Below are 57,671 nucleotides of genomic sequence, written 5' to 3' on the forward strand. Positions count from 1 at the left end.
ACTGGGATTAGGTGCATCCACACCCATGGCCTCGCCAGATCATGAGCAAGCTGGCCGAATTACCGAAGCCGCAGTGTTCTACAGCCGTCTTTCTAAATGGGAAGAGTATTTCGAAGGGCTGCCGCCTCATACCATCGATTTCTATCTGCATTATTTTCTGGCCCTTCGTTATACAGTCCCTCCAGGACGGCATCCGGTGGTTGTCAATATCAGTGACAGCCTGGAACCGAAGCTCCGCGCGATCGCGGCCTATGAATCTCAATTCGCTCACCGCCCTGAAATTCTGGATAGGATCCGCATTTACTGCCAGCAGTTAGGGCAAAGTGTTGGTTTTTCGGCGGGAGAGGTTATCAGCCATCCGACCGGCTGGGGATTCAACGACCTTTTCGCCGGGATGCTGGGATCGGCGTGAATAAATCCGCTTGATGTTTAACAACGTGAGCGGATGCCACGGTCATCTGGTCGCTGTCGCACGGTCACCTTTGAATATTCTCCAAAGACCGATACCGGCGGAGTTCTTCGAGCACTTGTGCGATATCCTGGGGAAGGGGTGCTTCCACCTCCATTCGCTGCCCGGTTCCCGGGTGGGTGAATCCCAATTTCCAGGCGTGAAGGGCCTGTCGGGAAAGTAGAACGGTCTCATCGGAAGGATCTCGCCGGATCTCGCCGCGTGTGAGAACCGCCCGTCCTCCGTACTGACGGTCACACAGAACCGGACAACCCACATGGGCAAGGTGTACCCGAATCTGATGGGTGCGCCCCGTTTTGGGATGCGCGGAGATCAACGCGAAACCGTCAAACCGCTCTAGGACCCGATAGAGTGTTTGGGCCGATCGCGCTTCCGGATCGAATCTGCGGATGGCCATTTTTTCGCGTTGCCGCGGATGGACCCCAATCGGCTGATCAATCCAGTCGGCATCGCGGTCAGGCACGCCGGAAACGAGGGCGAGATATGTCTTGTCCACCGTCCGTTCCGCGAACTGCGCTGCCAGCTTACCGTGGGCCAGGTCGTGTTTGGCGATAAGAATGGCTCCACTTGTGTCGGCGTCCAGGCGGTGGACGATGCCAGGTCGGTTTGGACCTCCCAAGGTGCTCAGTTTCCCACCATAGAGGTACTGGATGGCGCTGGCGAGAGTTCCCGACCAGTGGCCGCGCGCAGGGTGGACGACCATTCCAGGTGGCTTATTGATAACCGCCAGCCAATCGTCTTCGTAAATCACCTCGACCGGAATATTCTCCGGTTTGGGACATTGACGAGGTAATTCCGGCAGGACTACCCGAACGCGCTGGCCGGGTTTTAATCGATACGCGGGTTTGGCCCCTTTGTCGTCCACGGTCACCCCGCCTGCCGTGATGACCTGGCGGAGCAAACTCCGACTGTACGCCGGAAAGTGATAGACAAGAAAGGCGTCCAGACGCCAGTTTGCTTCCTGAGAGGTGACCGTCAGCTCGACAGGGGTGTCACTCAGCCGTGCATCGGCCATATGGTTGCCCCCGAGCACCGCTTAATTATTTCCCGGAGTTGCTGGAAGCCTCATTACCTGAACTGGCTGGCAATTCGGCTTTCGGCTCTGATGATTTGTCTGATTGCCGGGGTGGATTGGCCGCGGGGGCAGTTCCCTCAGCCGATGGCTGAGCAGGCCCGGCCTGGGTTTTGTCGCCATTCGGAGCGGGCAACTCGGGCAACTGGCCAGGGGTTTGCGAGAAAGCAGCGGGTTGCTGCGGCTGACTTTGAGATTGTGGACTATTCGACTCTGCAGCCCCCCCAGGAGCCGGTGGTGTCGGTGGTGTGCCCTCCATCGGTCCCGGGCTGACTGGCGGAGGCAGCACGCTACCAGTGCCTTCCGTGCTGGTTGCAGGCTTGGGCGGCTCATACGCTGCAAACATGTCGTAGAACTGCCGATTTTCTGGTTTGTTCAGGAATGCAATACGGTGACGCGCCTGCTCGGCATAGGGACCGTCGGGCCACCGATCAACCAACTCTTGATAGATCTTAATGGCATTTTCCAGTTCTCCCTGACCCTGTCGGGTTCCGGACAGGGCTTCGTACGCCCTCGCAAGTCCCCAAAGTACCCTTTGCTGGAAAAACGGAGACCCAGACACCCCCCGCACGGCGAGATATCCGTCGATCGCTTTGCGGAGTTCTTGAGCGGCATTCGCCTTGTTGGAAAGGATTTCCTGGCACCCGAACCGGAGGTGAAGATCTGCCGCCAGCAAACGAGCCCAATGCCCGGCATCGGTCCGCGGATACTGCTCGGCGACGGCTTCCAGGTCCGCCGGACCGCCTGTTTCCAAGGCAGAGTACAGGGCGTTCCATGCGTTTTGCTCGACGGCTCGCGCCCAGTTTGCCCAGACAATCCAGCCCACGTACAGCACTATGATCGCGAGCAATCCAATAAGAATGGCCTGGGAATACGGCGCGATTTTTTGCATCCAACGCCCGATGAGCTCGGCCAGTTCGTTTTCTTTCAGCTCTTGCCGTCGTTCTCGTTTCATTGACCTGCAGTCCTCACGCGCTCATCCAATTTTGAATCCACTTTTGCCGCGAGAATGGCAACCCGGGTGCTCCTCCGAGTTTCCATGGTTTTGGATTGTCAGGAGCCTAAGTCCGAGATCTTCTCGCTTGCTGTCAAGTTTTTATCTTACCGGAAAGGCGTTACGGGAAGAAGATCGGTCACTCGATCAGTTGGGTACACTCCGCTTGTGTGATGGAGCTGTTTTGACTTGCAGGAGGAGCTAATCCCGGGCGCCGGGTGGCAACTGTTAAGGGGTAAGATGCCCCCACAGTGTACGCTCCAGACTTCGCGTCAGGGTGATTCATCTGGTAAAAGGATTTTCAAATCAAAGGGGCGGATGTCGATGCGATCGAAGGCCTGGACTTCCGTCACGCCCAAACTACGCCGCGGGGCGACGCGGAAGCGAACAAACTGTGCGGTGACGGGCGATGACAATGGGAGAATGTAATTCCAACCCTGAGCTGTTTCGTCATCCGGAAGCATGTGATTAATGGGAATCTCCCGACGCCACAGATTCAGATTGAATGTCCCCTGTCGAGTAAAGTTTTGACCATCGAGCGACGTCCAGACCTCCACCTCATCGCGGACCTCTCCTTTGAGAGCATCCCACCATGGCCACCCGGCCGTCAGATGGATCCCAAACCCAGCGATTTGTTGAGGCTCTTGCATGTCGACAGTGATCTCCGCAGGGCCGACCTTCTCATCCAATCCCACTGCGTATTTCATGGATATTCCGCCCGCATAATTCGGCCCGACCACACCATCCGTGAGTTTCTTGCGTTGAGGGTCGTCTGCACCCCAAGCCCCGGTAGGCTCAACATTGATTCGGTAGGGCTTACCGACCAGAAGATTTCGACCTAACTCTTGCCAAACATCACTGACACGCTGCCCCAGCCCGAGGCGGTTGTCCGAATAGCCGTAGTGAGTCGTTCCAGAATTCGTGGGACATTCCACGGAGAGGCTTTTAACAATGGGATGGTCAACCCCGCCCACGTCGATCGTGTATCTCATGGGCACATGGTCGATGCGTTGCCGGTGGGACCGTGTGATGCGAGCGCGATCACTCTGCACTTCTTCCCACGTGAAACACACATCAAAGGGCTCGAAGGCAGGACCTGTCGCCTGGTGCCGGACCTCCATGCGAACGCTGTAAATACTGCATGCCATCGGGCCGGCCTGAGGAGCCTCAAGTGAATATTTCAGCAGTACCTCGTGTGAATCTGCAGGAACATCCCGCACAGTTGCATAATGGATCACGTCCCAGGGTTGAGATGTGTCGGTCAGCGTCCAGTCGGTATGCCAGGTTTGCCCTCCGTCAAAAGAATGACTCAACCATATTCTGCCGCCGGGGACACGGTTATAAAACCGGCCGCCATAAATTAGGCTCGTAATTGGCCTGGGGCACTGGACGCGGTAGATCGTAAACGCCTCAGTGCGAGGTTTCTGGGCAAACATCACTCCTCGCCATCCAGCGTGTTCTTTTTCAGTGGCGATATTCTGCTCCTCGAGCATAAACTGCCGATAGGAGTCTCCCTGAAGATCGGGCCAGATGACGACGCAATCGGTGGGTTCTCCCACGTCGACAAACACGGTGTTAAGTCCCAAACGAAGTTGCGGCTGCATTTTTGTATTGAGCATTGTCCGCGTTTCAATCGAAATGTCGGAAACGCCCGCATCTTCAGCATTTTTATTCGCCAGCAGTATAAACTTAACGAGTATTTCATACTGCCCGTTTACTTCGTCAATTAACAGTTTTTCGATGGTTTCGTCCGCTGGGCCCACTTTATCATAAACCGTTTGCCAATTGGTCCCCGATGTGGTACTGACCGCGATGGTGAGGTGATCATCAGGACTTTGCATTCGGGCGCTGGCACGAATGATCTGCGACGTGGCAATGTTTGCTGGCGTGATTTTGAAGACGATTTCCCCTGGTTTCCCCGCTTCGACTGGGCAGACCATCCCGCTTGGCGATACTGCGACATTTGAGATCGAATAGGCCGATCGAGCTAATTCGTCGGGAGTCAACAGCGGTTTGAATGTCCAAACCCCATTGCCGCGAATGCGATAACGCGGATTAGTTGACTCTGGATCTTTTCCTCGATTTGGCACAAAGTATTCACGTGAATTACCCAGGTTGTAGTAATAACGAGTATATGACTCGCCTTTATGCAAATTGAGGATATAACGGTGCCCCCAGTCCCAGTTGTTGTAGTAGGTGCGGAGCTTAAGACCATTCGGATGAAAGCACCGGGCCTCCTGATCCAAATCCCGTGCACAGTCAGCACCTGTGAGAAAGCCGTTCGCGCTGGTAGCAGTGAGGCAGTGATACTTCACAACATGGCCCATCTCACTATGGCCGCCCGAAAGCGCACACGCTCTGGTATCGCCCAAATCCTCCACGCCTGCGATCGTCTGGCGGTCGCAGAGCGTATAAAGGGCCGACATGGAATTGTCATACATGTGCCACCGGCCCTCGTAAAAGCACTCGGAGACGGTATGCAGGGTGACGTCCCAAAATCGCACAGGCAAGCCCAGATGGTGCCACAGCGCGCAATTCATTCCGGCCACAGTGCTGCACATGGTGTATCCAAAGTCATTGAACTGGCGAATGGGATCGGTCACCTCGACGCCATGGAAAACCATCGGACTGGTTTGCCGACGGCCGACATGAACCCAATAGAAAAGCGCCCAGCAGCGATCCTTTGGAGCTGACCAGGCTCCTGTGGCGCTGCGAAGGAAGCTTTCCATGTCGTGACAATCCGGACTGGCATCCGTGACCACTTTGATGTTACACACTTGCCCCCACAGAGGGGTTGGAACCGAAAGGAACAACGCGATCAGCGCGGCCAAGAAACCGTAACGCATCGGAGGGGCTCCCGAGAATGGAATCGTTTGTTGGTCGTTGGCCATGATTGTGCTCTCCCACTTGTCGATTTGTCAACGGTTTAGACACCGTAACAGACCAGGACTTGGAAAGCCTCGGCGAAGGCGTCTGTGAAACTGAGATTCGGTTCGAATACGTCAGCGTGTCGGTCCGCATCTGGCGTAACTTGCTCATCGGGTGCGAATTCCAGTACGCTCATTTTGGCGGACTCGACGCGCGCACTCCCCGGCACCTCTCTGCCGCGGACTGATGCGCAATATCGATAGAAAACCCGCGGTTTCGACAGCTGAGGACTCCACCGCGATTTCTCAATCATGGCGTCCGTGGGCGGGAGTGCGAGCCCTTGTCCCGGGCCGGGAACTCTCTACCGGCAGGCAGAGAGCATCTTTGGTGAGGCTCCGAAACCAGATGCACTACGCAACGGGCATGTGATTGAAGGAGGGCCGGTCGTGCCTGGTCGTGTTTTCAGCGGATGGGCGGAAAAGGCTGCACAGCCGACGCCGATTGTTCCTGTGACGAGGTGAAAAGGCCAGGGGCCTCATCGATAGGGGGCAGAGGTGCTACAAGGGATGGCGAAGGAGCAGGGCTGGGTGAAATCGTGGGCGCGCCGGCGGTTTCAGACGACAAATTGCGATTCTGACCGAAATCTACACGCTGACCGATCTTGGATGGATCGGGTGCGATTCTCTCGGTATTCGCAGTGCTGGGTGCTGACGTCTTAAGCCGACTGGTGAGCGCATCGCGCCAGGCGATCGCATCAGGAAAATTGGGGCGTATGGCCAGGGCCCGGTTGAAATACCGCAACGCGGCCACGTTGTCTCCCTTTTTGGCCAACAGGTAGCCCAGATTGTAGCAGGCCGTGGCTTCGTCATGCACCGCGGAGAGATGCCTCATCGCCCCGCTCAGATCTCCAATCTGTACGAGCACGGTGGCCAAATTATGCCGATACCGTGGTTCCCGAGGGGCGAGATTGACGGCTTTCTCAAATGCATTGATGGCGTCGCGAGACCGGCCCAGCCGGGCATAGCAGAGCCCCAGGTGGTTCCACGCGGGTGCGGAATCGGGATGCGCTTTCACGGCTTTGGAGTAGTAATTTAGAGCGTCCTCCATGTTTCCCTGCCGATCTTTCAAGCGTCCCAATCCCAATAGGGCGTCGAGATATTTGGGATCGAGTTGGAGCGCTTTCTGGTAGTACTGCTCAGCGTTCTCCGGCTGCTGAGCGTCTTCCGCCAATCTCGCCATGGCCACATAAAGTCGGGGACTCGGTTTGGCCTTGGTGCGCAGCGACGTGGGGTCGGGAGCCTGGTGGACCGGCTCGGAGAATGTGAGTAATTCACCAACTTTTTCTAATCCGTCTTTGACCCCCGCGAGAAGGTCAAACTCGCCGGAGGGATTGGCACCATTTGCTCCACCAGCCTGTGTTGCTAAAGGAGCCGTCGGCGGCTTAGCGGAGGTGGTGCGGTTGAACAAAGGGGCCTCGGAAAGGGTTCCCGACCGTGTGTTGTTCGCCGAAAGAGAGGTACTTCGACACCCGGCAAACAGCGCGATTACCAGGAAAAACCCCAAAGGATGAACGAGTTGGAACCCAACCCGAATCATGACTGGATTCTCCATGCAACTTTGGACGCATGCGCGGAGCGATCCCCCAGCCTCGCGCGGGAAATCGATCCATCACCTAAAATCGGCAAAACCGGCAGATAAGTTGAATCCGATTTGTGCAACGAGACAAGATGCGATGACTTTTCCGGGGGCGGCTTCCGTCAATGGAGCCTCCCGCGGGTTTGACAGCGTCGAGAGACTCTTCCCTTACGTGGAATTCGGTGGGAATTGTAGAGCAGAGTCGCCGATACATCCTATAGCCGCACAACGTCCGTCATTTTCGTCATTTTGCCGTCAGATGCAACCAAACAATCAGGCAACTCCCGGGCAAAGGCTGGGACAGCCTTTCCGGCTGCAAGCGTCGCGAGGTGATCCATGAAGACTTTGTGGCAACTGGTTATATCGGCAGGCTTTGTGATTGGGATGGCGAACACACTCTGGGCGGGGGGAGGCTTCTTCCATAGCATCGGTGTGGACACGGCACGAAACAACTGCTGGCCGGATACCTTCGTGCCGTCAGACCGCGCAAGTGTGCGACTGCCCTTTGTCGCCATGGTGGCCAATGGCTGGATGAAGCAAAACCTGATCAGTGATCATTTGTTTGACGAGTCGGGGCAGAGACTCACGGAAGCCGGCCGTCGCAAGGTGCAGTGGATCGTGACCCAGGCACCTCTCCAGCATCGCACGATCTACGTCAAGAAGACATTGACCGAAGAGGTCAACCAGGCGCGGATCAATGCCGTCATGGCGGCGGCAAAACAGGTCATCCCACCGGATCAGAATGTGGATGTCCGTTTAACCGACGTCGAAGCCCCGGGCTGGCCGGCCGAGTATGTGGACCACGTGGAACGCTCATACTACAAGACAATGCCCGAACCGCGGTTGCCCCCCAGAAGCCCTTCGGGAACGGAAAGCGGGGGTTCAGCCTCGAACTGAGCTCCGTGCGGGTCATCCCATTTACCGAGGACGGCGGATCGAATGGGGTTCTGTTAAATTGTGTTGAGAAGAAGGTCCCTCGCGTCCTGCTCCCAGATTGATCGCTTCCATCTGCCGCCGCAAGGACGGGCAGCCCTCGATGAGTCCGGCAATATGATGCCCATCACAGTCCGGGCCGAGGGCATCAACAATAATCTGGTGCACCTCCCAGTCATCCTCGTTGACCAGCACGAGCCGAATGTCGCGGCGGTCGAGTTTTTCCGGAACCGGGATCCAGTGGACTCGAAATCGGTCCGGATGAGCGTAAATATACCGCGTTGGGTGCTGTCGGTCCTCGGCACTCCGAAGTTTTTCATTCAGTCGATGGAGAGTCTTGGTGAGAACAAGTTCACCATAAAGGACTGCCGAGCTTAGCATGGCCGGTGTGCCGTCCTGAGTTCGGTAACCCACATAATCGGCCGGTTCGGGAAGGCGACGCGATTCTTTCACGAGCCGATCCACCAGGAACCGATCCACAAACGGGCACACCGTCTCGAATCGCACAAATTTTTCGCACGGATAGGCTTCGAGTGCCTTTGCCCACAGCGACAGAATATCCTCCGCTTCGGCGGCGAAGACAGGAACGTCTAACGGAACGAGGTCTTTGACGAACTCATTGGCTGGATCGGCCGTCGTCACGACGATGACACCGTCGAGCTGCTGGCAATCGGTGGCGCGACGCGAGACCCATTCCAGAACGGACTTGCCCTGCAATCGCCCGGCTGACCGACGACGTTCCTTGTCGGTACGAAAACAGGCATCGACGATTCCCAAAGTTTGAATCATTCGGCCCAACCTCCTTACTTGGGCTGCGATTCGTGCGAGATGCTCTACCAGCGGCCAATATACCACGTGACTATCACAGGCGTCAACCATTGGCGGACAGTAAATCAAAGACGCCAAGGACTTCTACCACTCCCGGTCAAGAATACTTCCGAGGTCACTGCTTCAGCGGGTTTGCCGTGAGTAGCGAAAGCAATGGGAGCGACTATGCGATCCAACAAAAACTGGCCTTTTAGCTGGTTTCAATGCGGTGGCCCGGATGAAGACCGGTCCTATTTGCGTGACTCCTGACCAGTCTTTTCTTTCGGAGAACGTAAGCCAGATTCGTTCTGCTTCACCGCCTGGGATCTCATCCATTGTTCGATCCGTCGTCGGAACTCCTCCGGATCATCTTCGGGAGCGCGCTGGGGCGGGGCGCTGCTATCCGTCTGTGTTGAGACGCTTCCAGACTGTGAAGGCTTCTTCAGGCCTTCGGAGGTGCTGGGACCACCCACCTGAGAGCTTATCAAGATGAGCAGACCGCCAATGCCCAAAGCCACAACGAGAATGATTGCAACACGGAAGAGGCTGTTTTTTAAGAAGACAGGAAAAATGGGGAAAGTTTCGGGCTCAGACTTCAAGCTGGAAGTTCTCTGATCCCCGGCAAGCAGTGTCTTAGCCTGGTCCGCAATGGGGTTTTGACCTTGACCGCTGGCCGCCGAAGGGACGGACGGTTCCTCCGGTTCAATCGGGGTAGCGACTGGTAACGCCTTTGCCCGGACTAACCCCGGGGACGCTAGGTCAAGGCAGGCCTTCAGTGCCCGAGCAAGTTCCTCCGCCGTTTGAAACCGTTCGCCGGGCAACTTGGCCAGGCACTTCCGATAGAGCAGATTTAATTCCTCGGGGACATCAGGCCGGAGTTTTTTAAGATCGGGCGGGGGCGCGGTCTGATGTTTCACAATTCGCTCGGACAGGCTCCCTTCAGGAAAGGGTGGTTTTCCAACGAGAAGAAAGAACAGAACACAGCCGAGAGAATATATGTCCACCCGTCCATCGACGGACTCAGGCTGAAGAGCCAACTCCGGTGCCATGTAATCAATGGTTCCCACCACGGCTGTCTCGGATGATTGTCCCGCCGGACTGTTGCGAAGTCTGGCCAGCCCGAGGTCAAGTATTTTTACAACGTCTTGCGGAGTAACCATCAGGTTCGCAGGCTTGATATCACAGTGGACCACCCCCTTATCATGCGCATATCCAAGTGCAGCGGCTGCCTGTCGGACCAAACCCGCGGCCCGTCGCCACGGCAACGGTCCCTCTTTTCGAACAAGTTGTTCCAGATCAACCCCTTCCACATACTCCATGACGAGGTAATATTGGCCGTTTTCCAGGTCCACGTTGTACGCATGGACAATGTTCGGATGGTCCAAAGCCGCGATTATGCGGACTTCATTGAAGAACCTCTCTAGAGCAGGAGGCGGAAGGCGTGGATCGATGAGTTTGATTGCCACGCGACGTTCCATCGTCACATGCTCGGCGAGAAATACCTCTCCCATTCCCCCACGACCGAGGGTCCCCAGAAGCCGATACTTCCCAATGAGAAATCGCGGGCGTCCAGCCAGCAGTTGCTGAGCCTGCCAGTGGGTGAGCTGACCGAGTTGCTCCAGATGCCGCACGAAATCTTCAAAAGTCCGGAAAGAAACCGTTTCGCAGATCCGCGCCACCGCCTCTCGCGATACGGCCAACCCTGCGGCGTGCAGCCGCTCACACCATTCCTTAACTTCTGGAGAGAGGGCCATCATGGTGCTGTGTTGTCCTGGCACAGAGAGACATGTTCGGGGAGGCCTTTTCAAGTGTTTCCCGCAGGACCTGGTAGAGCTCCTCGGGAGATGTATTTTCGCGGATTCCTATCCTGAAAACGGGAACTTGCCGACGCGCATAGTAGTCGACGACAGGTTTCGTTTCTGCCAGATACTGCTCAAATTTGAAGCGAACAAGCTCCGGGGTATCGTCCTGCCGGCCGGTTCGGTCCCCGCCAGTGTTTTTCTGAATACGCTTCAGAATAGTCCGCAAGTCGCAATCCAAAAGGATGACTCTCTCGACACGAATGAATTCCTCGAGGAGGCCCGCCTGGTCCACAGTGCGCGGTAGTCCATTGAGTACCAGTTTGGGAGTTTTGGGAGCGACCTGGCGACGTGCACTGTCAAGGAACCATCGCAATATTTTCGTTGCGAGGTGGCCTTCCTCCGGTTTTAGGAGCCGCCCGGTAGACAAAACCTCAGCGACGATCTGCCGATCCTGGGGGATGAGAGCGTGTGCCGCACTTTCCCCGCTGCTGATCAACCGGAGTTGATGACCGAAATCAAAATGGACATAAGGCCCATCCGACAGCCCACGACCCGCAATTAACTCTCCAAGCGGTGTCTTGCCGGACCCCGTCGGACCGATGAGAATCGTCGCGACACAGTGGTGATCTGAAAACATCAGGCAAACACCCACACCGTCATCTTATTCAGCAGCTATTCCCATTGTAGCCGGAGAGAGCCGGTTAAATAATACGGAGGTACAAAGGAACAAAGGTGCTGTCCCGAAAGCGGCAGATCCCACGGCTCGGATGACCAGCGAAGTTGAAGTGACCAATGTCTCCTCCTTGGCGCATAACGTTTCTCATCACCGAATTGGAGATTGGGGGTGCGGAAAAATTCATGGTCGAACTGGTATGTCGGCTCGATCGGCAATTCTTCGATCCGTATGTGGTTGTCCTGTCTGAAATGCCGCAGCGCAGGCACCTTGTCGACCGCCTCGATGAGTGCCAAATTCCCGTTGCGTTTCTGGGAGTGAGAAATCTCGTCGAGTTGGCGGCAGGGATCGCGAAACTTGTGAAACACCTTCGGAGCTTCCGTCCAAGGATTCTCCAGAGTTTTCTTTTTCATGCGAACTTCGTGGGGCGATTGGCTGCCAGAATAGCGGGGGTTCCCACGGTGATCTGCGGTGTTCGGGTAGCAGAGCGGGAGCATCCCTGGCATTTGTGGCTCGATCGATTGACCGCTGCCTGGGTGGACAAATACGTCTGCGTGAGTGAGGCCGTGGCCAGGTTTTCCGCGGAAGTGGGAATGCTCCCTGAGTCAAAATTGATGGTTATTCCCAACGCCGTGGATGTCGCGGCGATCTGTTCTCAGAAACCCGTGGATCTAGGAAAACTATTCCGGCGGGACACCGCCGGCTGTTGCGCTGGGTTGGCCGGTGGAGTGTCTGAACGCGTTAAAGGGGCGGCAGAAGGGGACGCACATACCGGATCGTCTGTTTTTGAAAACGACGAGTTCTATATGGTTGCGGTGGGGCGGTTGGAGCGGCAAAAAGGGTTCGATTGGCTGCTGAAGACACTGGCCCCCCTCTTGCGAGAGTTATCGGGCCTTCGACTTGTCATCGTGGGATCAGGTCCGGAAAAAGAACGGTTGGTATCCATCATCGGCAGAGAGGGAATCGAAAAGGCTGTTCGCCTGGTAGGCTTTCGGGATGATGTTCTGGGAATTCTTCGAAGCTGCGATTTGTTCTTGCTGAGCTCTCTATGGGAAGGAATGCCCAATGCCCTTTTAGAAGCCATGGCGGCCGGCAAACCAGTCGTGTGCGTGGAAGCGGAAGGTGTGCGTGAGGTTCTTGGACCCCTTTGCAAGGATCAACTTGTCCACGACAGGAATCAAGAACAGTTTCGGCGCGCAATCTTGAAGCATTATCATAACCGCCAGTACGGGGCTCTTCTCGGAGGCCGCAATCAGAAACGGGTAGCAGAACACTTCAATTGGTGGCGCGTCGTTAAGCAATATGAAAGCCTGTGGGCGAGCTTCCTACGCTAGATCACAGCGAGAGTTACGTCGGCTTCCAGAACGCGTGACGGCGCAGATCCAGTGTGAGCGACCACTCGATCCGGGGCATCCCTCGGCGGACGGGAAAGAGCCTACCACTACACAAAAAGGACATAATTTTTTATTTCTCTTATCTTTCTCCCCAAATAGCTGGGTAAAGGCTCCCATAGCCATACTTTCTGGGAGGTGATTTCCCTCCTACGCGATGGTTTTCGCTCCGATGCTAACCGGCTGTTCGCATGACACGCGGAAAGTGTGTCACCTTCTCTGTCCCACCTGATGGGATTGACCTGCCCAGATACTGGTTCTTACTTACCACGGTAGGTAGAACACAACGCTCTGAATAGCCTGCGGCTATTCCCCCTCTGTAAGATGGTCAAATACGATGCTATGTAGCTACACGAGATAGGCGGTGATTTCACCGGCTTCCTACCATTGGTTGCCCGGGAAAGTGTTCAAATGGATATTACTACTACGGTATCAGGAGAGACTCCAAAAAAGTGGAACGCCTTCCTAAAAACCTGCTGAACTTACCGTCGCGGACTGGTGCGTTCAACTCGCCTCGGGACGTCTGATCGTTAAGCGTGGCTCCACCGAGCTGCCATACCCCTCTTCGGGAGTGACAGCATTTCTCGGTTCCCGGCAGGTTTGTGTCCGGTCTATCGGCTGGCAACACAAATAGTCCATTTGACTCTTGGAGAGCCCCTGCGCATGATGGAAACGCAGGGTGACAGAAAGGACGTAATTCACGTGTATTTTTGTACACTGCGTTCTGTCCTAAGTGATGAGTATAGCACGTTTGTCCGTCCGAGCTGTCGCCGAGGGGTGGGGCCTTCAGTGTTGGTTCTTGGCCACCGACCAGCACTGAATTCGGTTCGCCACGTGCCGGTTGTGCCCCTTCCCATTGATGACAGGGAAGTCATCGCGAGCGACATGCGAGCCCCAGCCACGTTGTGGATATCGAGGGCTCAGAGGCCTGTCCCATGAGCTGCGGGAAAGCATCCTCGGGACAGGCCTTTTTCTTTCACATTGGGCGAGAAGTGACCAACGTAGGTCACATCGCCAAAAAGACGACGAAGACGACCTACAGCGATCTTTGGATCCGCCGGAACGTCAGAATCAGATGCTGATTGGCCCGCTTCACCGCCTCTCGCTCCGCTTCTTGAAAATACGTTGTGCCCTTTCCAGACCTTCCACCAACTGATCAATCTCGTTTAGTGTGTTGTAGAAATAGAAACTGGCGCGTGCCGTGGCCACGACCCCCAACCGTTTGTGAAGGGGCATCGCGCAGTGATGTCCTGCCCGAACGGCAACACCCACGGAATCCAGCAGCTGGGCCACGTCGTGCGCGTGAATGCCATCGACGACGAAACTGACGATCCCCCCTTTTTTATCAGGCGCCGGTCCGAAGACGCGAACCCGCGGCATTTCGGCAAGGGCGGCATGGAGTTTGACGGTCAGTTGGTTTTCATGGACTGCGATACGCTCCAGGCCGATTCGTTCCAAATAATCAATGGCGGCCGCAAGACCAATTGCTCCCACGATCGGTGGCGTTCCCGCCTCGAAGCGGTACGGGAGATCGCCCGGCACAAAGCCATCGAGCCGGACCTCCCGAATCATGCTCCCACCGCCCATGAAGGGCGGCATCGCTTCCAGAATTTCGCGCTTTCCGTATAGGACCCCAATTCCCGATGGACCGAGCATCTTGTGGCCGCTGAACGCCAGGAAGTCGGCATCCATTTTTTGAACGTCCGTTACCAGGTGCGGGACACTTTGAGCTCCGTCTACAAGAACCTTGGCTCCGACCGAATGTGCCGCCCGAATGATCGATTCCACGGGATTAATCGTACCCAGGACATTGGAGACGACGGTGACGGCAACGATTTTCGTTCGTTCGGTCAAGAGTGTATCCAGGTTGTCCAGAACAAGTTCCCCCTGATCGTTGATGGGGATGAAGCGAACCGTGGCCCCTCGACGTTCAGCAAGCTGAAACCACGGCACGAGGTTGGAGTGGTGTTCCATCTCGGTCACCAGGATCTCATCGCCTGGTCTGATGTTGGCATCTCCCCATGCCCGGGCGACTAAGTTGATGGAGGCGGTTGCGCCAGAGGTAAAAATGATTTCTTCTTCCGACCGTGCGTTAATGAACCGACAGACTCGACGGCGTGCTTCTTCGTAGAGCTCGGTCGTCTCGTCGGCAAGAGTGTGGATACCCCGGTGCACATTCGCATAATGCTTTTCATACATCTCAACGATGGTCTGGATAACCTGCCGGGGCCGTTGCGTCGTGGCAGCATTGTCAAAGTAGACCAGCGGACGCCCTGGATGCACTTCTCGCTGAAGAATGGGAAAGTCCTGGCGATACACCAGTGGATCAAAGGAAACAGCCGGTTCGGAAATCGTCATCTTTGGCCTCGCTTAGCTGGTATGCCCTCAATGAGCTGAAGCCGGTAGAAAGCGGTGGTTTCTTGGCCAATGTGCGTTTGGACAGTGCCTAGCGTGCCCAAACCTGGCGGTATCCGGAAGCTGACTCTTCTACCGGGCAAGTGTCGCGACTCACGTTCGAGAGGTACGTCGTTTAATTGTAGCGGCCAGAGAAGCACAGACTAACCCGCCAGAGTATTTCCAGCATGGGCTGAAAAGTTCGTCGGTTGTTCCTGGCTTCTTCCGCATCAGGATCGAAAACCGAGTGAAGGTGCCCGGAAGGTTCACCCGTTTGAGAGTGACAAACCCCGGAGAGTCGATGACCTTTCAGCTCTTCCGGCCTGATTCACCGGTGCCCAGAACTTTCAATTGGTTATTGAGTTGGTAGGGGCTGGGGAGTTCCATTCGAATGGGCCTCGGCACACGGAGAGTAAATGGCGGCCTGGAGAACTCGCCACGGGAGGAGCGCGCATTTCTGGCGATTCGGGGTCAGCCGGGGACCAAAGTAACGAAGCATGTCCTCTGCGCTGAACTTTTTTACGTCCTCCACCGTCTTCCCGTCAAACAGTTCCGTGAGCATCGAGGCCGCCGCCTGACTGATGCAGCAACCTTCGCCGTCGAAATAGATGTCCTCGATCTTTCCTCCATTGACAATTCGTAACTCCATTCGAACCACATCTCCGCAAAGCGGATTGCGGTCTTCATGGCAATGCGTACAGCCCGGGCATTTCCCTCTATGGTAGGGGCATTCGTAGTGTTCGAGAATGCGTTCCTGGTAGATATCGTCGTCCATAGCGCACGTGGGCAAGTTTGAATATAAGGGACTTCGTCATCTACCCCATTTTAGGTGGTTCCATGCCATGGGGCAATCGAACACCTCCGTCACCATCGTCTCGCGGTACAATGAAAGAAAGAAGGCCGCCGCGCCGCCGATCGCCACCGCACCAGGACTCCCGATGGAGTATGAACGACCGCGAGAGCTGCGATTCGGTTGATTGCCAGCCCAAAGCCTGTGCCCACATTTTGTATGTACGGGGTGGGAGCCAACGATGTTCCAACTCGTAAGCCCCTTTAAACCGGCGGGAGACCAACCCAAGGCCATTGCTGCCCTCTGCGAAGGTTTGCGGAAGGGGAAGCGGGCTCAGGTGCTCATGGGTGTCACTGGTTCGGGAAAGACATTCACGATGGCGAACGTCATTCAGTTCGCGCAGCGACCGACCCTGGTGATGTCCCACAACAAAACCCTCGCCGCACAGCTCTACGCCGAATTCAAGGAGTTCTTTCCCTACAATGCGGTCCACTATTTCGTAAGCTACTACGACTACTACCAGCCGGAGGCCTACATTCCTCAGCGGGACATTTACATCGAGAAGGATGCCTCCATCAACGAAGAAATTGATCGCCTCCGGCTGGCGGCTACGAGTGCGCTGATGACACGCCGGGACGTCATCATTGTTGCCAGCGTCTCCTGTATTTACGGCTTGGGATCACCCGAGGACTACCGCAACATGATGGTCAGCGTGCAGCGCGGCCAGATCGTCGACCGTGACCAGCTTCTCATGAAGTTGATCAACATCCAATATGAACGCAACGATTTTGAGTTCCAGCCGGGGCGATTCCGGGTCCGCGGGGATTGCGTGGAGGTCTTTCCCAGCTACGAGCAGTTTGCCTATCGAATTGAATTGTGGGGGGATGAAGTGGAGCAGATTGCGTCCATCCATCCCCTGACGGGACAGGTGCTACAAAAGCACGATCAGGTGTTCATCTACCCGGCGAAGCACTTTGTCCTCCCGGAGTCGCGCATCCAGGCGGCGATCCAGAGTATTCGAGAGGAGCTGGAGCAGCGGGTTGCTGAACTGAAAAGCCAGGGAAAGCTCCTCGAGGCTCAGCGGCTCAGCGCCCGGACCCGGTACGACCTGGAGTTATTGCAGGAAGTGGGGTACTGTCCCGGGATCGAAAATTACAGTCGCCATCTGGCCGGTCGGCCACCAGGGAGTCCCCCGGAGACCCTCTTTAGCTTTTTCCCGGATGATTTTCTCCTGTTTGTGGATGAGTCCCACGTGACAGTGCCGCAAATCCGTGGCATGTATGGGGGGGACTATAGCCGAAAACTGACGCTCGTTGAGCACGGTTTCCGGCTTCCCAGCGCCCTTGACAACAGGCCGCTCAAGTTCGAGGAGTGGGAGCAGAAAATCAATCAGGTGATCTTCGTTTCCGCAACACCCGGGCCGTATGAAATTGAGCAGGCGGGGGGAGAGGTGGTGGAACAGGTGATCCGTCCCACGGGATTGCTTGACCCCGAGGTGGAGATCGTTCCAGCGAAAAATCAGATTCCACACCTCATTACCCAGGTGCGTGAGCGGGCGGCTCAGGGAGAACGTTGCCTGGTGACGACACTCACCAAACGTCTCGCGGAAGACCTGGCGGATTATCTGACCAAACAGAATATCAGATGCAAGTGGCTCCACAGCGAACTCGACGCCTTTGAGCGGGTGGAACTTTTGCGAGATCTCCGAAAGGGGGAGTTTGACGTGCTTGTAGGGGTCAACCTTTTGCGAGAGGGGCTTGACCTCCCAGAGGTCTCCCTGGTGGCAATTCTGGATGCCGATAAGGAGGGATTTCTCCGCAGTGAGACCTCGCTCATTCAGACCATCGGCCGCTGTGCCCGCAATGTCAATGCAAAGGTTATTCTCTACGCAGACCGAATTACCGACTCCATGCAGAGGGCGGTGGAGGAAACGCGGCGGCGTCGAAAGCTCCAGGAAGAGTACAACAAAGCCCATGGAATTACCCCGGAAACGGTTCGCAAGAATCTTCGCGCTGGCATCGAAGCGGAAGCCGCGGCTCACGCTCGTGCTAACGCAATGGTGGGACGCACGAACGAGATAGAGTACGTAACCGAGGAATACATTGCCGAACTTGAAGCCGAAATGATGGCAGCGGCGGAAGCCCTGGAGTTTGAACGAGCGGCGGCCATTCGCGACCGGATTCAACTCCTGCGAAAACAGATTGGCAAGCCGCTGGATGAAGTGAAATTGATCGCCGTTAAGCGGGGGCGGCGGGGCCCGCGACGAAACACAATTCATCCCTCACCGGGGATCAATATTACTGGATCCCGTCGTCGAAAACGGTAAATAATGCGTCCTCACCTGGTGCGCTTTTGATAAAGAGAACACCCCTGCGAGTTTCAGGCTGCAGGGGTGTTTGTAGTGCTTTCTGATTGCAAGCGGGTTTCGCAGGTTCCCAGTTATGAGGACCTGGAACTCATCCCATACCCGTGAACAACGGCTTACTGTTGCGCGCCACTTCCCTGGCTGCTGGATTCACCGCCGCTCGGGGCCTGCTCGCCCGCGGGTGCCTGCTGTTCGGCGGGCTTCTGTTCAGTACCACCTGCCTGTTCCGTGGAAGTGGCAGCAGGTTGTTGTGCTGGCGCAGGTGCTGCCTCCTTCTTTTGGCAGCCGACGAACAGACCGCTAAGACCCAACACCACAAGCAACACAGCCAAACGCTTCATGAAGTAAACCCTTTCGTTAAAAGACACCTAACCCTCCTGACCTGCCCGGCGCCATTCGCCGGGCGTATATCCGTATGGATGCGTGTCGGGCCAGATTTATTCCCACCGATTTTGGGACCGTTTTGCAGTGAAATGGGCACCGGCGGCAAAAAACAAAAAAGCGATTGACGCCGCCGGTTTTCCTCTGATGGCTCAAAGAGGATAATACAGCAAGGAATAATGGCGAGATTGGGCGCATCATTTGTAAGGACGAGTGTCATGGGCGAGGGTTCGGTGCCGCCTTTGATCGAGCAACTCGTGAAGCGGTATGCGCAGGACGTGTACCGGTACGCATACCGACTGACGGGCTCAGCGGCGGACGCCGAGGACCTGACGCAGGAGACTTTTTTGGCTGCGGTTAAGAACATCCATCAGCTCGCAAACCCGGAGTCGGCCAGGTCCTGGTTATTCACGATTGCTCGAAACCAGTTCCTGGTCAGGCACCGCCGAGGCCGAGGAACAGTAGTGCGCCCGCTCGGTGACCAGGCAGAAGAAATCATGGTATTGGAATCTGGCGACAGTGACGAGGTCGATGGCGAGTTAATTCAAAATGCACTGAATGCGCTTTCTGATGAACAACGGGTCATTTTGCTGATGTTTTATTTCGAGGAGGCTTCATACCGAGAAATTGCCGAACAACTGGGAATCCCTATCGGAACTGTCATGAGTCGCCTATCCCGGGCAAAGGAAGCGCTTCGGAAAAAAGTGCTCGCAGCGACTCGACAGGATAGTGATCTGTGAAGGCTGACTCGAACTGGCAGGAATAGTATCAGAAAGAATTTCCAGAGCGGTCATCAAACTCGATGGATTGGGACCCGAAAGATATCCCCGACTGGCAACTGCTGGAATGTTTGCGACCGCACGAGGGATCGCCCAAAGATCCCTTTATGGAGGAATTGCAGAGGCGGATCGCAGCGCATCCCGAGTTGGCGTCGGTCTGGCGGGAATTGCAGCAACAGGATGTTGAGCTCGCTCGCCTCCTACAAACGGTCCCCCCCCGGCTGGGCTTAGAAGAGCGGATTATCTCGCGGCTGGGAACCGAGCTGCGAATTGCGACTCCCTCGGGAAGCGACGACGCCACAACTCCGGATAACGTACAACCAGGATGGGTGGGTGATGGAGCGCGCGCACTTGCTGGAGATCAGTTGCACGCGAAGCGGCAAATTTCACGTCGTGTATGGATCGCCGCGGGCGTTTCCGCAATTTGCGCCAGCGTGCTCGGAGGTGTCGGCCTCTGGCTATGGCGCAGGCGAAGGCGGACTGGACCACCTTCACCCGTAGAAATCGCAAACGAAGTAGCACGAATTTTCGAGCAAACGCTCGACGAGTTCGGTACCGGTCAGCCCGTCAGTTCACATCCGCCACCGGCTCATGCCCGTTTCAGTCGGGAAATTCGTTTGTATTTAGGCAGCACGATCACCTGGCGGCAGGCTACCGTTGCGTCGAACCGCGCGGTCGTCTTTGACATCACGCAGCCCAGCGGGGAACGTGGTTCGCTCTTCGTTCTCACTCTGAATCTGCCCGATTTTCCCAGTTTTCCTCCGTACTTCCCGCAACTGCAAACCAGCCGCACAAGCCTCGGCTGGTGGCGGGAGTCAGACATCGCCTATCTGCTGGCGGTTCTGGGAGGGCCGCGGGTTTACCAGCGGTTCCTGAAACCACCCAGTCCCATCACCTGAGTGTCGGTTCCCTGTGGCCCAATGTCGCGATGACATAAGGAATGGTGTTCTCATCCGGGAACACTCAGGCGTGCGAAAACTTTACGGGGGTAATCCCTAACAGGTTACACGCCTGCTGTTCTGGTCGCTGAATTAAGAAGCGCGGCCCACCGCCCTAGTCGCAAAGCGTCAAAGAGGCCCTTTCATCCCGAAGGCCCATCAAACGTTATGTGACCACAGCGGTCATGTTTGAGCGGCTTGCCAACCGTACGTCACGTATTGGTACTTCACGGAACCGTCAGGACTGAGATCGAAGACGCCATACCCTTCGGGGAACCCTTTGTTAGCGCCCTTCCACCATCGACCGGAAACAGCGCCATCACAGACGTACTTGACACCCCGGTACTCGACCTCGTCAACCATATGAATATGCCCGGAAATCGCCAAACGTACATTGTGCTGGGAAAGCAGCAGGGATAATTTCTGGGCGCCTGTGCAGAGGCTGCCCGCCCCGATGCGGAACTGAGAGTCCTGTACCGCATCTGGCAGGACAGTTACTGTCACAAACGGAATATGGCTCACGATAATGCCGGGCATGCCGGCCGGTTTTTTCTGAAGTTGCTCCTCCAACCATTCCCATTGTTCCGGGTCGAGGCCTCCTTCATAAAGAAGTTTCTCCGACGGTTGGACGCTATCGAGGAGGAAGAATCGCCAGCCTTTGTGGTCGAACGTGTAATAGGTTTTCTCGTAGCCGAATACCTCACAGAACATCTTTTTTCCGTACCCAGGGGTCTCCGGTGTTACCCCGTGCTTTTTGCCCCAGCCGAACACATCGTGATTACCAATACAGTGGTGTACCGGCAGGCTTGTGTTGTCCTGAAGCACCCGCGTGAACAGCTTAAAAAGGAGCGTTGTCCGCTGGACGTCCTGCTCCAGCGCATCCATCACCAGATCGCCTCCGGTGAGGATAAAGTCGGGGGCCGGATTTAATTGCGCGACGTGTTTTAAACAAGCCGCCATGCCCTCAGCGGCTTTCAATTCGGGCTGCACATGGATGTCAGTCAAATGAACGAATCGAAACGTCCCTGCTTTTGCCCCCTCTTCAGCCGATGCCCTCCTGGTAAGAGACTTCCCAGTCAGGAGAGCCCCGAAAGCAGCACCCAGCCCCCGCAACAAATCACGACGTGAAATGGAAACCATGATCGTGGAACCTCCAAAACGCTGTGAAGTGATATCCTCCTCGAGCTGAATTATTCCCTCTTGCCGGACCGTTCCGGCGTTGAACCGGTTGAATTTTAGGCGGATTCCGGGAATCGAAAAGGCCGGAAAGCGGAATTAAAGAAAAGCTAACACAGGTGGAGCGGACCGCTCACAAGGTATGGTCCCGACCGTCGGATCTCACGGGCATCAGAGAGCCGGGTTCATCACTGGCGTCATGCCCCGGGCCTGGACCATCACGCCAGGAGTTTGACCCGTGACAAAACTTCCTCATGGGTCCATGGTTCCTGGCGGTCAAGTGGCAGAATGACGTATCCTGCTTTTTCGGCGGAACAATCGAGTATGATCTGCACTTTGTTCGGTGCCGCGTATCCTTCCGGACAGGGTTCGTGACCGTGGATGAGGACGTTGGCATGAAGGAGTCGCGCGAAGGCCGCTGCATTTTCCTCTCGGTAGTCGCGCCCCCAAACCAATCGGAAGACGCTGCGATGCTCGAGAAATTCCAGGATGTCCAAGGGGCGATGGAAAACACTCACATCGAATCCTTGCTTGTCCACATTTTCAGGGAGGCTGTGCGTCACCACCACACCTCCGGGAATAACGACTCCCAGGGGACACGTTTGAATAAACTCAATGTAAGCCTGACGGACCCGGTCGGCGGCAGGACCATACACGTGCTGAATGCCCAGCCTGAACAAAAAATTGAGCATTTGTTTGTTCTTCTGAATGGGGTAATCAGTCATTTCGGCGAGCTCGTGGTTGCCGAGAATGAAATGGACCCGATCGGGATACTGGGTTTTCAATTTTGCGACGTCTTCCAAAACGGTGTGAGACATGCAGCCGCCATCGGGATACGTCAAGCCTCCATGACACACCTCCTGGATGACGAGGTGGCGGCCGGGATTCTTATCGAGAGCGGCGATTCGCCTGATGAGGTTGAAGTTACGTCGATGCCCGTGCAAATCCCCCGTGATCATCACGTCGGTGCCATCTTCCGACGTCAGCATGATGAGATTACCCCGACGGCTGGGTGTTTCCAGATTGGCCTGCGCCGCTTTTTTGCACGTATTGATGACTTGCTCGATATATTCGAAAGTAGCAATCATCCGCGACGTTCTCCGTGGTCTTGGTTCTTCGGGACGTAGCCCTTCGCAGCTGCGTCACTTGCAGATCATTATCCCCCTTGTGGGAGAACCCGAAAAGACCGGCGGTTTCTGCGTTCTATGCCTGATGAGCGTCCCGCCTTAACACTTCAGCAGGCTGGCTGTGACGAGGAAAAGAAGTTGGCCCTCGCCCGGCTTCGGTTGCTCTTTGAATTCAATCGCTGCCACGGAACCTTTGGCGCAGTCGAATTTTCCGCCACCGACGAGCCGGCTGATCAGTTCACCGACATCGGGAGCATGGCCGACCAGGGCGATATTTTGCCCCGGATCGGAGGAATGTTTTGCCAACCACTCCATCAGTTCGTCGAAATTACCCTGGGGAGCCAGTGCCGGCACCGCCTCAACGCAGACTGTTTCCCTGGTAGCAGACATGAGGATTTCCGCTGTCTCCACGCACCGCAAATAAGGGCTGGTGCCGATCAACCTTATTTTGAGGCCCCGTTTGATAAGTCGTCGGGCGAAGCGGCGAAAGCGACGCCTTCCTTCGTCGGTGAGGGGCCTCTGACTATCATCAGGCCACCGTGAGCTGTCGGGTTTCTCCGCCCATGCGTGTCGCACGACGTAAACAATCATGGACATCTCCTCTCTCGACGATGGTGATGAATCGGGATTCCAGCTTGACGGTTCGAAAATGGATTCGAAAATGGACTTGGACCCACCTGACGGTTTGGCATATCTCGCCACTTTTCTGTGCATTATAGCGGTTTTTTCCCAGCACCCGACGGATTATCCGTACGCGGCCAGGCCAAAGAAGAGGTTTTTCTTAAGCCAGCGATAGAGCCAGGTGTCTTCAGGAATTTCAGCCTCGGGCAGGTGATGACTGGGACGCGGCTGAAGCTGGCCGAGTTCAAGGTACGCATCACGGCCGCTCGTATCCCGGGCGTCATGCTCCCTGAGGAATTGGATCAGGTCCTGCGGGTGCTCAAGAATGACGCAGCCGCGCGTACGGGCATGGACAAACGGCCGGAAATCTCTAAGGAGACTGTTATGCTGGATCGTCTGGGAAAGATCACCGTTGTTATCTCGAATCGTTGCCGTGGCAAAGGAAAGCGGCGGACACAACTCAATATCTCCGGCCGGTCCAATGTGATAACCCAATCCTGCCGCTGCCGGACACACGGCTCGACCTGCGGCATCCCAATAGGTGTCGATCAGGATAATCGGACTTTCCTTCCGCAACGCCAGCAGACGCCTGCGAACCGCAGCGATCTGCTCACGGTTCAGGGCCAAATCCGGTGTAGGGGTTGGTCCGACAGGGCGGTAGATGTAATACCACAAATAGATCGCCCCCTGCGAATCGGCCCAGCGAATGAATTCGTGGCTTAACACCTCCTCCCAATTGGTAGAGGTCAATGTTGTGGCGATTCCAAACAGCACCCGATGCTCTTTGAGCCACTTCATGGCATGGATAATTTGCTCAAACACGCCTTCCCCTCGACGGAAATCGTTGGCCGGCTGGAAACCGTCGACGCTGATGAGCAGGGTTGCGTTTCCAGCGCGAGCAATCTCTCGGACGCTCTCTGGCGAAATCAGCACGCCATTGGTGATGATCTGAAAATAGCAGTCACGGTGAGTTTGCAAAAGCGTGATAAGGTCCTTGTAAAGAAACGGTTCCCCGCCCAGCAAAATGTAGAATCGGTTCCCCTGACGTTTGGCTGAGTTGATAAAAGTTGTGACATCTTCCAGCGACAACTGTCGAGGTTTCCCTTGGCTGGTGATCCAGCATCCCCGACACTGCAGATTACAAGCGTCCGTCAGGGCAATGAAGAAAAAAGGTGGAAAGAATTGCCCTGTTGCCTGTCTTTCGCGGAACTTCCGCAACGCCGCGAAACCCGGCACAAACCACAGTCGCCAGGCGTTGTACAGATTGCGCGGGGAAACCCTCGTTATTGCCCGAAATAACAATCGCGGGATTATCATACAACCGCTTCCTGTAATGCAGCGGAGGGAACGTCATCGGAACCATGTCCATCAAATAGCAGACGTCTTATCTCTGCCGATTATAATACGCTCAATCGGCACTTACGGAGTGTACGGCGGAGAAGTTTGATTGGTTTGAAATTGTTTCAGTGAACGTTGATTCCCCGTCCCGCAGTCGGCCGGTTTTGCTTCGGCGGGTGACTGAACAAGTTCGGAATGGCAATGGGTGAAGCGTTAACGGTGGCTCGGATCGAACGAGCTCTTCGATCTGTTTGGGATCTGTTGGTTGCCAGGCGGTTGCCCGAGGGATTCTGGCGTGGGCACTTGTGCTCTTCACCACTAGCCACCGCAACGGCCATTTCCGCGCTGGCGGTTTATAGACAAAATACGTCCGACAAGGCGATCTTTTCCGCGAGCCCTGGCAGCCTGGACGGGGCTATTTCCGCGGGTCTCGATTATCTTAAGAAAACTCAGCAAAAAGATGGGGGTTGGGGGGATACGGAGCGTTCCCGATCTAATATCGCGACAACCTATCTTGTCACAGCAGCTATCCATCTGGCGGGTCAAGCAGGATACTGCGAGGACGTTCTGGCGGCAGCTCAAGCCTATCTCAGGTCTCAAGGCGAACTGCAAGGCCTGAGGAACCGCTACGGGGCTGACCAGACGTTTGTCGCTCCGATCCTCACCAACTGTGCAATTGCCGGGATCTTTCCTTGGGAAAACGTCCCTCAGCTTCCCTTCGAACTGGCGGCGTTTCCCCAGTCCGTCTACCGGTTTCTCAGGATGCCGGTCGTCAGCTATGCGATTCCTGCCCTGGTGGCCGTGGGGCTAGCACGCCACAAAAAATGTCCAAGCTCTTTCCCGCCTCTTCGGTTGATTCGCGACGCAGTTCAATCACGATGTCTCCAGGTTGCTTTGAAAATGCAACCGAACAGCGGGGGCTATCTGGAGGCCATTCCTCTCACGTCGTTCGTGGCGATGTGCCTTTGCACAGCGGGACTGGCGCATCATCCGATCACGGCGAGGGCGTTGGACTTTCTTCTTCGGAATCAGCGCGGAGACGGGAGCTGGCCGGTCGATGTTGACCTGGCAACGTGGTTGACCACGCTCGCAATAAATGCGGTGCATGCTGGTCGGCCGGAAGAGACAGCGTCAGACGTCCCGTTCGGCTCTCTTGTGTCCCTGGATTGGCTTGCGCGGTGTCAATGGTTGGAGATCCACCCGTTCACCGGAGCTGCACCAGGAGGCTGGGGGTGGACTGATCAAACGGGTGCGGTACCAGATGCCGACGATACTGCTGGTGCCCTGCTGGCGCTGTGTCACATTTGGCCACAAATCAGTGCCGCAGAAAGGGCCCGCCTCTGGCCACACGTCATTCTGGGGCTGCATTGGCTGGTGGGCCTGCAGAATCGGGATGGGGGCTGGCCAACGTTTTGTCGTGGCTGGGGCCGTTTCCCGTTTGACCGCAGCGCTGTCGATCTGACAGCCCATGCGATTCGGGCACTCCACGGTTGGAGCAAAGTCTTCGAGCACTTGGACGCCCAGGCGGAGGAAGTTCAGTGTCTGGATTTTTCAGAACGCTTTTCACCGCCGCTGCGCCGCTTCATTGAGCGTCTATGGAAAAGGCGAGTCGTGTTCAGGGAACGGTTGATCCAGGCGTTGAACAAGGGGATGCGATTCCTCGTGAATTGTCAAGCGGAGGAAGGCTTTTGGTTACCTCTCTGGTTCGGAAACGAGTGGCTTCCCGGTGAGGCTAATCCCGTCTATGGCACCGCGAAGTGCTTACTTGCTTTTGCAGACCTGGATGCCCACAATACGGATTGTTGCAGGCGGGCCGTCTGCTGGCTGGCTGGAAACCAGAATCCCGATGGAAGCTGGGGCTGGGGTTTCTGGACTGACAATCTGCCAACGCCGGGCCAGGCAAGTTACCGGGATCATTCCGGCTCGATAGAGGAGACAGCTCTCGCGGTGGCAGCGCTCTCTGCCCTCCCACATCAAGACGGGCTCGAGGCGCGAAGCCGAGGAGTGATGTGGCTTGTGCGAGCCGTGGAAGAAGGAAAAGTGACTCAGGCAACCCCCATCGGCCTGTATTTTGCCAGACTTTGGTACTTTGAAGAGCTGTATCCGCTAATTTTTACGCTTGAGGCACTGGGACGGTACCTGCGGTCGGCGACCAGTAATTAGGCAATTCAGAGGACAGGATCTCCAGAGAAACGGTTCGACGGTCCTTGCTCAGCTCCGAAATCATTTCCGGTAAACTGAGGCACGAATGGTAGATCGCGAAGATGTGGCAAATGCCCGAATTGAGTCAGCAACTTCCCAGAGCTCCTCAACAATCAAGCTTGTCCCGGGGGATAGGAGGGTGCGGGAGCTGATTCGCGGTGAAGCAATCAGGGAGGCGGGCACGTTCGATCAGTCGCTGCCACTCACACGTTCGCGCCTTGAGAAAGCCGCTGAGGACCTTTTGAAGCGGCTTAATTTGCCACGAGGCTATCTCGGATGGACCATGGTGGCCATCGGCTCGGCGTTTTGGCAACCCCAGGTGATGAACGTCCCTTTTCAGAGACGGCTCCTGCTCCTCCCTCACTGCATGCGTAATGTCAGCCTGTGCGCGGCTTCTTATTCCAAAGAAGGCCTGGCGTGCCTGGGTTGCGGAGGATGCAGCCTGGGCTGGCTCGGGGAAATCGCTCGGGCAAAAGGATATCGAATCCTCATTGCTGAGGGATCACCCGTTGTGCTGCGATTGATCCTCAGCGGTGAAGCGGATGCCTTGCTGGGAGTGGCATGTTTAAATTCCTTGGAACGGTCTCTCGAGCGTATTTTGATGGCCGGTATCCCCTGCATGGCTGTCCCGCTGCTGGTTGATCGGTGTCAGGATACGGTCACGGATGAGGACTGGATTGTGGAAATGATTGAAACGCCGTACGTCCCGCATACACTGGTTGGCCGGTCTTATCTGCCACTCATGCGACTCGCCGTGCGGATTGTTCGGGACAGTGCGGAAGAACTCCTCCCGCGGCAACCAGCGACAACCAGTGCAGGAAATACCGCTGAAGACCCTCTGAGTGTCACCGAGGACATCGGCTACGGCTACCTCAAAGAGGGTGGTAAGTATTATCGTCCGTTTATCACGCTCGGGGTGTATGATGCCATGGAGGGCGGGAGGTTGGCAAGGCTGTCGGGAAGTGGGCAACCTGAAATCCCGGATTACGTTCAGCGCGTGGCCCTGGCAGTAGAAGTGTTCCACAAGGCTTCTTTGGTCCACGATGATATCGAGGACGGCGACCACTATCGCTATGGAAGAACGACGCTCCATGAGCGATGGGGCATCCCCATAGCCCTGAATGTGGGCGATTACCTGGTTGGGCTGGGTTACTCGGCCATCGCATCGAGCGGTGCGCCCGCGGAGCTTACGGCCGACCTGGTGCGAATGTTTTCTCAGGCTCACGTGGAACTCTGTTCTGGACAGGGGGCAGAGCTCTGGCTGGCTCGCAATCCGTTGGAGCCGGTTCGCGTCCCTCAAATCCTTCGCATTTATGCAATGAAGACGGGACCGGCATTCGAAGTCTCCATCCTGGCTGGTCTGCGGCTGGCTGGTCCGTTGCCCAAGTGGGTCTCGCAAATTCGCAAGTTCGCTCATGCATTTGGCATTGCGTTTCAAATCCAGAACGATCTCAGTGATTGGGAGATGGAGGAGGACAACAAAAAGTTGCTCGGCACGGATTTGCTTTCCCGACGGCCGACGTTGTTCTGGGCTCTTGGCTGGCACCTTTTGGGGATGCGATTCGCGGACATGATGACGGCGTTGCCTCCTGATGTGAGCAAGGACGCAGTACTCGAAAAGGTTCACGCGGTACGGTCGGAATTTGAACGTCGGGGAGTCTTCGCCGCAGCCGAAAAAATCTTTCGCAAAGAGAGGGACAGGGCCGTGGCATTGGCCAGTGCGATTCCTCATGAAGAGGTTCGGCAATTTCTTGTGTACCTCGCGGAGGCGGTGCTCAGGACAGGTAGGGTGTGATAGCCTGGAATGGTCAGCCTCGGTGAGAGTGTCGTCGGATCCTGGATAAAATCGACTTCAGCGCTACAAGCAAGCAATGTTTTTCAACTTACCAGGGATTCCGCTAAGAATATTGACCGCCGTCCAAAAGCTACCATTTTCCTTTCTGGATGTTCATCGAGATTGGCTCGGACGGCTTCAGCAAGACGACGGAGGATTTCCCGGCCGCAGTGGCAGTTCGAGTCTTTACTATTCGGCATTTGCGGCTCGACTCCTCGCGTTGATCGGATGTTCTCACGCCTCGCAGTGGGAGCGTCTGGTGACCTATTTGAAAAGAGAACTACGCGACGACCGGTCGATAAAGACTCTGGTCGATCTCGATTCCGCGGTGGCACTCTATGCATTGGCCACCCTCTTCGTGGAAGACGATCTCTCAGATGTGGGGACCGCGCTTTGCCAAATCGGTCGTGTGCTCTTGAGCGGATTGCAGCGTGAAGATGGTGGTTTTGCTAAAACTCCTCAAAGTGCGATGGGGAGCACCTATCATACATATCTCGCCATCCTTGCAGCCCGCCTGTTGGAGCTTCCCCTTCCCGACCAGGACAGGTTAACTCGTTTTTTCGCGGAACGTCAGCAGTCGGATGGTGGCTTTGTAGAATTGCCATTTTTGCGAAAGTCGGGAACAAATCCGACTGCCGCTGCTGTGGTTGCGCTGGCGCAACTTGAACGATTGGCGGCCATCGATCTTAACCGCGTCCGTCAATTTTTTGCCTCGGTTCAAAGACCGGACGGCGGATTCGCCGCATCAGCCCATGTGGGCGAGAGCGATCTGCTGAGCACCTGTTCGGCCCTTATCAGCCTGAGTTATCTTCACGAGAAGAATCTCCCGTTTGACTGGAATCAGACGGAAAACTATTGCCTTTCTCTGGCAAATCCGTCTGGGGGATTCTTTGGCCACCATAGGGATGATCAACGCGACGTGGAATATACTTTCTACGGAATCCTCAGCCTGGCGGCCCTGCAGATGTTGAAACAGCGCGTGATCCGCTAGTGCAGCGCGGGCTGAATCAACTCTCACACAACCATCTCCACGAACTTCCACTGTTTACGTGTGGAATCGAATTTTCAGTTAACGACAGAGAGTGGACTGTGCCATGGACGATTTCTCACAGATTACCTGGGGGCCAGATTTGGAGGAAAATTGCCGCCAACTCGTACGGATGGCAGTTCGCGAAGACCTGGGAAGTGAAGGCGACATCACCACCCTGGCAATCGTTTCCGCCGATGCCTGTGGAGAGACCTTAGTTGTCAGCCGAGCCGATGGAGTCCTGGCAGGTCTTCCGGTGGTCCCTATTGTCTTTGAAGAGCTGGGAAACTCGTTGAGTTGGCAACCGCTCCTTCAGGATGGAGCCCTTGTAACCAAGGGGAGTGTCGTCGGCAGAATTTCGGGTCCGGTGCGTACGATCCTCGCCGCAGAGAGAATCATCCTGAATTTTCTGGGGAAACTGTCAGGAATAGCAACTGTCACTCGACAGTACGTAAACGAGGTGAGACACACTCGGGCGAAGATTTACGACACGAGGAAGACCACACCCGGATGGCGATTGCTCGAAAAATATGCCGTACGATGCGGCGGGGGGCGCAATCATCGTTTAGGGCTCAATGCGGCGGTGCTTATTAAAGATAATCATTTGGCCTGGTTGACGGAAGCGTGTCGCGGAGACCGCGTTCTGGCGGTCAAGCGGGCGGTGTCGCTAGCTCGGGAGTTCTGCTCTCGGTTGGCTAAACCTGTCATGGTGGAGATCGAAGTGGATGACCTGCAGCAGCTTGAGGCAGTTCTTCCCGAACGGCCGGACATCGTGCTGCTCGATAACATGAGTCCGGCGATGCTTCGAGAGGCCGTTGCACTCCGCAATAGCGTAGCGCCTGAAGTGGAGTTGGAAGCGTCTGGCGGCATCGATCTGTCCAATGTCCGCATGGTGGCGGAAACAGGTATCGAGCGAATCAGTGTGGGCGCGCTAACGCACAAGGCAGTTTGGCTCGATTTGGGATTGGATTGGCACTCTGGGTAATAGAGGAGCATGTTTGACTCCTTATTGCAAGGCGATCCGCATAGAGGGGGCAAAAATTTTCCTGGGGTACTGTTGACAGGCTGAATGGGGCGTCTTAAATTGAGTCGCGCCATCCCGGGAGGCGATCCCGTGCAAAGCCTGCGAAGTCTTCAGGCGGGTCAATCTCTGATTTTTCGGTTCTGGAGGAATGTGGGATGTCTCACCGCCAACCCAAAAACCGTTTGAACCGCCGTGATTTTGTTCGTCAGGGTTCCTCGGCGGTTGCGCTGGGCATGTTCTTAAGTAACGGGATTTTTAATCCGGCCACTGCCGAGGAAAGCTTCAAGTTGGCGATCGACGGGGGGCCGAAGGCCGTCACCGCTGAGGCTGGAAGCGGCGAACGCTGGGGAGAGCCCGAACTCCGGCAACTGCAGGAAATGCTCAACCAATCAACGTTGTTTTACTGGGGCGGGCCCCAAACCGCACTCCTCAAAAAACGCTTCCAAGAAGTTTGCCCGGTGAAGTATGTGCAGACCTGCTCCTCGGGCACGGCGGCGTTACATATTGCGGTCGCGTCAGCGGGGATCGGATTGGGAGATGAGGTCATAACGTCTCCGGTCACCGATATCGGTACCGTCATCGGCGTTATCTATCAGCAAGCCGTACCGGTGTTTGCGGACCTCGGTCCCGCGACCTTTAACCTCGATCCGGCGGACGTGGAAAGGCGAATCACGCCGCGAACTCGGGCAATCATCGCGGTGCATCTGATGGGGAATCCCTGTGACATGGAGGCTCTTCGCCAAATCGCGGACCGCCACAAATTGGTGCTCATTGAGGATTGCTGCCAGGCTTGGGGAGCCAAGTATCGTGGTAAACCGATCGGCACGATTGGGGATTTTGCCTGCTTCTCTCTTCAGAATAGTAAACACGTCACGTGCGGTGATGGCGGAGTGGTAGGCACCAACAGCGACCAATACGGTCCGAATATTCAGCGTTTTGGTGACAAGGGGTATGATCGAACCCGCGGGTTGGGGCTGGAGGTGTTCGCCACGAATTATCGGATGAGTGAACCGCAGGCAGCGGTCGCTGCCGCACAACTCACACGTCTGGAAGCAATCGCACAGAAAAGATCGCGCCTGGGAAATCTGCTGACAGAGATTATCAGCGGCTGTCCCGGCATCATACCACACCAAGTTCATCCACAAGATAGAGCGGTTTACTGGTTTTACATGTTTCGATTGAAACTGGACGAATTACGCTGCAATCGGTCACAGTTTGTTCGGGCACTCCAGGCAGAGGGCGTGCCCGCCAACGGCGGTTACATCGGTAAGCCGTTATATGGAGAACCGGTCTTCCAGAAGCATGCCTTTTTCGCGGGGCACTGGCCGGTTAAAGAAATGGGGCTGACAAAGATGGATTACACCCAGCATCGTTGCCCCGAGGCAGAAGCCATTTTAGCCACCTGTGTCCGTTTGCCAATTACAGAGTTTATGGAAGAGGATTATATTCGCCAGGTTGGTGCTGCGATACGCAAGGTGGCAAAGTATTATGCCGCTTAGAAAACGAAGAGGCATGCAATCAATACACCTGGCAATTTCCGGGAGGGTGATCGATCCGCCTTTTGCCATTAACCGCCTATCGGTGCATCTTACTAAATGGAGGACCTGCCATGTTCTTTCAAAACACAAATCGGCGGGATTTCTTGATGACATTGGGTATTCTCGGCGGGGCAGCGGTAAGTTCGAGGTTGGCAGGAGGAGAAGCCACTCAACCTTCTTCTGAACGGCTGGCGATCGAGGGAGGGGAGCCCGTTAGAAAGTCGCTTTTATCTGCCAGACCGTACGGCCCGCAATTCTATGACGATCGCGAAAAACAGGAATTGATTGAAGTTTTGGAGTCCCGGCAACCGTTCCGCTGGTGGCACGAAAAATCAAAAGTGCTCCAGTTCGAGAAGGCTTACGCGGCACACTTGGGGGTGAAATACGCTCTGGGAGTTACTTCTGGTACCACAGCGCTGGTAACGGCTATGGCAGCGCTGGAAGTGGGACCGGGCGATGAGGTAATTCTCCCGGCTTGGACGTGGTACGCTGACTATGACGCGATTGTTCTCGCGGGTGGGTTGCCGGTATTTGCGGAAGTGGACGAGTCGTTCAATATTGACCCCACGGATATTGAATCCAAGATCACGCCCCAAACCAAGGCAATCATCGTATGTCACCTGCAGGGAACACCAGCAGATCTCGAGCCGATTATGGATATCGCGAAAAAATATGGCCTGCGGGTGCTGGAGGATTTTGCACAATGTGTGGGTGGTAAATATAAAGGCCGATATGTCGGGACGCTCGGAGATATCGGCATCAATAGCTTCCAGTTGAGCAAAACGATCACGTCCGGAGAAGGAGGGGCTGTTGTCACCAATGACGTGGTGCTCTTCGAGCGATCACTTCGTTTCCACGACGTGGGGTCCCTTCGATCCCCCTACCAGGAAATGTTGAAGGGAGGAATCGTCGCACCGTATGCGTCCTGTAACTTCCGAATGAGTGAGTTTACAGGAGCGGTGCTCAAGGCCCAACTCGAAAAACTGGAAACAATTTGCTCTCGACTGAGACAGAATGCCCGCTTTGTTCGCGAGAACATCGCGGACCTTCCGGGAATCAAGCTCCGCAAGTCGCCCGACATCGAGGGGGATATTGGATACGCCGTCTATATCGATTTGGGGAATCGCCAGAATCGGGACCGATTCCTCCGGGCGTTGCGTGCGGAAGGTATTGCCGCGGTGGGTCCAGTGGGTTCTGTCATCCTACCGACCGACCGTCGCATCGAGGCTAAGGCGACTGTTCACCGTGAGTGGCCGTCTTTCAGGACCAAGCGAGCGGGGGAGCTTCGCTACGGTGCAGAGTGCTGCCCCAAGACGATTGATATTATCAATCGTTTCGGTGGCGTGATTATCGACCCGAATTTTACGGAAGACGACTTGAAAGACATTGTGAAAGCTATCCGTAAGGTCTATTTGGCGATGAGGCAGGCGTAATCCGTTGGAAACAACATCAGAGAGTATTCCCGAGGTTCAGCAGGTAAAAGTATAACAGGACAAAAGGAGTTAGTATGTCGAAACTTTCGCGCCGTCAATTGCTTAAAAAGTCTGCCTTCGTTGTTGGGTCAGGGCTTGTTTTGGGGATGGTGGGTGGCTGTCCCAAGAAGAGTGAAGTCCCCGTTCCAGAGGTTATCCCCAGCTCCGCCCAGGGGGCGAACGAGCGGATCGGTGTGGGCATCATTGGATGTGGCCGACGCAACGGACAGCTTGTCATCGGAAAGGGAGGCCAGGGAAAGCCCCCCAAGGAAGCAACAATCGTTGCGGTGGCAGATGTCAATTTAAAAAGAGCTCATCAGTGGGGCGAAAAATACAAATGCCCGGCGTTTCAGGACTATCGAAAACTGCTGGAATTAAAGCAAGTGGAAGTGGTTTTCTATGCCACGCCCGAGCATTCCCATTTTCTTCCCTGCATTCACGCCTGCCAGGCCGGGAAAGATATTTACGGTGAACAACCACTGAGCCATACGATTCGTGAAGGCCAGGCAATGGTTCAGGCCGTGCGGAAATACAAGCGGGTCTTCCAGGTGGGGGAACAGCAGCGGTCTGATCCTAAGACACGCCATGCGGTGGAGCTTATTCTCAATGGGCGGATCGGAAAGGTTCACACGGTCATTGGTTATAACTATCCGAGCCCGTGGGACGCCCAGTTTCCTGCGGAAGACGTTCCCCCCGACCTGGATTGGGATCACTGGTGTGGCCAAAACGAACTCATCCCCTTCAATATCAATATCTACCTCTCGCGAATCCCCTACAATCGTGAAAACTATCCCGCGGAGGCAGCAGAAAAGGCGGCCGTGGGACCAGGATGGATGTCTCTGCGCCCGTATTCTGGCGGCGAACTAGTCAACTGGGGATGCCACGGCCTGAGCATGGTTCTCTGGGGATTGGGAATGGATCATTCCGGACCCGTTGAGATTTGGGTTGAACCACCCCAAAAACTTGAAAAACTTGTTTATACAAAGCCTGAAGATCGAAAACGTGGCGATACTCTGATGAGTCAGAGTATCATTCACTATCGGTTCCCCAACGATGTCATTTTGAAGTTGGAAGGCACAGACGAGCGGCTGGGCGGGGGTGGAACATTCATCGGCGATAAGGGAAAAATCACCATCTTCCGGGGGGGATATGAATGTGATCCTCCAGACCTGGATAAAGATCCTCTGCCGTCGAACGCGGTTCGGGTCTATGAAAGCAACAACCATATGGAGAATTTCTTTGAATGCGTCAAGACTCGTAAAGATCCGATCGCCAATGTGGAAGTGGCCCATCGAATTGCCACACTGTGCCATCTGGGGAATATTGCCAGATGGCTGGGCCGTCGTCTGAAATGGGATCCGGAAAAAGAGATCTTTCCTGGCGACGACGAAGCAAACCAGTATTTGGATTGTCCCAAACGAAAAGGCTACGAAATCCCGGAACAGATTTAACAGGCAATTTCAGCGACCGTTGGAATATAGTGTCGTGCAGGAAATATTTCGACAACATATTCTGGATGTCGTAGGTGATATTCGATGAGACAGCTCACCAAAGCGATACAACCGGTCGGGTGGGTGGCCTATCTGGTGGCCATTGCGACGCTGGCAGGCTGTTCCCGTTCGGCACCACCAGGAAAAGAGGCCGGAGTAGCAAAAGCGGAAAGTTCGGAAAGCACACCGTCGGCGGCGAGTGCATCAACGAGTGCGCTGCTTTCCGAACATCGCATCCTCGAACATATCCGCATCTCGGAAGCGGGGCCCGCGTGGTCGGTGACCCGCACCGAGGGTTGCCCCCTGGTATTCACGCGGCAGGTTTTTGGCCCGCCGGACGGAGATGATCAATCACAAATGGTTGGCGCCTGGCAGCGATTGACTTCTGTTTTGACGAAAGCTCATTGTAACGTCGATCGGATAGTTCGGCTCAATGTCGTTGCAACGACAGAAGAAACGCTGGCCACGGCGTTTCAATTTCTTGCTAAAGTATTTCGCCCGGGGCTTGAGCCAGCAGTGACGTATGTTGTAAGCCCGCTACCGCTCAAGGGCGTCAAAATTGGGCTAGACGCGGTCGCTGTGCCTGGAGAAGACGTCGATGCGGTTAACCGCTGGGAAGCCGAGAGTCCAGATGGCCTGAATCGCACTGATGCGGCCGTCACTCCGGCGGGAGGACTTGTCTTCTTCAGCGGGCAACCGGATAAAAGTCCCCTGCCCCAGGCGGCGGCAAATGCTCTCCGCGGCTTATTGGAAACTGCCCAGGCACTGCAACTTTCGGCAGGCGACATACTTCAGCTTCGGGTGTTCGTCCAGCCAGCGACCGAGGCTGCCCAAGTTTTTCATGAGATCGAGAAGGCATTCTCGGGAAAAGCCATTCCGCCGGTGGTTTATACGGAGTGGATCGCATCCGCTCCGGTGGAGATCGAAATGGTAGCACGGCTGCCCGAAAAAGCCGTAGAGGGATCTGCTCCATTGCGGTTTTACAATCCTCCTGGAGTGAAGCCCTCGCCAACTTTTACTCGCGTCGTGCTTGTCCAAACGGATCGCCTGGTTTTTCTGCCCGGTCTCGTTTCCCGGGAAGCGGGGCCAGCGGATGCCCAGGCGGCTAACATTTTCAAGCAACTGGGCGACCTTCTTGGGGCCCAGGGAAGTGACTGGCGGCACCTCGCGAAAGCAACCTACTTTGTCACGGACAAGGACGCGAGTTCCGCCATCGATGCAATCCGGCCGAAGTTCTTTGCGCCCGATCGCCCACCGGCGGCCTCGAAAGTGACCGTGCACGGCGTCGGTTGGAAAGACCGATCGCTGAGCGTTGATATGATCGCTGTGCCGGTGGGCCCGTAAATGTGGATGACGCGCCATCGCGCGCGTCGCGGGGCAAGCAGTCATCCGGAAGTACGCAATCAGGGTAGCTCTTTTTCAGCCGGGTGTGTCCAGGTAGGGATCCTGGCCCATCTGTCGCTGCATCTTTTTGCGTTCCCGCTCGAAATGCATGAGGGCACGCCGCTCGCGGAAGTGTCGCCGCTCGATAATTTTCTGGGCTTTGCGGAAAATCGGGGCATATTCGTTGAATAGTCCCGGCCGGCTCTTGCCGATTTCTGCATATTTTTTGGCCTTTTTCGCGCCGAACGCCTTGAGCAGCAGTTCATCGTCGAGCGCGAGGAACTGTCGGAACGTGCCGGGATCTCCCTGTCGGCCGCAGCGACCGCGGAGTTGCCAATCGATGCGGGCGGCATCGTGCATCTCCGTGCAAATGACATGGAGACCGCCGAGTTCCGCAACACCGGGACCAAGACGGATATCGGTGCCGCGTCCTGCCATGTTTGTAGAGACCGTGACCCGCCCCTTCTGTCCCGCCTGAGCCACAATTTTGGCCTCCTCTTCAATGTGGTGGGCATTAAGAACCTGATGTTCGATACCCCTCTCTGTAAGCAAACGGGACAGATATTCAGATTTGTCAATCGAGCGAGTTCCCACCAGCACCGGGCGCCCCTGTGCGTGCATTTCGCAGATTTCGTCGACCACGGCCTGCCATTTCGCCTCCTGAGTCCCGAAGACAAGATCCGGTAGCCGCTTGCGAATGACGGGGCGATTGGTGGGAATCACGATCACCGGACACTTGTAGATCTTGCGGAGTTCCCACGCCGAGTCTCGGGCAGTCCCCGTCATTCCTGCCAAATGTCGGTAACGGAGGAAAAAGTCCTGAATGGTAATCCGCGCTGCCTGCCCCGTCGCGACTGTTACCTCCACCCCCTCTTTGGCCTCCACTGCCTGGTGAATACCGTCCCGCCACTTTCGTCCCTCGGCGAGGCGACCCGTAAATTCGTCCACGATCACGATCTCGCCATCTTTTACCACATATTCGCGGTCGCGAATGAAATCCCGTGCGACCTTGATGGCCCGTTCTATGTATTCGTAGATATGAAACATTCCCACCGACGCCATGACTTCGGGCTTCGGGAGTGCTCGCGCCTTCCGCCGCCCTTCCCGGGTCAGCTCCACTGTTTTTTTCTCGTGATCGTACTCGTAATCCACGTCCTCGATGAACTGGTCAGCCACTTTGGCAGCCCACTTGTAACACTCAACGGCCAGCTTCTCCTCCTCGGTGGGGAGGGCACTGATGATGAGCGGCGTGCGGGCCTCGTCAATGAGAATGCTGTCGGCCTCGTCCACAAGGGCGAAAAATGGTTCGCGCTGAACCGGCTTTTCGCCGGATTCCGTTCCGTTGTCGCCGAGCATTGCCCCAATGACGTCTGTTTGACCCTCACGGATGCGTCGTAAAAGAAGTCGATCGCGGAGAAAGTCGAAGCCGAACTCTTTGGCGGTTCCGTAGGTCACGTCGGCGGCGTAGGCCTTGCGCCTTTCGTTTTGGGACATCTGTGTTTGGATCACGCCGACCGTTAGGCCGAGCAATTCATAAATGGGGCCCATCCATTCGGCGTCACGTTTGGCCAAATAATCATTAACCGTGGCCAGGTGACACCCGCGCCCCGCCAGGGCGTAGAGGTACATTGGAAGTGTTGCCGTGAGCGTCTTTCCCTCTCCGGTCTGCATCTCCACGATGGCGTGGTGAAACATCGCGATGCCACCGAGGATTTGCACGTCGAAATGCCGCATATTGAGTTTTCGCCGCCCGGCTTCTCTTACCAGGGCATACGCTTCCACCAGGAGTCGCGATAGCGGTTCGCCACTCCGTGCCCGATACCGCAGGGCGAGACTTCTCTTGCGAATATCAGAATCCGAAAGTTTCTGGAGTTCCGGTTCCAGGGCGGAAATTTTTTGGAGGAGCGGTTTCCAGCGGGCAATCCATACGCTGGAGGGAATCGGAAGTGTTGCTGCAAGCGAACCTACCATGGGGTAAGTCTTCTCTCCCGGAACGAAGGATTTTAGTCAGCACGAAGTTGCAAAACTAGTATCTGAATACGGGTGGGACTCATGAAGAATTATAAGCCGTCGGAACCTTGCGACAGGACTGCGCTGGTTCTCTAAGCCGACGGTGCGCGGGATTTTAACGATCGCACCAGCGATGAACGGCCATCCGGGGAGGGTGATGATCCCTAAATCTACAGTTTTGTGCCGGATTCCCCATCCATGGCGCCGGCATACAACTTACACGCTAGACTTGTAACAGAAGGTGGATGAAGTGCGTTTTTTGAGAGACATCACTAGCCTGGGTAAACGCGGACGTCCCGGAGAGAGTGAGTGAAACGATAGCCAATCGAGGCCGCCCAACATGCCCCCCGCTATGAAAAATATTCGAAAAAAGCTTTTCGTCGATCCACAGGTTCAAGGACAGCTCGTCTGGCGCGTCTGCCTCTACTGGCTGATGTGCCTTCTAACAGTCACGTTTATGGTGGTTTGTTACCGGATCATCACGGGGCCGGCGCGACCTTTTACCTGGCACATCCAGGAGTTGAGCGTCTATTTGGGGCCTGCGCTCGTCGCTTCGTTGATCATTCTGCCGGTGGTGGTTGTCGATGTTATTCGCGTCAGCAATCGCTTTGCCGGTCCGCTTATTCGGCTTCGGCGTTCGCTTCGGGCTCTGGCAAAAGGCGAGTCTGTCGAACCCATTCGCTTCCGCCAAAACGACTTTTGGCAAGATTTTGCCGAAGAGTTTAATGCGTTGTTGGAAAGGGTCAAAACATTGGAGAATAAACAGAGCTCCGAGGACGCCCTTTCTCGCGAATCACACTCGGAAAACGAGGCTTCTCCTACCACCTCCTTGAACCTGTTCGCTAACCAGGACATGAGCGAGGAACCCACATCTCTTCCGCAGCCTTCTCATTTTGGCTGATCTTCGGCTGCCCATTTGTTAGACCTTGGAAGCTGCGGGCTTGGTCGGCATCCTGCGGGCTCATATAATAAACCGGGCACACAAAAAGGCGGCAAAAACACCGGAGATGAGGCTGCGCAGACGCTTGCCGCCGCAATGAAGGAGACTTCCTGGAATGTCTGCGCGTCCTGAGATTATCCAACTCAGTGTGTTCGTCGCGATTCTCGGTTGGGTGGCGATACCTCTTCATGCGGCCGACAATTGGCACCCAACTCGTCCAGGGATGGACCGTCGTTTGCCAAGGACGACCGTGGAAGGCGATCACGTTCCTCCCCGGTGCCAAAGCAGGCATGCATTCCCAGGGGTCGGTGGACAGCGCTCCTTGGCATCGGTTGGATCAGCCCAGTCGCTGATCGTGTTGTCGTACGGACCCCATCCGTCTGGATGTTACAGCGGTGTTTTCTATTGGGCCAATCCACCTGTGTGCAGCCATTGCGATGTACCGGCTCCGTGGTGTGATTGTGCATGCCTTCCTTGTGCTTTCTGTCCACCCGTTTTTGTAGTACCACCGGTCATCTATTATGACCCCGCGGCTCCCATTCTGCGGGATCTGGGCGTCGTGCGTTCGGCCGTGCCGAGGCCGATGCTGAATGGTCCGCTGGGCGAATCACCGGACCTGCCAGGTTTTAACGAGCGATACAGCGAGGTGGTGACCCCCAATTCTGGTCTTCAAGACCTTGGGCAGCGCCAACAATCTGAGCGGCCTCCTACCCCGTCCTTTGTTCGTGCCACAAACCCCCGGCAACATCAGCTGGCTCAGCGATTCATCGGGTTTGGAGATAAACTGTTTCGGGAAGGACAGTATCGAGCGGCTTACTTTCAGTACCGGGAGGCGGAAAAGGCTGCTCCAGACGTGGCAGACACGTACTTCCGTCAGGCTTTTGCCCTAATTGCAACGCGGCAGTATTCGATGGCCTTCGAGGCATTCCAAAAGGGGCTGTCACTGGATGGAGAGTGGCCGACACGTGGTTTTCAGGTGGCAATGCTCTACGGAGAGCGGGACCTTGATGCAAAGCATCATCGTGCCGAGCTGGCAGAGGCCCTTCAACAAAACCCTGCACATCCGGAACTTCTCTTCCTGTTAGCCGTCCATCTTTATTGTGACGATCGAGTGGCCGAGGCCAGGGAGTTCTTCCGGCAGGCGCGAACGGCGTCATCCGTGGCACCGTTGGTGAGCTTGTTTCCGGCGGTGGACTGAATGGGAAAACCGCCATTTCACGACCGTGCGTTACCGCCCTGCGAGAAAGTTCCGCGGAGAAAGCACGGTTCATCCGATGCAGGGTGAGCCTGAGAAGGACGAGCAATCCTCCCCAAAATCAGGACGTCGGCATTTGGCCCGGCGAGAAATAGTAGTTGCGTCGGACAGGAAAACTATTCCCCGCTACTTTCCCCAGCAAGCTGGACGGAGACTATTTCCCGCGGGGGATCATAATGGCCGGAACCTGCCTCTGCGGCAGGTCTTTTAGCCGGTACAAAAACCAAGCCTGCGACGATGAGCGCCATGCCTACAAACAAGATGGGAATACCCCAGTAAATGAGATTCGATTCGGACAGGGTGATTCCCCATCCGACAACCGTCCCACCGCAAACCGCGCTGCCAAGTCCAAGAAGAAACACAGTCCACCGGTGATCAATTCCTTCGACGTTCTTTCCCGGCTCGGGCGAAGAAGGAGCCTCCTTCCGCAGGGCTGCGCCATCAAGTTTGGCGTGGGGGCCGTCAATTCGTAGCACCTGCGTCGTTGGCGTTCGATAAATCAGATTGCCCAGTGTGGCGAGCTTGAATTCGGCAGTCGCCAGTTCCTCGTCAATTCGCCACAGGGCCATCCGATCGTTATTCTCCGGGCCGAGATTGCCATCCAAATGGCTACCATTTTTGCGCAAACCCGCTTCGTGGGATAGCGGGCTGCCTGTGGATGAAAGGGCCTTTTCAGCTGTGAATTCTTGACCGATTTGCAGCATTTGCAAGCGCAGAGACCTGCCAGCGGGTTACATTAAGCCGAATGCGATTACACAATAAGGCCCACACTAGCCCTTACTTGATATCGGGCTAAATCTGGGCGCACTTTGCAAAATTTGCCGGCTTTTCCGCCTGTTACGGCACCGAGAGGGGCTACAGGCCTCCTCCGAGAATGTCTGGCCGCTGAGGCACCTCCTGAAGGGTATGCCAGCACAGGTCCTTTAGACTACTGAGAAAACACGCCCTTGTCATCTTCTATGCCCTTAAGCCGAGCACTCGTTACACCCGGCAGGGACAGAAGGGCACACTGATACCGTCAAGCGAGTTCCGCCTGCTTTTTCCGCAGGAAGGTCACCTCCTGGGAGACCGTCTTGATGGCCTCTTCCGCCGTAAGCCGTCCCAGCATTTCGTTCTCGATGCAGAGATCGTTGCTGTAATTGGCCTTTTTCAGAATGGCCAGGACCTTTCCGAAGTCGATGTCTCCCTGGTAAATCGGGCAATGGTACTTGGAATACTCCCAGCCCATTGGACGCTGTTTCTCCCGTTCTTCGGCAGGGTAATTGATGCTTTTGCAATGAGTGTGAAAGACACGGGGCGCGAAGTGCTCATAGATTTCATAGAGGCGGCTGAGCGGATGGCCATACCAGTAGAAATTGCCTGTATCGAGCGTCAGTCCCAGTCGCGGCGAACCAACCTGGCTGAGAAGGGCATCGAGAAACTCAGGATTGTTGGTGGTGTTCCCGTGATTCTCAATGGCAAAACGAATTCCCGTCTTCTCGGTGGCTGCCATCACCTTGCGAAGTATTTCAACAGCAAAGGTCAGAAATTCTTCACGGGGTATTTTCCGCGGAACTACGTCAATCCGAATGGCCGGGACCCCCAGGTCCTGGGCCGCTTCGGCCACACGGGTACACCATTCCACTTCAAATTCAGGGCGTTCATCGAAGCGATTGTGCATGCAGAACGCCGTGATTCTCTTGCCCGCCTTTTCCAGAGCGGCACGGAGGCGGCTCCGGTCCTCCGGTGTCCCCACGCTAAAGGGAGAATCCCCTCCGTACAGATTTGGCAAAACGCACTCATCGGTGATGTCCGACTCAACGCCGTCGACGCCGTAGAGCGTCATCGCGCTCCAGCAATCGGCAGCGCCAGAGCGCCGTAACATGGCATCGCGGCAGGTGACAGGCCAGAGGGGTGGTTTTTCCTGCACCGCCTCCACGGCCGCGGCGAAAACGCGTCCGGGCCGATGAAAGAGGGTTGCCGTTCCCACCGTGAGTGAAACTCCAAAACTGAGAAAGTGCCGCCGTTTGATGGGTGTGTTGTCGCGCAGTTGTGAGATGGACATGTCAGTGCTCCCTAGGCGATCGTAAAACAAACCAGTTCCGTGCACATCGAAAAAAAAGAGTCATTGCAGATGATACTCCATTCCAGTGAGACTTTCAAACGTGGCTCAGCACACAGAAATGTAGTCTGTGGGTGGCCCTTTAAAGGTGTGCCAGATTGCATCCGTGAGTTGAGATGCAAGGCACTTTCGAACGGTAGACTGGCTGGATGGAGGCCGTCGTGCGGTAAATCCACGGGGGGAGTTTTGGCGAAAGGCAAGTGGAGTGGCTGACCTATCCCTGCGTTGGCAAAAACTGCCGTGGGCGCGAAATGGTGTAGGGGCAATTCATGAATTGCCCCTCCCGTCTTACCGGCAGATGAACTGAAGAGTTGGAGCCCGGCCGGTGAAATGGATTTTTCAAGCTCCGAAAGTGGAACTGGCAAGGGGTTCCCCTTAGGGTTGAATCTCGCACCCACGCGCGCCCTGTGGAAATCCGCGTATTCGTGGGCAAAGGAAAAGTGGGGCTGAGTCAGGTGGAGTGGTTCTTGCTCTTGCGTGATCCGATGGCCTATAATCGGAAGTTCGACCGAGTAGATCGTTGGAACGCCCGACGCGAAGGACACGGCCGGTGTTCGCTGGTCTCATGGCTATCGCTGGATTTTGTTGGAGAGGAGGTCAGTCCTGTGGTTAAAGGCCGGTATTTGTTTACCAGTGAATCTGTGAGCATGGGGCATCCCGACAAATTGGCGGATCAAATTTCAGACGGGATCCTGGATGCCCTTATAGCAGAAGATCCCAAAAGCCGCGTCGCTTGTGAAACGCTCGTTGCCACGGGACTTGCCATGGTGGCAGGCGAGATCACCACAAAAGCGGCCGTCAATTATGCAGATATCGTGCGAAATGTCATTCGAGAGGTGGGCTACACCAGCGACAGCATGGGGTTCAATTACGAAACGTGTGCCGTGCTGGTGTCGCTGCGGCGGCAGAGCCCGGACATTGCCATGGGTGTAGACCCGGATGCCTCGCGTGGCAAACCAATTGGGGCCGGTGATCAGGGCATGATGTTCGGCTACGCGATCAATCATACTCCGGAGTTCATGCCGCTGCCCATCTCGCTGGCCCATCGCATCCTGGATCGCTTAACGACTCTGCGACAGCAGAAGGTAGTGGATTGGCTGCGACCAGACAGCAAGAGCCAGGTAACGATTGAATTCGATGGCCCCACGCCTGTCCGAGTGGATACCGTGGTTGTTTCCACCCAGCATGCGCCCGAGGTGACCCAGAAAGAAATTCGGGAATTTGTGATCGAAAAGGTAGTGGAGCCTATTTTGCCGCGCGAATTGGTGAATGGGGAAATCAAATACTTCATTAACCCCACAGGCAAGTTTGTAACCGGCGGTCCCCACGGCGATACCGGCGTGACGGGCAGAAAGATCATTGTAGATACCTACGGCGGTTGGGCTCGGCACGGGGGTGGAGCTTTCAGTGGCAAAGACCCAACCAAGGTGGACCGCAGTGCAGCGTACATGGCCCGTCATATTGCTAAGAACATTGTAGCCGCTGGACTGGCCGAGCGATGCGAGGTCCAGCTTGCTTATGCCATCGGAGTGGCTGATCCGGTCAGCATTTATGTGGATACGGATGGCACGGGCAAGGTGGAAGAAGCCCTTCTGTGCCAGGCGATTCGGGACGTCTTCCCGTTGACGCCGGGAGGCATTATCGACTATCTGGACTTGCTCCGCCCCATTTATCGTAAGACTGCCGCTGGCGGACACTTCGGACGCGAGCTTCCCGAATTCACGTGGGAGAAGACCCACCGCACGGCGGACCTCCTCGACGCTGTCGGTCATGTCTCCGTCAAATGACTGGTTCATGCGGCAGTCGCAACCGCCTCCTGAGGTTTCTCTGACATCCACAACCGAGCCCCAACGGCCTACCGAACAGCGAGTTACCACGGTCGGAAAAGGCCAAGCGGCACCAGTTTTGCTTTCATCTGTGACTGAAGGCATGCTGACCGCCCTTGAGGGGGGAAGCGTGACGCTGGCCGCGGCCTGTGGTGTTTTGGCTGTCATAGTGTTTTCGGGTATTGTGTGGTTGGGGCACAGCTCACCTGTCTCCGGCATCGCGGAGGTATTCCTTCTTGTGCTTGTCCTCCTGGCAGCTGGCCACTATTTTCTGTGGACGGCGGTCGAGAGGGCGATCCCCTGCCGCCGCAAAAGTCCCCTGGTGGTCGGTGGCGCGCTGGTCCTCTCGACAGGAGCGGCCCTGGCCGGTGCTCTCGTACTGTTCCTGCGCGGTTTGACGGCGGAAAGTTACCGCGAATGGTGGGGCATGCTAGTCGTGCTTATTCTCGTCACCTTAACTGCCGTGTACATCAGAAACATTTTTAATCCGGCAAGAAATGCCCGCTCCCTGATTGCAAACATGTCCCGAACGTGGGCAGCTTTTTGCCAACCACGGCCGATTTTCTCCCCCAGGACGTTGTGGAGGCAACAGAGTGTGTCTTGCTGGCGGTCGGTCGATGGAGATGTCGCCGTCGTGGCTGCGGTTATCGGCGGCATCCCGTTTTCACTCCTGCGGAGAGGTAGCAAAAGACGGCAGGCCTCTGATTTCCCAGGCGGTAGGTGGCCCAAAAGAGGGATACGAGCTAGGGCGAAGGTGGGCGTCCTCTTCAAAGCGTGGAGAGCAATTGGCCGGGAGGAGGAAAGATGGGTTTCCGATCACTTTGTTGGGCTGGAGAATGGTGAGCGTGTGCGTGTTGTCCATTGCGAGTTTAGCCCCCCGTTTGACCATCTTCCCCAGGTCATTGCTCGAGTTGTTCGCCCCGATGGTCTCCGGGCACGCGTACTGCGAAGTTACCCCTACGGAGCGCGAATTGAACTTCGACGCAGTGTTCCCGGACCAGCCTTGACGGTGCATCTCCGGGTGCGAGCATCGGCCCAGCGCCGGATATGGCAAAAAGTGTAATTTTTGTCCAGCAAGGGCCGTCCTGATTTCTGTCGCCGTAGGGTTGCTAATTTCATGGAGGCGGTGCGCGCGGAAAGAGGCGGCACATTGTATAATGGGTCGGGCTCGAATTTGACGTGGAGTACCATCGGCTCATCGCTATTACGGTGGGGAGGTATCCAATGAACCGCGCGGCATTTGCACTGAGCGTCCTCGTCTTTGGGGTGTTCGTGGTCAGCCCGGGACTGTCGAGTCAACAGGCCGTCGCTGGGGCTCCGGTGACGGAACGACCGAACATTATCGTTATTCTGGCCGACGACCTGGGGTATGAAACAATTGGTGCCAATGGCGGGACGTCTTACCGCACTCCACGATTGGACTCACTAGCCGCCACGGGCGTCCGTTTCGAGCGCTGCTACGTTCAGCCGCTGTGCACGCCAACCCGTGTCCAGCTGATGACGGGCCAGTCCAATGCCCGAAATTATCTCCGGTTCGGAGTCATCGATCCGAACGTCACCACGTTTGCTCATCTTTTCGAACGGGCTGGATACGCGACCGGGATCGTTGGCAAATGGCAATTGGGCCGCGAGCCGGACCTGCCTCGACGGCTGGGCTTTCAGGAATATTACCTCTGGCAGCACACCCGACGTCCCCCACGTTATGCCAACCCTGGTCTGGAGATCATGGGGGTGGAACGGGACTATTCCAACGGTGAGTATGGGCCGGACCTGCTCCACCAGTTCGCGTGTGATTTTATCACACGTCATAAAGCCCAACCATTTTTGCTCTACTATCCCCTGACCCTCACTCATGCCCCGTATCAGCCGACCCCCGACAGTCCGGATTGGGATCCACGTGCAGTAGGCGAAAATGTGAACCAGCATCCCCGCCACTTTGGAGAGATGGTCGAGTACATGGATAAGTTGATCGGGAAGCTGGTGGATCACTTGGAATCCCTGGGCCTGCGGGACCGTACGCTCATCATCTTCTTGGGCGATAACGGAACCGGTAAAGGCATCCGCTCCAAAATGGGTGACCGCGAGATTGTGGGTGGCAAGGGGCAAACCACCGATGCCGGGATGCACGTGCCGTTGATTGTCAACGGACCGGGGTTAATTCAATCAGGTAAGGTGTGTGGTGATCTTATTGATAGCACAGATATTTTCCCCACAATTTGCGAGGCTGCCGGGATCACACTTCCTGCTGATCTCGTTTTAGATGGGCAAAGCTTCTGGCCTCAGTTGTGCGGCAAGCCGGCAAAGCCGCGGGAATGGATCTACTGTTGGTATTCGCCACGGCAGAATAATAACCTCGCCGCAACGGAGTTTGCGTTCAATAAACAGTTTAAACTTTACAAAGACGGGCGTTTCTTTGATATTATCAATGATCCCGAGGAAAAATCGCCGTTAGACGTCAATACGCTGACTGGGGAGGCCGCCCGGTCCTATCAGGTGCTACTCTCCGTTCTGAAACGCCATGAAGGAATCCGTCCACCCGACTTGGACGAGAAGGTGAAGGCGCAGTTTTCTACGCCAGACAGCACGACACCACAAGCGCGCCGGGGACAGCGGAAAGCGCGTCAGAGCGGGGTGGTGGAATGAATAACCACAGGTGTCATTGAACATAAGAATAGATAAGAATGGAACTGTCGTTAATAGTAGACGGAATAACCGGGCGCAGGTTCAAATACATAGCGATTGGTATTACAGAAGCTTTTTAATGGCGGTAAACCTCTGCTGTTTGCATGACCAACAGTCGCGGTTTGTTGAGATTTTTCGGAAAAGTCGTTTTGAGACCAGTTTGGGGAGGATGCTAAAATGACAGCGCGACTTGAACAATTTGCCGAGCAACGACCGAATGCGAAGGGTCAACCTTGCCCGAGCTGGCAAGTCAGGTGGATCGCTCTGTTGGCCGTTTTCACCTGCTCTGTCGTGACAACGGGATGGACCGCGGCGGAAGCTCCACGACGGCCGAACGTTCTCATTATCACGACGGATCAGCAGCGTGTGGATGCTGCGAGCGTGGTGGGCAATCCGTGGTTAAAAACGCCCAACCTTGATCGCCTCGCTTCTCAGGGCGTGTATTTCACCAAGTCTTATTGCTCCTACCCATTGTGCAGCCCTTCTCGTGCGAGCCTTCACACCGGGCGATTTCCTCACGAGATGGGCGTTGACCACAACAATATGGCGATTCGTCCGGGGATTCCGGTTTCAGGTGAGTTGTTCCGTGATGCTGGATATGAGGCCGCGTATGCAGGAAAGTGGCACTGTCCGGCGGTGTATCCCACGGAAGGGATTCCTGGTTTTCAGGTATTGAATCGGACAACACGCCAGGGAAAACTGGCCCGGGACGTGGACGCGGCCACGATCGAAGCCGCCATCGACTTTCTTAAACAACCACGCCAGAAGCCATTCTATCTGGTGGTTTCCTTGATCAACCCACATGACATCTGTCTCCCAGCGGGCGAGGCGAGTCCACTCCTGGAACAGATTTGGCAAAGGTACGGTCCGACAGCGGGAATCGAACTGCCACCTCTTCCGCCGAATTTTAAGCTTGCTGACAACGAACCGGCATGGCTGGGACAACGGCGCCCCAAGCATCCCGATTGGGACGAATCGCAGTGGCGGCGGTACATTTATGCCTATTATCGGATGGTAGAAGACGTAGACGCTCAGATCGGCCAGCTTCTCGATGCCGTCAAGGAAATTGGTGCACAGAACAATACACTGATTGTTTTCACCAGCGACCATGGAGAGGGGCTCGGTTGCCATCAATGGACAGGAAAAATGATGTTCTTTGATGCCGAGGCGGCAGTACCGCTTATTGTAAGTTGGGAAGGAGTGACTCCGACACGCATCGATCGGGAACACCTTGTCTCCACCGTGGACGTGCTACCCACAATTTGTGATTATGCGGGCATCAAACCACCCTCCGATGTACGTGGCCAAAGCCTTCGTCCTATTATTGAGAATCCGGGTGCCCCGTGGCGGGGCTTTGTGGTTTCTGAAATTGCCCACACACCTGCCCTGGGGCGGAGTTTCATGGTGCGAACAGCGCGGTACAAGTACATCCGCCTAGCCCAGGCTAACAGTGAGCCGGTGGAGCTTCTCTTTGACATGGAGGGCGATCCAGCGGAGCTAAACAATCTGGCAGGCAAGACGGACATGCGTCCGGTGTTGGAAGAGCACCGCCGGATTCTCGAACAGTGGCGGGAAGCCACAGGTGAAAAGTCCAATCCAGTGCAGCCTTCGCCCAAGCCTGCTCGCCCACAGAAACAGCGGGCAAAAAAGGCCACCTGAACATGAAAAAGAAGCCCAGGGCAAGGCTTTGGGATCGCGCGCCACCAGATGGCTCGGGATGTTATTCTGCGTTCGTTCTGCCGCCTATCCTAACCATTCTCGCGGAAGTGTAAAGCGTCTCCCCGAGAAGGGACTTCAATCGTATTTGCATCGAGGACGGGTTTCGATTGACGGTAATAAGGAGATAATTGTGCTCGCTGGCGACGAACTCCGACGCCGGGTCGGGGTATCGGTCACCCTTTCCCTGAAGAGAGGTATTGAAATATGCCACTCCGTCTTTCAACGCACATTCGCCAAAGTGGCCAAACCCCGAGATGACGGCCGTGTTTTTCTGGAAGAGCCGCTCCCAAATGCCACCATACTGATTCCGCATAGCGGCGTTTTGCTCATTGTGGAGGGTGATCAGGAAAGGCATCGTGTTTTCCGTGACAATCTTCTTGTACCACTGAAATTGCTCAGAATCTGGCCCAAAATCGTGGCAGGACTGCCAGGTAGTGCCCCGGTCACTGATATGGTTGAGGTCCAGTCCCACCAGGCATAATCCGCTCTGGGGAAGGGTGAAGTGCCAGTACCAGCCGGCATCGGGCAGGGCGAAAACACGTCGGAACGCCCGTGCCTCGATGTCATACACAGGATTCTCCGGCGGCTTCCCCATACGTGGGCGGATTTCCCGGTCATGGTTACCCAACACGGGCAGGATCGGCACCCGACGGAAAAGTTCTGGATACTGCCGAATCAGTCGAAGAAACGGTTCCACGCACTCCGTGCGGCCCTCCCCACACACCGAGTGAAGATTATCCACATGGTCCCCTGCCGTAAGGAGAAGATGAGGTTTGTCCGCCAGAATAGCACTTAGATCGGGGCGGCTCTGCCAGTTGGCTACTACTGCGATTCTCAAACCATCGGCAGGATAGCCCGGAAAAAACACCTCAGTCGTTGCCGATCCGCTGAGAATGCGAATCGAACAGGGACGGGTGGAATCGGAGAGCGGTATCTGCAGGCGATGCCATGTGGTGGGCTGAGAATCCTGAATTTCCCGCCAAACCGCGCCATCCTGGTAGGCCACACGGCTCGATTCCGGATTATCCGTGATCCACGAGAGAGTCAATTCCTCCGGCAGCGGCCGTGTGTGGCCCATCCATACCGCCGTGACTTCGCACCAACCTTTTACGCCCGGGACGTTCGCCATCAGCATGCCCAGCGCGCTTGCTAAGATCGCTTTGAAAACGTGAACAACGGGACCGCGTGATTCCATCCGATATTCCTCCTTCAGGGATTGTGCCCGGAAACTTCTTCAGGACGTCAACATTGCTCGACGTGCTTCTCGATCAATGAAAACCGGTGCCGTGCAGCGCAGCGACACGGGAACGGGTCATGTCCACGTTTCCTCGGCCGTCGGAAAGGCACGTAAACCTCGGTAAACCGTGTGCCGCAGTGAAATTTTACCTGGAGGGACTTGCCTGCGACGACCAGATATTCAGTTTGGGCGATCCATTTCATTGTTCGCGCGTTACCTGCTTCATTCAGTCCAAATTTGGAGGTACTGGCAATTCATGAATTGCCCATTCGAGACGCCGAACTTTTGGCGTTTGACCGGTCCTTAAAAATCGTGGAGGCGGCTCGAAAGGCAAACGCGTTGCCGGGGTTGCGGGTCCGTGATAGGATAAAATCGCCTACGGGCGAACCGTTTCCGAAGGCGGAGGAGCGGGAAGGATGGACCGGCTTACAATGCACCGAAGAATCCGCGGATGGTGGGACAAACGTGTGGGGCTGCTGCTTGTGCTGGCTGTGATTTCGGCCAGCATCGCAGCTTCCCCCGTCGCGGCGCAACCGCCACCATGGATGCTTCCGCAGCGCGGGTGGCCACCGGCAGGTGGATTTGTCCAGCCCCCTGGTGGATTTAACTCCGGGATGCGCGGACGATTACAGAGCGGAGTTAGCAACTCTTGGACAGGAAACTCAACCAATACGGCGAACGAGGGACAGGCACTGGTGGACCTGATTCATCGTCACGTCGCGCCGTCTCATTGGGCCCCTGCCGGGGGACCAGGAGCGGTGTATTACTGGCGGCCAGGCCATGCTCTCGTCGTACGGGCTAACGAAGAAGCCCATCAGGGAATTAGCGATCTTCTCAGGCAACTCAGGCAGGCTGGACAGTAACCAACTGCGAGCGGCGGCCTTACTGCTTGGAAACGTCTGCCAGTAAGAATCATTTTTTGCCGGGAGCACCGGGGCCAGCGGCTTAAGTCTTGGGCCTCATGGAAAGACTTTACGGCCACCCACCCAGGTTTCCAGAACCTCAGTGTCAGCGATAGCGTCGACCGGACAGGTCAGGATATCGCGGTCAATGATGATGAAGTCTGCATACTTCCCTGGTTCCAGGCTGCCTTTTAACTTCTCTTCGAAAGTCAGATAAGCGTTGTTGATGGTATACAGTTTAATTGCTTCCTCACGCGTGATGATCTCTTCGGGATGCAATGGCGCATCACTCCCCCGAGGCCGGCGCGTGAGCACCGTCCACATGCCGAGCCAGGGATCATAAATGTTGATCGAGCGACGCCGTCCGATCTTCTGCATATGATCTGAACCGCCACCCACGATCACACCCTGCTGGGCAAGAGTCCGGTAAGGTTGGAAATACCTGAGGCGTTGGAGGCCGAAATGTGCAACAAGGGTCGCCCCATCATGGTACAACCAAGCGGGTTGCAGATCCGCGACAATTCCACACTGGGCCATCAGGGCGATGGCCTCGGGGCTCATGAAATTCGCGTGGGATATGCAGGGTCGCAGCTCGCGCACGGGAAAGTCGCGGTTCACCCGCGCATAGGCCTCGGCAAGGGCGAGCACGGCGCCATCCCCAACGGCATGAGCGGTTGGCTGGAGTCCTTTGGCAAGTGCCAGCTTCACGATTTGGTAAAGTTTTTCTGGTTCCACGAATAAAACGCCGCGATAGTCAGGGTCGGTGATCCCATAAATCTGACTTACTCCCCACGGCTCCCGCATGTAGGCACTTCCGGTGAGCATTCCCCCATCAAGGAAGAACTTCAGACCGCGGACCCAGATCCACGGATTATACTGATGAAGCGGATGAGCCACCGCCCGATCGATGGCGGCTTCGATTTTCTCGATCGGGGCTTGCGCATCGACATAGTAGGTGATGAAGATGCGGCAGGTCAACTGTTTTTGATCCAGGAGTGCCTTGTAACGCGCAATAGTGCGGTCATTCCCGCTCCGGTCCACGATACTGGTCAGGCCTACCTCGTTGTACGCCCGGAGTAACTTACGGAGCGCCTCGCGTGATTCTTCCTCACTGGGGGATTTGGCGGACGATGTGACCTTGACCAGTCGGGTGCAGCTCCGCAGGATCCCGGTAGGCTCACCAGTCACAGGGTCTTTTTCGACAAATCCCGGCTGACCGTCAGTGATCTGAAAATTTCGATCAATTCCGCCGAGTTTCAACGCCAGAGAATTCAGCGCTGCATCCGGGCCGGTTCGGAACATCACTGGGTGCTCCGGCGCTGCTTCATCCAGTTCCTTGCGTGTGGGAAATCGCCGCTCTTTCAAACGTGTCACAAAAACCTGCTGGATAACGATCCATTCTCCCTTGGGCAACACGGCAGCGCGAGCACGAATATAGGCGAGTACGTCCGCGATACTCTCCATGGAGGGTACTTCGTGATCGAACTCGTACACCGCGGCGGAAGGTGGATGGGAGTGAGAATCGATGAGGCCGGGCAGAACCATCCGGCCTTGGAGATCAACGACTTGGGTGCTCGGACCTGCGAGCTTCATGATTTCCTCGTTGGGCCCGACCGCCACTATCCGGTCGCCGCTGACTGCCATCGCCTCCATGATCCGGAAATGCTCATCCACAGTGACAATTTTCGCGTTGTGGAAGATCCAGTCCGGCTGTCCCTCGCCCAAAGCGAATGGACATGCGAAGACCCACGCGATGGACAAACTCGCGATAAGTGTTCCCGCGGCAGACGAGCGATACCCATTCATGGCCATCCTCCAGGTTTTGGTGCCCACGGCGGATGTTTTTCGAACGTGCAGGTGCAACCGTTATCCGCGAATTTTATACAACCTGGATAGCCCATTATCAACAGGTTGCCGCCAAGGGTGCCCTATCTGAATTCCAAGGAGAGGCCGTTTCATGGCATGCTGGCTCACCAGTGCGTCAGCCTCATCCAGAACATATGGCAAACGGCATCCCGTCAATAGGAAACGAGAAGAAGCGCGAAACTCGAGAATCGCCGACGCGCTGCGTGGTGAATCTTGCGGCAACAGCAGTCACGCTCAATTCACCTGCCAGCCGCTACCAATCTCCAAGTTCATTTGAATGGGCTCAGTGAGTTGCGCCTGATCGCTGCTGTCAGTAGTAGGCTGGAGCTTGGCAACCTCAAAACCCACAGCTCGGAAGAGCCACCGCATTTCCTCTCCGCTAACCACGAAGCGGTCCAGGACATCCCCGCTGATAGCCACCAGGTCATCGCCACCCGTCGGCCAGACTTTAAGCGTATCGCGACTGGTACCGGCTGTATTCGCTTCCGCATACACGTGATCGAAGGCCCGCACGGTAATCCGGTATCGTGCCCCCGCGGTAACCTGGTCAAAGATCTCATGCTTGTGGCTCTTAACGTGGAATTCGTCTTTGAAGATGGAATCCACCAGGTCCGCTCTATCGTATCCCTGCGAAGCGAAGGCTGTGACGGTTCGAAAGTTGTGGGCCGTCACGTCGTACCCGGGCCCTGCCATGCGGCTAAGGCCGTAGCCGCCGAGGAACACGTCGTCACCCGGAGAGTCGAAGAACACCGCTCGATCATTATCGCCGGTCGCGAAGGCATGAACCACTTCAACCAGTTTGACCCGGTGGTACACCCCGGGACCGATCATCTTCACGTGCCTGTATTGCGGCTCAGATTTGAGGCTCACGGAGAGATCGACCAGACCGTGTTCCGACGAGTCGTACAGGTATGCTGTGTCCTGGCCACCACCGGTTGCGTAAACGTGAGCTTCCTCGAACCCCACGATCTGATCCACGCTGACTGGAATGGGGCCTGGAATGACTGCTTTCAAGGAGCCCGGACGGAGATGAAATATATCATCACCAGGACCATCGTAGACCACGACGATGTCGACACCAGATCCAAGGCCGCCTTGCACCGTGAGGGAATCGGGCGTCTCCGACAATCCATAGGAAACGCCATTGATCACCACCTGAGGTGAGGTCCCCGGCCGCAGAACCAAAAAATCATCGTGCTCAGTACCGAAAACCGATACCAAAGCCCCCGACTCCCCTAGGAATTGGACGGCTAAAAGATTTACAAATCGGAGGGAAAAACTCGTGTCGCTGCCCGACGCGATCACGTAATAGAGTCGCCCTCCCTCGGCGAATTCATAATCCAGTCTGGTCTGGTTGTCTGCGAATTGGGACTGTGCCAGGAGCGTCGCCTCCGGATTCTCAAAGGGGTTATCGTCATAAAGCTGAAGCGTTATCGACCCCGGGACGTCGAGACTCTCTCCTATGACCGTCAAAATCCCATTCCGTGTGGGAGACACCTGAAACACGAGGTCCGTCGGTTCCAAGGTCACTAAATCCGAGATTGTCAAATCGTCAACGGTGCCCAAGTCGCGGACGGAATAACGACCAGGCAGGAGGTTATGGAGGATCGTGATGCTGTTGGAAACCTGATTGAGGACCACGAGGTCGAGGCGACCGTTGCGATCGACGTCCACAGCGACGAGGGCTTCGGGGCTATCTCCCGCTGTGAAACGCACTTCAGGAAGAAAGGTCCCGTCCCCGTTGCCGAAAAGAATCGCGACGTCGTTTGACCCGCTATTCGTCGTGGCGATGTCCAGGCGGCCGTCGCCATCAAAGTCGGCCACTGTCAAGTGCGAGACAAAGTTTCCCACAGAGTACCGGCTTTCGGTCCCAAATGTCCCGTCACCATTGCCCAGACGGACGGACACCGAATGATTCTGTCGATTGCCCGTAGCGATATCCACAAACCCGTCGCCATTAAAATCCCCTGCTGCTACCGAACGCGATCCGTCGCCCATCGTGTAGCGCAGCTCGGTTTGGAAAGTGCCGTCGCCATTGCCAAGAAGGATCGATACGTCGTCACTGTCCCAATTGGCGGAAATCAGATCCATCCGGCCGTCACCATTGAAATCGCTTACCGCCAAAGAAAACGGGTTGCTTCCCACGGTAAAGCGGCCTCGCGCTTGGAAGGTGTTATCACCCAGTCCCAGAAGGATAGAGACGTCGTTGCTCCCCTGGTTGCAGACTGCCAGGTCAAGATGCCCATCGCCATTGAAGTCAGCAGCGACAACATCCGATGGGCCCTGCCCGACAGCAAATCGGGAATCGGAAACGAACTGACCGCCACCAATGTTCTGGAACACGGCCACTTCCCCGTTGAAACGGTCAACTGCGACAAAGTCGGCGTGACCATCTCCGTTGAAATCGGCGGCGGCAACAGCCCCCATGTACGGGCCGATTGGATATCGCCCCATTTCTACAAAGTTGCCAGTGCGATCGTTGAGAAAAATGGAAACGTACCCGCCCGACCAGTTGGCCACCAGCAAATCAGGCCAACCGTCATTGTTGAGATCGGCCGGACGAACTCGCGACGGACTGAGTCCTGCTGGGTGCGACTGCCGGGATGGGAACACCCCAGTTCCATCACCGAAGATAATGGAAACGTCATAGGTGTTTACTGTCACCACGTCGAGGTGTCCGTCGCTGTTGACATCGCCGACGATGCCCGCAGCGCTTCCCGAGGATGCCGAGGGGCCAGGTGGAATATGCGTCTCGAAGGATCCGTCACCGTGTCCCGTCAGCGAGAGAATGGTACCTTCAGCATCAACGAGTGCTAGGTCTATTCGTGTGTCCGTGTTAAAGTCCCCGGCCAGCAAGTACTGGAGGGTTCTGTCTAGGCTCTGGAGGGACAGAACATCAAAGTTACCGTCGCCCTCGCCGAGCGCGACAAGGAAATACGGGGAGCCCCTCTCGCAGGCTGCGATATCGACGAGACCATCACCATCAAAGTCAGCCACAGCGATGGAATCCGTGCGGATGGGCACCAGTGTACTGACTAATTGAAATGCCTCGTCTTCCTCGAAGAGGTACACATCAATGCTGCCCAGATTCCCAACCAGCAAGTCCGGATGCCCATCGCGGTTGACATCTGCGACCGTGAGGGCACGGGGCGAAATGCCGGCCGGTGATTCGAACAAGACCTCGAAACTGCCATCCCCTTGATAGCTGAAAATGGCCAAGCTGTTGCCGCCGTCGCTGACGAGGATCGCCGCAATATCAGGATTTCCGTCGCCATCAAAATCACCAACTGCGAGGTCGCGGGGAGACGAGGGCAGAGACCACAAAATTCCATCTCCAAGATTTCCCCCACCAGACCCAAAAAACAGCGACAGCGAGTTGTCACCGGAATTTGAAACAACGACGTCCAGATGACCGTCGCCATCAAAATCCGCCATTTCGATATCGCTGGGAAGATCCCCTACGGGATACTGGGTTACGGTAAAACGTCCATCCCCCTCCCCGAAAAACACGCTGACCGCGTCTGCCAGGCGGTTGGCGGTCACCAGATCTGGGTTCCCGTCTTCGTTGAGGTCGCCCATCACGACCGAGGCCGGCTCGACATTTCCGAGATGGAGTTTTAACCCGGGGAAGATGCTCGGTAGACTGGCATCCAGGAGCCAGCGTTCTTCGAGTACTTCCAAGCTAGGCCTTCTACGCCGCGTAAAGGATTTCTTTTTTACGCATCTTCTCCTTTTTTGTGTCCAACGATGCTCTGACAGCTCTCGCATCTGTCTCTCTCGGCCGGCCACGATCCACCTCCCGAAACGAAAATTTTCCCAACTTTTTTAACATGCCTGATTGAGACGCGTCTCTATCATGGAATGGCCTGTGCCAATTGTGTTCAGAATTGCTGAACACGCCGCCCAATATGTCTTTTTGATTTCTTTTATAGGCTTAAAAATCTCTGTCGCCATTTCCTGGGTTGTCGTCTGCCACGACTTCGTGTAAACCCAGCTCGCTCGGCTGCGGATGTACGCAATCTGGAAACCTGGCCGGTAACCGCGTTCACCTTGATCGAGGACAGTCCACGGTGGAGTGTACCTTTGCAATCTGGGTCGCAACCTCTGATCACGAACTGGTCATTTTGCCGATACAATGCCATCTTTATTCTAATCGGGCCAAATATTGCTGTAAAACGTTGCCCACCACAGAGTTCTGCACGACCGGCCAATACAAAAAACAGTCGGTCCTTTAGGCATCACACAGGTATGGAGTCCGCAACTCGGGCGGCACCATGGCATTCATCCTGCCCATCCCTGGTGACGACCAGCACCCTTAACGCCGGAATCGCGACCGACCTGTTGCGATGCGAACTGAACCGGTAAGCAGCCTTCAAAAAAGTCTGGTTTTAACTATCACCGCTTTCGTGGGCTGTTTGTAGAGAGTTTAAACAGGCGGAATTCGCGATCTTAATTATTGGCGTCGATGGGGGCGACACTCAAACTAACGGTCGCCGATGGATGGTTTAGCATTGGTTTCTCGAACGCCAGTCCGTTAGTTCTTTTCTTCGCTACGAGAGTTGTTAAAATATCGGGTGGACCATTGTTATCGGGCGGTCCGCCCCAGCGTA

General features: G+C 55.8%; 42 protein-coding genes (1 of these 42 only partly in view). 22 read left to right on the plus strand and 20 right to left on the minus strand.

Translation table 11 applies throughout. The annotated features are described in order from the left end of the window. A protein-coding gene (locus tag THTE_RS08805; RefSeq protein WP_095415084.1) for a PIG-L family deacetylase crosses the window boundary here: on the plus strand, positions 1 to 412 show its 3' portion. The gene continues 350 nt to the left of window position 1, outside the view; only the last 412 of its 762 coding nucleotides appear in the window; the start codon falls outside the window, past its left edge; its stop codon occupies positions 410 to 412. A gap of 64 nt (positions 413 to 476) precedes the next feature. Here THTE_RS08805 and THTE_RS08810 read toward each other — a convergent pair whose 3' ends face one another. The 4 genes from THTE_RS08810 to THTE_RS08825 all read right to left on the minus strand — a co-directional run bounded on the left by THTE_RS08810 (position 477) and on the right by THTE_RS08825 (position 6,999). Then, the gene (locus THTE_RS08810) at positions 477 to 1,484 is read right to left on the minus strand and encodes an RluA family pseudouridine synthase (RefSeq protein ID WP_095415085.1); all 1,008 of its coding nucleotides are present in this window, start codon (positions 1,482 to 1,484) and stop codon (positions 477 to 479) included. Positions 1,485 to 1,509: 25 nt separating this feature from the next. After that, entirely contained in the window at positions 1,510 to 2,496 is a 987-nt protein-coding gene (locus tag THTE_RS08815) for a hypothetical protein (RefSeq protein ID WP_095415086.1), read from the minus strand. A 311-nt stretch (positions 2,497 to 2,807) separates the two neighbouring features. Further along, positions 2,808 to 5,426, minus strand: coding sequence for a discoidin domain-containing protein (locus THTE_RS08820; RefSeq protein ID WP_095415087.1), 2,619 nt, complete (start codon positions 5,424 to 5,426; stop codon positions 2,808 to 2,810). A 439-nt stretch (positions 5,427 to 5,865) separates the two neighbouring features. Beyond that, a complete protein-coding gene (locus THTE_RS08825; RefSeq protein ID WP_168175819.1) occupies positions 5,866 to 6,999 on the minus strand; it encodes a tetratricopeptide repeat protein in 1,134 nt (377 codons plus the stop codon). A 375-nt stretch (positions 7,000 to 7,374) separates the two neighbouring features. Between THTE_RS08825 and THTE_RS08830 the strand changes: the two genes are divergently transcribed. Then, entirely contained in the window at positions 7,375 to 7,935 is a 561-nt protein-coding gene (locus THTE_RS08830) for a hypothetical protein (protein ID WP_095415089.1), read from the plus strand. A 21-nt stretch (positions 7,936 to 7,956) separates the two neighbouring features. Here the strand turns inward: THTE_RS08830 and THTE_RS08835 are convergent, their stop codons facing one another. The 3 genes from THTE_RS08835 to THTE_RS08845 form a co-directional block, all read right to left on the minus strand. After that, complete coding sequence (locus THTE_RS08835; protein WP_095415090.1) at positions 7,957 to 8,760, minus strand: cytidylyltransferase domain-containing protein; 804 nt, start codon at positions 8,758 to 8,760, stop codon at positions 7,957 to 7,959. A 269-nt stretch (positions 8,761 to 9,029) separates the two neighbouring features. Next, entirely contained in the window at positions 9,030 to 10,535 is a 1,506-nt protein-coding gene (locus THTE_RS08840; RefSeq protein WP_095415091.1) for a serine/threonine protein kinase, read from the minus strand. After that, positions 10,510 to 11,217 carry an adenylate kinase family protein gene (locus THTE_RS08845; protein ID WP_095415092.1) on the minus strand — a complete coding sequence of 236 codons (708 nt, stop codon included), beginning with the start codon at positions 11,215 to 11,217 and terminating at the stop codon, positions 10,510 to 10,512. The genes THTE_RS08840 and THTE_RS08845 overlap by 26 nt, the downstream gene beginning before the upstream one ends. Positions 11,218 to 11,372: 155 nt before the next feature. Here THTE_RS08845 and THTE_RS08850 point away from each other — a divergent pair, with 155 nt between their 5' ends. Beyond that, positions 11,373 to 12,587, plus strand: coding sequence for a glycosyltransferase (locus tag THTE_RS08850; RefSeq protein WP_095415093.1), 1,215 nt, complete (start codon positions 11,373 to 11,375; stop codon positions 12,585 to 12,587). 1,149 nt (positions 12,588 to 13,736) lie between these two features. Here the strand turns inward: THTE_RS08850 and THTE_RS08855 are convergent. Next, a complete protein-coding gene (locus THTE_RS08855; RefSeq protein WP_095415094.1) occupies positions 13,737 to 15,002 on the minus strand; it encodes an aminotransferase class V-fold PLP-dependent enzyme in 1,266 nt (421 codons plus the stop codon). Between the two features lie 391 nt (positions 15,003 to 15,393). After that, positions 15,394 to 15,813: an iron-sulfur cluster assembly scaffold protein gene (locus THTE_RS08860; protein ID WP_095415095.1), complete on the minus strand. Its 420-nt coding sequence runs from the start codon at positions 15,811 to 15,813 to the stop codon at positions 15,394 to 15,396. A 67-nt stretch (positions 15,814 to 15,880) separates the two neighbouring features. On the opposite strand from THTE_RS08860, the gene THTE_RS18535 reads away from it, so the two are divergent. Both THTE_RS18535 and uvrB read left to right on the plus strand, forming a co-directional pair. After that, a complete protein-coding gene (locus THTE_RS18535; RefSeq protein ID WP_257789939.1) occupies positions 15,881 to 16,015 on the plus strand; it encodes a hypothetical protein in 135 nt (44 codons plus the stop codon). 54 nt (positions 16,016 to 16,069) lie between these two features. Beyond that, positions 16,070 to 18,154 (plus strand): excinuclease ABC subunit UvrB, encoded by a 2,085-nt coding sequence (gene uvrB, locus THTE_RS08865; RefSeq protein ID WP_095415096.1) that lies wholly within the window; start codon positions 16,070 to 16,072, stop codon positions 18,152 to 18,154. Positions 18,155 to 18,309: 155 nt separating this feature from the next. On the opposite strand, the gene THTE_RS08870 is transcribed toward uvrB, so the two are convergent. Beyond that, a complete protein-coding gene (locus THTE_RS08870; protein ID WP_095415097.1) occupies positions 18,310 to 18,561 on the minus strand; it encodes a hypothetical protein in 252 nt (83 codons plus the stop codon). A gap of 231 nt (positions 18,562 to 18,792) precedes the next feature. Between THTE_RS08870 and THTE_RS08875 the strand changes: the two genes are divergently transcribed. Together THTE_RS08875 and THTE_RS08880 are read left to right on the plus strand one after the other, a co-directional pair. After that, the gene (locus tag THTE_RS08875) at positions 18,793 to 19,314 is read left to right on the plus strand and encodes an RNA polymerase sigma factor (RefSeq protein WP_157731968.1); all 522 of its coding nucleotides are present in this window, start codon (positions 18,793 to 18,795) and stop codon (positions 19,312 to 19,314) included. Positions 19,315 to 19,376: 62 nt separating this feature from the next. Next, positions 19,377 to 20,252 (plus strand): hypothetical protein, encoded by an 876-nt coding sequence (locus THTE_RS08880; protein WP_095415099.1) that lies wholly within the window; start codon positions 19,377 to 19,379, stop codon positions 20,250 to 20,252. Between the two features lie 222 nt (positions 20,253 to 20,474). Here the strand turns inward: THTE_RS08880 and THTE_RS08885 are convergent, their stop codons facing one another. From THTE_RS08885 to THTE_RS08900, 4 genes are all read right to left on the minus strand, one after another. Continuing rightward, positions 20,475 to 21,431, minus strand: a complete 957-nt coding sequence (locus tag THTE_RS08885; protein ID WP_095415100.1) for a metallophosphoesterase family protein — start codon at positions 21,429 to 21,431, stop codon at positions 20,475 to 20,477. 254 nt (positions 21,432 to 21,685) lie between these two features. After that, complete coding sequence (locus tag THTE_RS08890; RefSeq protein WP_095415101.1) at positions 21,686 to 22,555, minus strand: metallophosphoesterase; 870 nt, start codon at positions 22,553 to 22,555, stop codon at positions 21,686 to 21,688. Between the two features lie 138 nt (positions 22,556 to 22,693). Further along, positions 22,694 to 23,185 (minus strand): phosphohistidine phosphatase SixA, encoded by a 492-nt coding sequence (sixA, locus tag THTE_RS08895; RefSeq protein ID WP_157731970.1) that lies wholly within the window; start codon positions 23,183 to 23,185, stop codon positions 22,694 to 22,696. Positions 23,186 to 23,338: 153 nt separating this feature from the next. Continuing rightward, the gene (locus THTE_RS08900) at positions 23,339 to 24,532 is read right to left on the minus strand and encodes a radical SAM/SPASM domain-containing protein (protein WP_095415103.1); all 1,194 of its coding nucleotides are present in this window, start codon (positions 24,530 to 24,532) and stop codon (positions 23,339 to 23,341) included. A gap of 222 nt (positions 24,533 to 24,754) precedes the next feature. Between THTE_RS08900 and THTE_RS08905 the strand changes: the two genes are divergently transcribed. From THTE_RS08905 to THTE_RS08940, 8 genes are all read left to right on the plus strand, one after another. Next, positions 24,755 to 26,716 (plus strand): prenyltransferase/squalene oxidase repeat-containing protein, encoded by a 1,962-nt coding sequence (locus tag THTE_RS08905; RefSeq protein WP_095415104.1) that lies wholly within the window; start codon positions 24,755 to 24,757, stop codon positions 26,714 to 26,716. Positions 26,717 to 26,801: 85 nt separating this feature from the next. After that, positions 26,802 to 28,550, plus strand: a complete 1,749-nt coding sequence (locus tag THTE_RS08910; RefSeq protein ID WP_095415105.1) for a polyprenyl synthetase family protein — start codon at positions 26,802 to 26,804, stop codon at positions 28,548 to 28,550. 112 nt (positions 28,551 to 28,662) lie between these two features. After that, positions 28,663 to 29,580: a prenyltransferase/squalene oxidase repeat-containing protein gene (locus tag THTE_RS08915; RefSeq protein WP_168175820.1), complete on the plus strand. Its 918-nt coding sequence runs from the start codon at positions 28,663 to 28,665 to the stop codon at positions 29,578 to 29,580. 103 nt (positions 29,581 to 29,683) lie between these two features. Next, the gene (nadC, locus tag THTE_RS08920; RefSeq protein ID WP_095415107.1) at positions 29,684 to 30,601 is read left to right on the plus strand and encodes a carboxylating nicotinate-nucleotide diphosphorylase; all 918 of its coding nucleotides are present in this window, start codon (positions 29,684 to 29,686) and stop codon (positions 30,599 to 30,601) included. A 194-nt stretch (positions 30,602 to 30,795) separates the two neighbouring features. Continuing rightward, complete coding sequence (locus THTE_RS08925; RefSeq protein WP_207651816.1) at positions 30,796 to 32,139, plus strand: DegT/DnrJ/EryC1/StrS family aminotransferase; 1,344 nt, start codon at positions 30,796 to 30,798, stop codon at positions 32,137 to 32,139. 110 nt (positions 32,140 to 32,249) lie between these two features. Then, a complete protein-coding gene (locus THTE_RS08930) occupies positions 32,250 to 33,611 on the plus strand; it encodes a DegT/DnrJ/EryC1/StrS family aminotransferase (RefSeq protein ID WP_095415108.1) in 1,362 nt (453 codons plus the stop codon). 74 nt (positions 33,612 to 33,685) lie between these two features. Next, on the plus strand, positions 33,686 to 35,101 hold the full coding sequence (locus THTE_RS08935) for a Gfo/Idh/MocA family protein (RefSeq protein WP_095415109.1): 1,416 nt from the start codon (positions 33,686 to 33,688) through the stop codon (positions 35,099 to 35,101). Positions 35,102 to 35,185: 84 nt separating this feature from the next. Further along, positions 35,186 to 36,484, plus strand: coding sequence for a RidA family protein (locus THTE_RS08940; RefSeq protein ID WP_095415110.1), 1,299 nt, complete (start codon positions 35,186 to 35,188; stop codon positions 36,482 to 36,484). A gap of 75 nt (positions 36,485 to 36,559) precedes the next feature. On the opposite strand, the gene THTE_RS08945 is transcribed toward THTE_RS08940, so the two are convergent. Next, on the minus strand, positions 36,560 to 38,494 hold the full coding sequence (locus THTE_RS08945; protein WP_095415111.1) for a preprotein translocase subunit SecA: 1,935 nt from the start codon (positions 38,492 to 38,494) through the stop codon (positions 36,560 to 36,562). Between the two features lie 379 nt (positions 38,495 to 38,873). Here THTE_RS08945 and THTE_RS08950 point away from each other — a divergent pair, with 379 nt between their 5' ends. Both THTE_RS08950 and THTE_RS08955 read left to right on the plus strand, forming a co-directional pair. Then, positions 38,874 to 39,434 (plus strand): hypothetical protein, encoded by a 561-nt coding sequence (locus tag THTE_RS08950; protein WP_157731972.1) that lies wholly within the window; start codon positions 38,874 to 38,876, stop codon positions 39,432 to 39,434. 154 nt (positions 39,435 to 39,588) lie between these two features. Next, on the plus strand, positions 39,589 to 40,671 hold the full coding sequence (locus THTE_RS08955) for a hypothetical protein (protein ID WP_095415113.1): 1,083 nt from the start codon (positions 39,589 to 39,591) through the stop codon (positions 40,669 to 40,671). Positions 40,672 to 40,844: 173 nt separating this feature from the next. Here THTE_RS08955 and THTE_RS08960 read toward each other — a convergent pair whose 3' ends face one another. Next, the gene (locus tag THTE_RS08960; RefSeq protein ID WP_157731973.1) at positions 40,845 to 41,354 is read right to left on the minus strand and encodes a hypothetical protein; all 510 of its coding nucleotides are present in this window, start codon (positions 41,352 to 41,354) and stop codon (positions 40,845 to 40,847) included. A gap of 392 nt (positions 41,355 to 41,746) precedes the next feature. Beyond that, on the minus strand, positions 41,747 to 42,772 hold the full coding sequence (locus THTE_RS08965; protein WP_095415115.1) for a sugar phosphate isomerase/epimerase family protein: 1,026 nt from the start codon (positions 42,770 to 42,772) through the stop codon (positions 41,747 to 41,749). 482 nt (positions 42,773 to 43,254) lie between these two features. Here THTE_RS08965 and metK point away from each other — a divergent pair, with 482 nt between their 5' ends. The 4 genes from metK to THTE_RS08985 all read left to right on the plus strand — a co-directional run bounded on the left by metK (position 43,255) and on the right by THTE_RS08985 (position 48,996). Continuing rightward, positions 43,255 to 44,616, plus strand: a complete 1,362-nt coding sequence (gene metK, locus THTE_RS08970) for a methionine adenosyltransferase (protein WP_257789931.1) — start codon at positions 43,255 to 43,257, stop codon at positions 44,614 to 44,616. Positions 44,617 to 44,758: 142 nt separating this feature from the next. Continuing rightward, a complete protein-coding gene (locus tag THTE_RS08975) occupies positions 44,759 to 45,718 on the plus strand; it encodes a hypothetical protein (RefSeq protein WP_157731974.1) in 960 nt (319 codons plus the stop codon). A gap of 161 nt (positions 45,719 to 45,879) precedes the next feature. Next, complete coding sequence (locus THTE_RS08980; protein ID WP_095415117.1) at positions 45,880 to 47,298, plus strand: sulfatase family protein; 1,419 nt, start codon at positions 45,880 to 45,882, stop codon at positions 47,296 to 47,298. A gap of 216 nt (positions 47,299 to 47,514) precedes the next feature. Next, positions 47,515 to 48,996, plus strand: coding sequence for a sulfatase family protein (locus THTE_RS08985; RefSeq protein WP_095415118.1), 1,482 nt, complete (start codon positions 47,515 to 47,517; stop codon positions 48,994 to 48,996). Positions 48,997 to 49,057: 61 nt separating this feature from the next. Here the strand turns inward: THTE_RS08985 and THTE_RS08990 are convergent, their stop codons facing one another. Further along, positions 49,058 to 50,251 carry a metallophosphoesterase family protein gene (locus THTE_RS08990; protein WP_095415119.1) on the minus strand — a complete coding sequence of 398 codons (1,194 nt, stop codon included), beginning with the start codon at positions 50,249 to 50,251 and terminating at the stop codon, positions 49,058 to 49,060. A 458-nt stretch (positions 50,252 to 50,709) separates the two neighbouring features. Between THTE_RS08990 and THTE_RS08995 the strand changes: the two genes are divergently transcribed. Further along, entirely contained in the window at positions 50,710 to 51,156 is a 447-nt protein-coding gene (locus tag THTE_RS08995; protein ID WP_095415120.1) for a hypothetical protein, read from the plus strand. A gap of 96 nt (positions 51,157 to 51,252) precedes the next feature. On the opposite strand, the gene THTE_RS09000 is transcribed toward THTE_RS08995, so the two are convergent. Further along, the gene (locus THTE_RS09000) at positions 51,253 to 53,001 is read right to left on the minus strand and encodes an amidohydrolase (RefSeq protein ID WP_095415121.1); all 1,749 of its coding nucleotides are present in this window, start codon (positions 52,999 to 53,001) and stop codon (positions 51,253 to 51,255) included. A gap of 294 nt (positions 53,002 to 53,295) precedes the next feature. Continuing rightward, positions 53,296 to 56,742 carry an FG-GAP repeat domain-containing protein gene (locus THTE_RS09005; protein WP_168175821.1) on the minus strand — a complete coding sequence of 1,149 codons (3,447 nt, stop codon included), beginning with the start codon at positions 56,740 to 56,742 and terminating at the stop codon, positions 53,296 to 53,298. Between the last annotated feature and the right edge of the window lie 929 nt (positions 56,743 to 57,671).

Origin of the sequence: Thermogutta terrifontis, assembly GCF_002277955.1 — a bacterium.
Taxonomy (GTDB): Bacteria; Planctomycetota; Planctomycetia; order Pirellulales; family Thermoguttaceae; genus Thermogutta; species Thermogutta terrifontis.

Bases quoted from the DNA above. Each gene is read 5' to 3' on its own strand.
- THTE_RS08860 (WP_095415095.1), bottom strand. From the start codon at position 15,813: ATGGACGACGATATCTACCAGGAACGCATTCTCGAACACTACGAATGC.
- THTE_RS08880 (WP_095415099.1), top strand. From the start codon at position 19,377: ATGGATTGGGACCCGAAAGATATCCCCGACTGGCAACTGCTGGAATGT.
- THTE_RS08910 (WP_095415105.1), top strand. From the start codon at position 26,802: ATGGTAGATCGCGAAGATGTGGCAAATGCCCGAATTGAGTCAGCAACT.
- THTE_RS08825 (WP_168175819.1), bottom strand. From the start codon at position 6,999: ATGATTCGGGTTGGGTTCCAACTCGTTCATCCTTTGGGGTTTTTCCTG.
- nadC (WP_095415107.1), top strand. From the start codon at position 29,684: ATGGACGATTTCTCACAGATTACCTGGGGGCCAGATTTGGAGGAAAAT.
- THTE_RS08815 (WP_095415086.1), bottom strand. From the start codon at position 2,496: ATGAAACGAGAACGACGGCAAGAGCTGAAAGAAAACGAACTGGCCGAG.
- THTE_RS09000 (WP_095415121.1), bottom strand. From the start codon at position 53,001: ATGAATGGGTATCGCTCGTCTGCCGCGGGAACACTTATCGCGAGTTTG.
- THTE_RS08875 (WP_157731968.1), top strand. From the start codon at position 18,793: ATGGGCGAGGGTTCGGTGCCGCCTTTGATCGAGCAACTCGTGAAGCGG.
- THTE_RS08975 (WP_157731974.1), top strand. From the start codon at position 44,759: ATGCTGACCGCCCTTGAGGGGGGAAGCGTGACGCTGGCCGCGGCCTGT.
- THTE_RS08850 (WP_095415093.1), top strand. From the start codon at position 11,373: ATGTCTCCTCCTTGGCGCATAACGTTTCTCATCACCGAATTGGAGATT.
- THTE_RS08855 (WP_095415094.1), bottom strand. From the start codon at position 15,002: ATGACGATTTCCGAACCGGCTGTTTCCTTTGATCCACTGGTGTATCGC.
- THTE_RS08810 (WP_095415085.1), bottom strand. From the start codon at position 1,484: ATGGCCGATGCACGGCTGAGTGACACCCCTGTCGAGCTGACGGTCACC.
- THTE_RS08955 (WP_095415113.1), top strand. From the start codon at position 39,589: ATGTCTGCGCGTCCTGAGATTATCCAACTCAGTGTGTTCGTCGCGATT.
- THTE_RS08900 (WP_095415103.1), bottom strand. From the start codon at position 24,532: ATGATAATCCCGCGATTGTTATTTCGGGCAATAACGAGGGTTTCCCCG.
- THTE_RS08925 (WP_207651816.1), top strand. From the start codon at position 30,796: ATGTCTCACCGCCAACCCAAAAACCGTTTGAACCGCCGTGATTTTGTT.
- THTE_RS08940 (WP_095415110.1), top strand. From the start codon at position 35,186: ATGAGACAGCTCACCAAAGCGATACAACCGGTCGGGTGGGTGGCCTAT.
- THTE_RS08885 (WP_095415100.1), bottom strand. From the start codon at position 21,431: ATGGTTTCCATTTCACGTCGTGATTTGTTGCGGGGGCTGGGTGCTGCT.
- THTE_RS08905 (WP_095415104.1), top strand. From the start codon at position 24,755: ATGGGTGAAGCGTTAACGGTGGCTCGGATCGAACGAGCTCTTCGATCT.
- THTE_RS08990 (WP_095415119.1), bottom strand. From the start codon at position 50,251: ATGGAATCACGCGGTCCCGTTGTTCACGTTTTCAAAGCGATCTTAGCA.
- THTE_RS08890 (WP_095415101.1), bottom strand. From the start codon at position 22,555: ATGATTGCTACTTTCGAATATATCGAGCAAGTCATCAATACGTGCAAA.
- THTE_RS08980 (WP_095415117.1), top strand. From the start codon at position 45,880: ATGAACCGCGCGGCATTTGCACTGAGCGTCCTCGTCTTTGGGGTGTTC.
- THTE_RS08835 (WP_095415090.1), bottom strand. From the start codon at position 8,760: ATGATTCAAACTTTGGGAATCGTCGATGCCTGTTTTCGTACCGACAAG.
- uvrB (WP_095415096.1), top strand. From the start codon at position 16,070: ATGTTCCAACTCGTAAGCCCCTTTAAACCGGCGGGAGACCAACCCAAG.
- THTE_RS08935 (WP_095415109.1), top strand. From the start codon at position 33,686: ATGTCGAAACTTTCGCGCCGTCAATTGCTTAAAAAGTCTGCCTTCGTT.
- THTE_RS08845 (WP_095415092.1), bottom strand. From the start codon at position 11,217: ATGTTTTCAGATCACCACTGTGTCGCGACGATTCTCATCGGTCCGACG.
- THTE_RS08985 (WP_095415118.1), top strand. From the start codon at position 47,515: ATGACAGCGCGACTTGAACAATTTGCCGAGCAACGACCGAATGCGAAG.
- THTE_RS08820 (WP_095415087.1), bottom strand. From the start codon at position 5,426: ATGGCCAACGACCAACAAACGATTCCATTCTCGGGAGCCCCTCCGATG.
- THTE_RS08945 (WP_095415111.1), bottom strand. From the start codon at position 38,494: ATGGTAGGTTCGCTTGCAGCAACACTTCCGATTCCCTCCAGCGTATGG.
- THTE_RS08930 (WP_095415108.1), top strand. From the start codon at position 32,250: ATGTTCTTTCAAAACACAAATCGGCGGGATTTCTTGATGACATTGGGT.
- THTE_RS08995 (WP_095415120.1), top strand. From the start codon at position 50,710: ATGGACCGGCTTACAATGCACCGAAGAATCCGCGGATGGTGGGACAAA.
- sixA (WP_157731970.1), bottom strand. From the start codon at position 23,185: ATGATTGTTTACGTCGTGCGACACGCATGGGCGGAGAAACCCGACAGC.
- THTE_RS08950 (WP_157731972.1), top strand. From the start codon at position 38,874: ATGCCCCCCGCTATGAAAAATATTCGAAAAAAGCTTTTCGTCGATCCA.
- THTE_RS08840 (WP_095415091.1), bottom strand. From the start codon at position 10,535: ATGATGGCCCTCTCTCCAGAAGTTAAGGAATGGTGTGAGCGGCTGCAC.
- THTE_RS08830 (WP_095415089.1), top strand. From the start codon at position 7,375: ATGAAGACTTTGTGGCAACTGGTTATATCGGCAGGCTTTGTGATTGGG.
- THTE_RS18535 (WP_257789939.1), top strand. From the start codon at position 15,881: ATGGGGCAATCGAACACCTCCGTCACCATCGTCTCGCGGTACAATGAA.
- THTE_RS08965 (WP_095415115.1), bottom strand. From the start codon at position 42,772: ATGTCCATCTCACAACTGCGCGACAACACACCCATCAAACGGCGGCAC.